This is a genomic window from Streptomyces mobaraensis (genome assembly GCF_020099395.1).
GTDB lineage: Bacteria > Actinomycetota > Actinomycetes > Streptomycetales > Streptomycetaceae > Streptomyces.
Genome location: NZ_CP083590.1, coordinates 908,379 through 966,049, shown reverse-complemented (window position 1 = coordinate 966,049; position 57,671 = coordinate 908,379). Strand labels below are relative to the sequence as shown.

Genomic DNA, 57,671 nt, shown 5'->3' with positions numbered 1-57,671 from the left:
CGTGCGCGAACAGCTGGAGCCGCGCGGGCCCGGTGTAGGCCTCCTTGACCGTCAGGTCGGTGATCCGGGTCCGGACGAGCTCGCAGACGCGCGGGGTCCCGTCGTAGCCCGGGACGACCTTGAGCATGTACGTGGGCACGGCGATCAGCTCGCGGGCGGCCTCCGGGTCGAGCGGGCGGTGCTTGTAGCCCATCGTGGCGGTGGCCACCCGTACGCTGCCGTAGTCCAGCGTGCCGACCAGCGCGGCCTGTTCGGCGTACAGCGCGGGCCTGCCCATCGCCTTGGGATAGGCGCCCACCTCGCGGCCCGCGGCCGTGGCCGCGAAACTGTCCAGGTACATGGCGTGCAGGTACTCGCCGCGCTCGGCCCCGAAACGCACCGCGATCGCCTGCCCCGCCTCGACGTACGGGCCGTAGGACGTGACGTCGCCCATCTTCATCACCTCGAACCGCACCAGCGGTTCGTCGGGGTCGACGCGCAGCGGCTCGGGCACCACCGCCCGCAGCGCGTCCGGGTCGGTGCGGTAGACGACGCTCAGGTACGCGCGGTCGGTGAAGCGGACGGCGGCGGGGGCGTACGCGGGCGCCGTGACGGGCGTGTCGAGGGTGCGCAGGACCTCCTCGCGGTTCACCGTCCGCTCCACTCCGGCGCGCGCTTCTCGGCGAAGGCGCGCACCCCTTCGGCGAAGTCGGCCGAGCGCAGCAGCGCGCCGGTCTCGGCGGCCTGCGCGGCGAACGCCTCCCGCTCCGGGACGCCGTCCGCCCGCCGGACGGTCCGCTTCACCGCGGCCAGGGCCAGCGGCGCGTTGGCGGCGATCTCCTCGGCGAGTTCCAGGGCGGCGGACAGCGCCCGGCCGTCCGGGGTGACGCGGTTGACGACGCCGAGTTCACGGGCGCGGGCGGCGGTCACCGTACGACCGGTCAGGAGGAGCTCCATCGCCAGGTGGTGGGGGACGCGCTTGGGAAGCCGGACGGCCCCGCCGCCCCCGGGGATCAGTCCGCGCCTGACCTCGGGGAGCGCGAAGGAGGCCCCTTCGGCGGCGACCACCAGGTCGCAGGCGAGGGCGAGTTCGAAGCCGCCGCCCAGCGCGTGGCCCTCGACGGCCGCGATCAGCGGCTTGGACGTGGCCGCCTCGACGAGCCCGGCGAAGCCCTTGCCGGGCACGGTCACCTCCTCCCCGCGGGCGGCGGCCTTGAGGTCCATGCCCGCGCAGAAGGTGCCGCCCGCACCGGTGAGGACGCCCGCCCGCAGCCCGGGTTCGGACTCCAGGCGGTCCACGGCGGCGGCGATGCCCCGCGCGACCCCGGCGTCCACGGCGTTGCGGGCCCGCGGCCGGTCGATGGTGACGACGAGGGCGCCGCCGACGGTGCGGGTACGGACGGACTCCGGTGCCCCGGTACGCGTGCTGTCGCTCGTGCTGTCGCTCACCGTCCCGCCTTCCCGTGGGCGAGCTCGTCGAGCACCTCGTCGGTGTGCTGGCCGGGCAGCGGGGCGTGCCGGCGCACCGAGGCCGGGGTGGCCGAGAACACCAGCGGTATGCCGATCACCCGGTAGGCGCCCTCGGTGGGATGCTCGGCGACGTCGAGCAGGTGGCCGTCCCGCACGTACGGGTCGTCGGCGGCCTCGTCGAGGCGCAGCACGGGGCCGAACGGGATGTTGTGCCGGGCGCAGACCTCCGCCCACTGCGCGGTGGTCAGCCGGGGCGTCACCGACTCCAGCAGCTCGGCCAGGTCCTCGCCGTCCCGCGTGGAGTCGATGAACTCCCCGTTGACGCGCGGGTCCTCGGCGAGTTCGGGGAGGCCCGCGGCGACGAACAGGTCACGGAAGTTCTCCGGGCTGTACGGCATGACCATCGCCAGGCCGTCCTTGGTCGGACGCGCCCGGTGCCCCTTGTTCATGGACAGCGGGAATCCGGTCGGGCCCGCCGGCGGCTCGAAGGTCCGGCCCTGCAGGTGCTCGACCAGGTTGAACGCCAGCAGCGCGTCCACCATGGGCACTTCGACGCGCTGCCCGCGGCCGGTCGCGCGCTGGTGCACGAGGGCGGCGAGCGCCGCGTACACGATCGTCAGCGCCGCCACCTTGTCGCCGAAGATGCTCGGCAGCACCACCGGCGCCCCCACATCACCCGCGCGCTGCGCGAGGTCGACGAGCCCGGAGGCGGCCTGCACCGTCTCGTCGTACGCGGCCAGCCCGGCCCGGTCGGAGCCGGAACGGAACCCCTGCGCGTGGACGTGAACGAGGCGGGGGTTGACCGCGGCGAGGCTGTCGTGGTCCATGCCCAGGCGGCGTAGGGCGCGCACCCGCATGTTGGTGATCAGGATGTCGGCGGTGCCGATCAGGTCCAGTGCCCTGGCGCGTTCACCCTCGTCCTTGAGGTCGAGCCGCACGCTGCGCTTGTTGCGGTTCACGTTGAGGTTCAACGGGGTCATGCCGGGCGTGCGGTGCAGGGTGCCGATCCGCACGGTGTCGTGCGGCGACTCGATCTTGACGACATCGGCGCCGAGGTCGCCGAGGATCTGGGCCGCGTAAGGGCCCATGACCACCGTGGACAGGTCGATGACGCGCACCCCGGCGAGCGGGCCGCCCGGTGCGTCGGTTTTTCCAGCGGATTCCATCACCACTCCAGCGCGAAAGACGGGTCAGGGAAAGGGATTCGAGAGCTTCGTGGTTTTCCCCGGTGACAGGAAAAACGCTAGATCCGCAGGGCGGGAGAACCCAAGCGATCAGTGACACCGATGCGCGAAAAACGGCGTGACCGGGATGGTCACGCCGTTTTGGGCGGAGGTGAGGGCGCGGAAGGGGGAGCCAGGCGGGTGCGGCCGGTCAGCGGAGTTCGCGGGGAGGGCGGGGAGACCGGGGAGCGGCGGCCGGAGGGGTGGGAGCGCCGGAAGCGCCCGCGGAGCCCGCGGAGCCGGTGGAGTCGGCGGAATTGGCGGAGTCGGCGGGATCGGCACAGCCGCTTGCGGAAGCGCCCCGGGATACGTCGAAGGGGCCGGCGAACTCCTCACCCGCCGCGCTGATCAGGGTATGCAGGTCACCGTCCGGCCGGGCACGGTCGCGGCGCCAGACCAGACCGGTCGCCAGGGCGGGCGAGAAATCGCGGAACGGCAGGACGACGCTCGTATCCTTTCCCTCCCCGCGGCTGCCCACGCTGAGCAGGGTGATACCGAAGACCGAACCGTTCGCCACGATCTCCCGCACACTCGCGTAATCCCCGATATCGAGATTGATCTCCCGGTGGATTCCCGCGGCTTTCAGCCGCACCTTGATCTGGTCGAAATAGGTCGGGAGAGTGCCGGGCGCGGACGTCACATAGGTGTGATCGGTGAGTTCGCTCAACGACACCGAGCTCCGCCCGCCGAACTCGGCGCCGGGCAGCAGCGCGCCCAACGGCTCGTGCAACAGCTCCAGCACCTCGACGCCCTCGGCGTGCACGGGCAGGTGCACCAGCGCCATGGCCAGGTCGCCACGCTGTACGGCGGCCACGAGGTTCCCGCTGTTGCCGGGCCAGCGCTTGACGTCGTACGCGTCGGCGCAGCGCGCCTCCAGCCGCGCCAGGCGCTCCCGCAGCAGCGGGTGCAGCGCCGGCACCACACCCACGTACGCCGCCCGCCGCTCCGGCCCCAGGGCCTGGCGCAGCCGCCAGGGAAGATCGTCGAACCGGCCCAGGACGTCCTTCGCCGCCGGCAGCAGTGCCGCACCGGCGGGGGTCAGCGCGACGTGATGCGAATCCCGGTCGAAGAGCTGTCGGCCGAGCTCGCGTTCCAAATCCCGTATTCGCTGGCTCAACGGCGAGGTGGCCATGTGCAGTTGCCGCGCGGCGCGGGAGAAGCTGAGGTTCTCGGCGACCGCCACGAAGTAGCGCAGGTGAAAGATCTCCACTGCCGGACCTTATCGAGGGCGGGCTGGGGGCCGCGGTCGGCGGGGGTGTGGGTGCGCGTGGGCAGGCTCGCGGCAGCGCCGTCGGCCCTCGACGGCAGGTGCTTCCGGCGCCGACGGCGGCCACCGGCCCGGCACCGCGCGATCCCGGCTATCACCAGGTGGCCCCTCGGGACGGGCTGCACCGGCTCCCCGGGCGGCCCTCGCCGCCGCCCGTGTCCTCGCCATGACGTCCTCGCCCGCCGCGACGTGCCCGCCCGCCGCGACGTGCCCGCCCACCGTGACGTATCCGCCCACCGTGACGTCCCCGCCCGCCCCCCCGGTCCACGGCAGGATGGCCGGAACCCACCGTCGGGGTGATTGAAAGCCCCCTCCGGCCGCCGGGACCATAGAGGGGGACCGGTGAGGACGGGCGGCGGAGGCTCAGGGTGCCCGGGGAGCCGGGCGGGAGGCAAGGTCTGTGGGACTGCGTATCCATTTCGGCAGCGACGACGTCGCCCGCACGCGGCTGGCGCAGACGCCCGACCCGATGTGGGAGGTGCTGCTGAGCCTGCACATGCTCCAGACCACCGACGGGCCGTTGGTGTTCGACCGGTGGCGCCGTGAGGTCCGGGGCCGGCTCGACCCCGGCGCCCGCCGCCTGTTGGCGCTGGCCCCGCCGCGCGGCTACTCGCCGGACTTCCTCACCCCGGCGGCCGGTGCCGGCGGCCTCGACCTCGGCGTCAACGCCCTGATGTCCACCCCGCGCGGCCGGCTGCGCGACGACCTCACCCAGTTCGCCGTCTCCCAGGGGCACACCGCGCCCTGGATGCGCGGGCTCGCCGACGGCGACCTCGACGCGCTCAAGGGCCTCGGCGAGGCCGTCCGCTCCTACTACCGGGTGGCCCTCGCGCCCCACTGGTCACGGGTGCGCGCGGAGGTCACCGCCGACATCGCCGCCCGCGGCCGGATGACGCGGACCGTCGCCGACCTGCCGTCCGGCGCCTTCGACCACCTGCTGCGCACCCTGCACCCCACCCTGGAGTGGTCCCCGCCGGTACTGATCATGCACGGCCCGCACGTCGAGGGCGACCTGCACCTCGACGGCCGCGGGCTGCTCCTGCTCCCGTCCTTCTTCTGCTGGCGCAAACCGACCATGCTGCGCAGCCGCGACCTGCCGCCCGTCGTCGTCTACCCGATCGAGCACAACCCGTCCCAACTCCTCACCGGGCGCGAGGCGTCCGGGCACGGCCAGGCGCTCGTCGCCCTGCTCGGCCGGACCCGGGCGACGCTGCTGGAGGCCGTCGCCGAGGGCGGCACCACCACCGAACTGGCCCGCACCGCCGACATCGCCGCCGCCACCGCCAGCCACCACGTCTCCGTCCTCCGCGAGGCGGGCCTGCTGATCACCCGCCGGGTGGGCGGCGCCGCCCACCACACCCTGACCCCGCTCGGCGCCCAGCTCCTCAACGGCCGCTGCGTGGCGTGACATTGATGTAGGTGACGTTGGTGTGGCCATGCCGACCGCCTGACCAGGCGCATTAGACCCCCTTCGAATGTGGTGGCCGGTCCGTCCGCCCTGCCGGAGACTGGTCACCAGGGGGATGCGGGGGAGAGACGGGGGGCCCGACGTGACAGGACGTGAGCCGTTCGGCACCGGAGGGGCGTGCGCACGATGAGCGGGACACGCACCACCGGTCCGCGGGTGCCGACGGGGGTGAGCGCGGGAGTCGTCGTATACGACCGCGACTCGGGCACCTGCGCCGAACGGCTCGACCCGGACGCGCGGTTCCGGTCGGCGTCAGTGGTGAAACTGCTGATCGCGCTCGACCACCTGTGGGACCGCGGCCCGGCCTACGCCCTGCCGCCGGACGACCGCTCCCGGCTGGACGCGATGCTCGCGCGCAGCGACGACGACGCGGCCGGCCATTTCTGGGAGCGGAACGGGGGAACCGGCGTGATCACACGCATGGTCTCCCGTCTCGGACTCACGCACACCGCCGGACCACCGGCCGGCTACCCCGGCCACTGGGGATATTCGGCCATCACGGCGGCCGACACCGTCCGCGTCTACCGCTACCTGCTGGACGCGGCGCCGCCGCCCGTCCGCACGGCCGTGCTGGGGCCGTTGCGGCGGGCGACCCGGCTCGGTGCCGACGGATTCGACCAGTCCTTCGGCATCCCGACCGCCTTCCCCCGCCCCTGGGCCGTGAAGCAGGGCTGGTCCGGCTACCCGCCGGCCGATCCCGGACGAGGCGAGGTCGAGGGGGTGGACCTCGGCCGTCCCGCCCTGCACACGACGGGGCTGGTGGGCCCGGACGACCGCTGGATCGTCGCCGTCCTGACCCTGCACCCGGTGGGGACGTCCTACGCGGCGGCGGGGGAGACGGTGACGGGGATCGTACGGACGCTGGGGGTGCGCTGACCGGCCCCCTCCGCCTGACGGCGCCGCGCAAGCCACCCCGGTCGGCCCCCGCGCGACGGCGGCCGTCCGGGGGCCAGTCCCCTCGGTCAGCCCTGACCGTCGCGGTCCTCAAGCGCCTCAGGGTTTACGACGAATCCCCTGACCGGGCGGTCGCCGTCGCGCTCGTGGGCGCGGAGCCGGGCGCTCCTCATCACTTCGACGAGCTCCGCGTACCGGGGACCGGTCCACTCCATGACTCCGTGCTCCTTCCGTTGCGGGACGGGAACGCTACGCCCTTCGGTCGGTCCCTTTTACGGGACTTGACCACAGCCCTGGAGCCACCGGTGGCTCCACCGCCGGGCCGGGCTTGCGGCGGGTCGCCAGAACTCGGCGTTGCCGCGCCCCCAGCGGCTGAGGTGACGGATGGTACGGGCCATGACGGTGGCGGCGGCGCGGTCCGCACGCGTGCCGTCCTCGGGCGAGGGCGCCACGACGGGAGGCAACTCGCGGGGGCGCAGGGCACCGTAATCGGTGAACCGCCGCGTCCCGCACGTGCGGCAGCGCTCCTCGCCGCCCGCCGCCTCCCATCCGCCGAGGTGACGGCAGTGTCCGACGAGTCGCCCGACGGCGTGCCGCACCACGTCCCTGTCCCCCTTCACTGCGCGGCCTGGATCCGCGTAATCCCGTACGCCGGAGGTGTCGACGGGATTCTGCAGTCTGGATTCAAGATCTATTCGTTCGGAGACAAAGACATCCCTGACGTGGCGTTCAGTGATTCCGTTCTCGGCAATACCACCGTCGATGACCCGAGGGATCTTCGCCGGTTGCGCAGGCTCTTCGGAAGCCTGTCCAGCGTAGCCCTGCCTCCCGACGAAACGCGTGACCTGATCGTTCGCAGCAAGGACAAGGAAATCTGATGGAGAAGGCCGACCTTTACGCGACAGACATATCAACGCTCCGCTGGCAGAAGAGCAGCCTCACCATGAACAATAATGACTGCTTCGAGCTGGCCGGGCTGCCCGGTGGCGGCGTGGCCGTCCGCGACTCGAAGAACCCCGATCGCCCACCTCTATTCTTCGATGCCCGAGAGTGGGCAGCTTTCAAAGGCGGCATACTCATAGGTGACTTCGACAACCTTTAGCACTCCAGCCGTAGATCGCTGGTGCGCCGTCCGAACCGACCGTGCCTACGGGTGAGTGTCCGTGATCGCGATCACCTCGTCGAGGCGGTCCAAGGCGGCCTGCAGGTCGTCGACCTTGGCCTGAATGCGGTCGCGCTCGGCGCGCAGCATGGCTCGTTGCTCGGCGTCGGTGTGCCCGGAGTCCCAGCATGGAAGGAGTTCTGTGATCCTTCGGCTGGTCAGGCCGGCGGCGAACATCTGCTGGAAGAAGCGCACCAGGGTGACGGCATCCTGCCGGTAGAGGCGCTGGCCGGATGGGCTGCGCTCCGCGATGAGCAGTCCCTGCTGCTCGTAGTAGCGCACGGCGCGTACCGAGACGCCGGCGCCCCGCGCCACCTCGCCGATGCGGACCAGCCGCTCGGCCGCGGGCTCCGTGACGGTCATGGTGATTCCTCTCACCGCGTTCGTGACGACCAGCACTTGCCCCTGACGTCAACGTCAGGTTTTAGCGTACCGGACATGGATATCGACAACTCAGTTGCCCTTGTCACCGGAGCCAACCGTGGCCTGGGCCGCGCCTTCGCCCAGCGCCTGCTCGAACGGGGCGCCCGCAAGGTCTACGCGACGGCCCGCCGACCGGAGACCGTGGACCTGCCCGGCGTCGAGGTGCTGCCCCTCGACATCGCCGATCCCGCATCCGTGAGGGCCGCCGCCGAGGCCGCCCCGGACGTCTCGCTGCTCGTCAACAACGCGGGGATCCAGACGGGGACCGACCTGGTGAGCGGCTCGCTGGATGCGGTGCGGCACGAGTTGGAGACCAACGTGTTCGGCCACCTGGGAATGATCCGGGAGTTCGCGCCGGCGCTCGCCAGGAACGGCGGGGGCGCGATCGTAAACGTCCTCTCCGCCATGTCGTGGTTCGGGGGCAAGGGCGCCAATGCCTACCACCTGACCAAGGCCGCCGCCTGGGCCATGACCAACGGCGTCCGCCTTGAGCTCGCCGAGCAGGGCACGCTCGTGACAGCGGTGCACCTCGGCCTGGCCGACACCGACATGGCCGCGGGCTGGCCCGCGGACAAGATCGCGCCGTCGGACCTGGCCGACGCGGCGCTCGACGGTGTCGAGGCGGGCTCCGCCGAGGTCCTCGCCGACCAGTGGAGTCGGGACGTCAAGTCCCGACTGGCACTGGCGCCGGAGGAGTTCAACGCCGCGATGGACCGCGCCCTGACGGCGCTGACGGCAGGCTGAGGGGCCCTAGATCAGCCGGGACCGCTCGCCCGGCTTGTGGCAGGCCATCCCCGCCATCGGCTGAGGAGTGCGCGCGCAACTCTCGTCGGGTCGTGTTCGTGTTGACCGCGGTCGGCACTTGCTCCGGTCGTCTCGGGTCGGGGACGGGGCGGTCACTCGTCGTCGAGGCGTTGGAGAACCCGCGTGAACGCACCAGTGTCGAGCAGGCCGGCGAGTACCTGGGTGATGTCGTCGACGCCGGGGTCCCTGACTATCAGCCCGTCGGAGCACCAGAAGTAGCGGCCGCCGAGCGCCTCGCCCGTCCGGGACCACCTCGCCATCAGGCGCTCGACCTCGGCGAGCGTGAACACGGTCGCGCTCCAGCGGGAACCGTCCGATGTCAGCCGCACTTCTACGTCGACGTTGGAGACGGCGTCCAGGTCCTCGTCGGCGTCGGGAAGAAACGACGCCTCGAACCGTTCGGTGCGGACGCGGTACCAGGGTCCGTCCCAACCCTGCTCGATGGGCTCGGCCCCTGTGCTGCTCATCCGGGGAGTATGCCGGTCCCTCTCGGTGTGCTTCAACCGGGAATCCCGGCGGGCTTCGGCCTTGGGACCGTCAGCCATCGGCTCGACGCCGAGGTGCCGGGCGTTGGCGTGGTACCGCGTCCGCTCCGGAGCCGCGCTCGGTGGTGGGCAGGATCCTCCGGCTCCGGATGCCGGGCGCGGCGCCGCTTCCGCCGGGAGAGGCGTGGGGGAGCGTCAGGCGGGCCGGCGCCGTCGGTGGTACGCGTAGGTCAGGGCCAGCACGATCGGACCCCACAGCATGACCGGGGTGATGCACACGTTGGCGAGCAGCTTCCACCAGCCGTTGGTGAAGGCGACGTCGTGAAAGCCGAACAGCCCGAACCAGGCGAGCGGCATCGTGTCCCACAGTGCGACCAGGGCGAGGCCGCCCAGGATCGCCGGAACGATCGCGGCGAGGGGCGGCACCCGGCGGCCGGCGAGGAGCGGGACCCAACGGGGGAAGGTCTCGCCCCAACTGCCGACCAGACCCATGACGGTGAGCAGGGCCAGTGCCCCCGTGAGCACGCTCAGGCCCACCGCGTACCTCGCGCCCCACCAGGGGAACGAGCCCTCCGGCTGGATGGTGCCCATCCGGAAGCCGACGGCGAACGGCAGGGCTGTGGCCAGGCGCGGGGCCCAGCGGGGGCCGGGCGCTCGGTGTCGCCCAGGGGGAGTCTGATCGGCATGACTTCCACCGTCGTCGAACACCGGTGGCCGGGCGTCGCCTTCGTGGGCGGTCACGTTCTCCCGTGAGAGCTACCTTTCATCGTTTCATCGTTCCGATGGTTGATCGTCGACGGGCGGGGGGCGGCCAGTTTGTCGAGCAGGCCGGCGAGGCCCGCGGGCGCCTCCAGGTGGGCCATGTGGCCCTGGCCGGGGAGTATGTGCACCTCGGCGTGGGGGACGCGCTTGCGTACGTCGTCGAAGGAGGTTCCGTAGGGGGCCCTTCCGTGGTTGCGCTCGCCGACGATCAGGTCGATGCGTGCCGTCCCCCGTCCCCATGCGTCCGGCGGTACGACCGCGTTCAGCGCGGCCAGTTCGGCATACGCCGGCACGCTCAGTCGGCACAGGGTCGCCCATGTCTCGTGGTCCGCCCGCAGGGATTCGACGTGCGCCGCGTCGAGGCCGGCGATCCGGCGGTTCACTATGTCGACGGTGGTGTCCCAGTCCTCCGCCTCCGCGGCGGACCTCAGGTCCGGCAGGACATCGCCGCCGAACGGCCGGACCACCGGCTCGTAGGCGATCACCTGCCGCGGCGGGCGTTCCTCGGTGGCCAGCAGGGCGATCAGGCCGCCGTAGCTCCAGCCGAACAGCGCCTGGGCCGGTGGGAGTTCGTCGAGGACCGCTGCGAGGTCGTCGATCTCCGCCCGCAGTGAGTACGCGTCGGTCAGCGGGCCCGAAGGGGCGCGGCCCCGGCGGTTGACGACCGATACCGACGGCCACGCGTCGATCGACCTCGCGACGTCGCGCCACGCGCGCGCGTCGCTCATCGCGCCCGGGACGACGACCAGGCCCGGGGCGTCCGCCCGCCCGTACACATCGATCGTCACCCAACTGTCCCCGCCGCCGACCGGCAACCTCTTCTGGATCGTTTGCTCCATAAATTCATTATGGAGCAAACGATCTACAATGCAAGGGTGACTTCGCCGACCCGTGGACGACCACGCTCCTTCGACCGTGACCGGGCGATCCTCGACGCCGCCCGCCTCTTCTGGCGCTCCGGCTACTCCGGGACGTCGACCCGCGCCCTCACCGCGGCGCTCGGCCTCTCCACCTCCAGCCTCTACGCGGCGTTCGGCAGCAAGGCCGGGCTGTTCGAGGAGGCGGTGCGGACATACGCCGAGCGGTACCGGGAGATCTACCGGCGGGCCGTCGCGGAGCCGGACCTCCGGACCGTCGTCGAACGCGTCCTCGTCGACTCCGTCCACGAGTTCACCCAGCCCGAGGACGTCCACCCGGGCTGTCTGCTCAGCAGCGCCGTGATGACCGACAGCACGAGCACCCTCGACACCAGCGCCCACTACGCCGAACTGCACACCTGGAACGAGCGGGCCCTGCGGGCGCGCGTCGAACAGGCGGTCCGGGACGGGGAGATCACCGCCGCGACCGACGCCGCGGCCCTCGCCGGACTCGTCCAGTCCGTCGTGCACGGCCTGTCGGTGCAGGCGCGCCTCGGCGCGGCCCGCGAGGAACTGCTGGCCACGGCGCGGCTGGCCTGCCGGATGGTCGGCGAGCGGCTCGCGCCCCCCGCGCGTTGACGCGGGTACACCAGGGTCCGTGGCGCCGGCGCCGTACGGGGAGGCGGAGCTCCCGGGCGTCGGGAAGCGGTGACGAGCCGTCGGCTCCTCGGCGCGGCCGCGGGCGCTCGCCGACGCGAACGTCCCGGCCGAGCGGAGGCGGTCCCCGGGCCCGCCGCCCACAGCGCATACCCGCGCGACCCTCGGCCCGGCGGCAGCGGCGCGTCCGGGCCCGCGACGCCGTGCCGGCCGCCGTCACACCAGGCGGTGCCCGCCGTCGACGTGCAGCACCGTCCCGGTGACGAACCCGTTGCGCAGCACCGACAGGAACGCCTGGGCGATGTCCTCCGGCGTACCGATGCGCCGGGCCGGGAGGCGTTTTGCCAGGTCGGCGAAGGCCGCCTCCTTGTCCATGCCGAGCCGGTCCCAGACGGGCGTGTCCACCCAGCCCGGCGACACCACGTTCACCCGCACCGGGGCCAGTTCGACCGCGAGGCCGGACGCGAGCGAGGCGAGCGCGCCGTTGGCCGCGGCCACGATCGTATTGGAGCCGTTCGGCCGGTAGGCGTTGATCCCGGACGTGTAGGTGAGGGAGCCGGTGACCCGCCCGGCCGCGTACTTGCCGACGAGCCAGGCGCCGAGCAGCTTGACGTCCAGGACGTTGCGGGCGGCCGAGGCGGTGATGTCGGCGCTCCGGCCGTACGCCCCCGTCACGTCCGCCGCCGTGACCACCACGTGCTCCACCGGCCCCACGGTGTCGAAGAGTGCGGCCACGTCCTCCTCCCTGCCGATGTCCGCCCGCAGGGTGCGGATCCGCCCGGCGGCGGCCGGTTCCAGTGCGGCGCGGGCCGCCGCGAGCCGTTCGGCGGACCGGCCGGCGATGGTCACGTCCAGCTGTTCGGAGAGCAGGGTGCGGGCGAGGGCCAGGCCCATCCCGGAGCCGCCGCCGATGATCAGTACGTCAGTCATGGCCCCGAGCCTGCGCCGCCGTCCGGGGCGCGGGAAGGCCGGGCGGATCCCGGGTGCCGGGAAGCGGGGGGCTGGGAACCTGGATGCCGGGACCCTGGGTGTGACACAGCCACCCGGAAGGTCACCGTCCGGTGGCAGACTCGGCGGGATGAACGCGATGGGGGAATTCCTGCGGACCCGGCGCGGACGGATCGGCCCGGCCGACGTCGGACTGCCCACCGGCCCGGGCGCCCGGCGCGCCCCCGGGCTGCGCCGGGAGGAGCTGGCCGCGCTGGCCGGGGTGAGCGTCGACTACTACGCCCGCATCGAACAGGGCCGGGAGACGGCGCCCAGCGACGCCGTCCTGGACGCGCTGGCCCGGGTGCTGCGGCTCACCGACGACGAGCACGCCCACCTGTTCGCCCTCGCCGACCGGGCCGCCGGACGGTCGCCGCGCCGCCGGCCCGCCGCCCCGCGTCCGGTCGGCCAGGGGCTGTGGCTCCTGCTCGCATCGCTCCGGCCGGGCCCGGCGTACGTACTCGACGAGACCAACGACGTACTGGCGGCCAACCCGGAGGGGTACGCCCTGATGCCCGGCCTCGACGACTGGCCGCCGGGCCGGCGGAACACCGTCCGGTACACGTTCCTGCACCCGGCCGCGCGCACGCTCTTCGCCGACTGGCGGCGCGTGGCCCGCAACTGCGTCGCCCACCTGCGGACCGTCCAGCCGTCCGCCCCGGAGGCCACCGCCGCGCTCGTCGCCGAACTGGCCGCCGCCGACCGGGAGTTCGCCGCGCTGTGGGACCGGCACGAGGTGCTCGTCAAACGCGGCGGCGCCACGGACTTCGACCATCCGGTCATCGGCCGCGTCACCCTCGCCAACGAGGTCCTCACCACCGCCCACCCGGGCAACCGCCTCCTCCTCTACCAGGCCGCCCCCGGTACGCCCGAGCACGACGCGCTGGTCCTGCTGGCCATGGCGGCGGAGGGGGCGGCCGCGCGGCGGGCGGACGGCCCGTAGGGGGACGATGGACCGGGGGGCGCGCCGGGAACGCCCGGGACGAGACGACAAGGAGTGTGTCCGCATGAGCCACGACAGCGTCAGCGCCACCCTGACCATCGCCGCGCCCGCCGCGACGGTGTTCGCCGTCCTGGCGGACCCGACGGCCCACGCCGCGATCGACGGCACCGGCTGGGTACGGGAAGCCGTCGACCGGGCGCCGCTGACCGAGGCGGGGCAGCTGTTCCGGATGGACATGTACCACCCGGACCACCCGGACGGCGGCTACCGCGTGGTCAACAAGGTCCATGTGTACGACCCGCCGCGCGCCATCGGCTGGCTGACCGGGCAGGACAAGGGCGGCGGGCGGCTGGAGTTCGGCGGCTGGTTCTGGCGGTACGACCTGGAGGCGCTCGGGCCGTCCGCGACCGGGGTCACGCTCACCTACGACTGGTCGGCGGTGCCCGGGTCCGTCCGGGAGTACCTGCGCTTCCCGCCGTTCGGCCCCGAGCACCTGCCCGAGTCGCTGCGGCACTTGGCCGGGATCCTCGGCGACGAACCGCCCGGGTCCGGACCCGTCGGCGCGCCGTAGCGGCGGGGCACCCCCGACGAGCTGCGGCGCCCGTCCGGGCCGAAGGGTGCGCTCACACCCGGCCCGCGCGGCGTTCCGTCACCAGGAGCCAGACCAGGTACACGCCGCCCAGGACGCCCGTCACCGCACCCACCGGCAGACGGTCGGCGCCGAAAAGGTGTTGGGAGGCCCAGTCGGCGCCGATCAGCAGGGCCGCGCCCATGCAGGCGGCCGGGGCGAGTTGGGGGCCGGGGGAGCGGGTGAGGCGGCGGGCGAGTTGGGGGGCCGAGAGGGCGACGAAGCCGATCGGGCCGGCGGCCGCCGTGGCCGCGGCCGTGAGGAGGGTGGCGGCGGCCATCAGGACCAGGCGGGTCCGCTCCACCGGCACCCCGAGCGCGTGCGCCGCGTCGTCGCCGAGTTCCATCGTGGAGAGGCGGCGGCCGTACGCGGCGACCACCGGCAGCAGGACGGCGCAGGCCACCGCGAGCGGCCCCACCTCGTCCCAGCTCCGCCCGTCGAGCGAGCCCGTCAGCCACATGACGGCCCGCTGCGCGTCGCTGAACTCTGCCTCGGTGAGCAGGTATCCGTTGCCGGCGGTGAGCACCGCGGCCGTGCCGATGCCAACGAGCACGAGCCGGTAGCCGTGGACGCCGCGGCGCCAGGCGAGCGCGTACACCAGCACCCCGGTGAGCAGGCCGCCGGCCACCGCGCCGGCCGCGACGGCGGTGCTGTCGCCGTGCAGGACGACGATGACACAGAGCGCCCCGGTGGCCGAGCCCTGGCCGAACCCGACGACGTCCGGGCTGCCCAGCGGGTTGCGGGCGATGCTCTGGAAGACCGCTCCGGCCAGACCCAGGGCCGCGCCGACGAGCAGGGCGGCCAGGCCGCGCGGCAGCCGGAGTTCGTTGACGATCGCCTCGTCGGCCGGGCTGCCGTCGCCCATGAGCGTACGGGCGACGTCCGCGACCGACAGCGGGTAGTCGCCGCTGCCGAGCAGCGCCAGCGCCGCCAGCAGCGCCACGGCCGTCAGCGCCGCGCAGACGAGGAGGGAGCGCGGGTCGAAGCGGACCGAGAGGCGGCCGCCGGGGCGGAGGACCCGGCCGCGGACGGGCACCCGGGCGCCGGGGGTACGGGAGTTCACAGCTGCGCCACCTTTCTGCGCCGGACCAGGTGGAGGAAGACCGCGCCTCCCACCAGCGCCGTCACGATGCCGGCCTGGAGTTCCGCGGGCCGTACGACGACGCGTCCGGCGATGTCCGCGGCGAGCAGCAGCACCGCGGCGAGCACCGCCGACTGGGGGAGGAGGCGGCGCAGGTCGGGGCCGGTGAAGGAGCGGGCGATGTGCGGGACCATCAGGCCGACGAAGGCGATCGGGCCGCAGGCCGCCGTCGCGCCCCCGCACAGCAGGGTGATGGCCAGGAAGGACGCCGCGCGGGTGCGGGTGAGGTTCGTGCCCAGGGCGCGGGCGGCGTCGTCGCCGAGGGCGACGGAGTTCAGCGGGCGGGCGAGGGCCAGCGCGAGGACCATGCCGGCGAGCAGGAAGGGCGCGACCCGCAGCACGATGCCCGCGTGGGCGGAGGCCAGCGAGCCGACGGTCCAGAAGCGGAGCCGGTCCAGCGCGGCGGAGTCCATCAGCTGTACGGAGTTGATGTACCCGTGCAGCGCGGCGGAGACGGCCGTGCCGCCGAGCGCGAGCCGCACCGGGGTGGCCGAGCGGCTGCCGCCGATGAGGTAGACGAGGACCGCGCAGACCCCGGAGCCCAGGAAGGCGAACCACACATAGCCCGTCAGAGAGGTGACGCCGAGGAAGCTGATCGCCGTGACCACCGCCGCGGAGGCGCCGGCGTTGATGCCGAGCAGTCCCGGGTCGGCCAGCGGGTTGCGGGTCAGGCTCTGCATGACCGCTCCGGCGAGGCCCAGCGAGGCGCCGGCCAGCAGCCCCAGCAGGGTGCGGGGGAGGCGGACGCGGCGGACGACGATGTCGTCGGTGGTGCCGGTGAAGTCGAACAGCCCGTGCCACACATGGCCGGGCGGCACCGCCCGGGCGCCGATCACCAGGCTGAGGACGACGAGCAGCAGCAGGACCGCACACGACGTCAGGAGCATTGCCGGATAGGGGACTTGGCGTCGCCGCACCGCCGGGGGAGGAGGTGCCGCCGCGACGGGCGCCGGCCTGTTCAACAGCATTCAGGTAGGTTAGCCTAACCTCACTTGGTCCAGCTATATGCGTAAACCTGCTTTGTCGGATTTCCCAGGGAATTCCCGTCGGCCGCCCGCCGCACCCGGGCGCGCCGGTCCGCGGAACCCGCGATGAGAGCGAGGCGCCTTGACTGCCCCCGACCGCGTACGCAGCGAGTTGACGAGACGTCGGACAGCCGATCGGCGGCCGTCCGGGCCGCTGTCACGCCGCCGACTGCTCACCACCGGAGGCGCGTTGGGCGTCGGCGCACTGCTGACGGCCTGCGGCGGCTCGGACGGCGACTCGGACGCCGACGGCTCCGGCAAGGGCGCGGGCGGCGGCTCCGGGGACGGCTGGAGCTTCCTCGACGACCGCGGCGAGACGGCCAAGGCCGGATCCACCCCCCAGCGCATCGTCGCGTACGTCGCCTCCGCCGCCGCCCTGCACGACTACGGCATCGACTGCGCCGCCGTCTACGGCCCGGCGAAGCTCAAGGACGGCAAACCCGCCCCGCAGGCCGGGACCCTGGACGTGGAGCGGCTCCCGTCGCTGGGCGGCACCGGGCAGTTCTCGATCGAGAGGTACGCGGCGCTGCGCCCCCAACTCCTCGTCGGCAACGTCAACGTGGGACAGCACCTGTGGCTGCTGCCCGAGCAGAGCGAGAAGAAGATCCTCGGCTTCGCGCCGAGCGTCGGCATCCGCACCTCCGACGTCTCCCTCGTCCGGGCCGTCGAGCGGTACGCCGAACTCGCCAAGTCCCTGGGCGCCGACCTGCGGGCAACGGCCGTCGTCGACGCCAAGGCCCGGTTCGAGCGGGCCGCGGAACGGCTGCGCCGCGCGGCGAAGGCCAACGGCGGGCTGAGGGTGCTCGCCGTGGCCGCCCAGCCCGACGCGCTCTCCGCGGCCGTCCCCGACAAGCTGCCCGACCTGCGCTACTACCGTGAGCTGGGCGTCCGGTTGATCGTCCCGGAGCGTCCCGGCCCGCCCGGCTACTGGGAGAAGCACAGCTGGGAGAACGCGGACGCCTACCGCCCCGACATCCTCTTCTACGACCAGCGGTCCAACAACATGCCGCTGGACGAGGTGGCGCGCTCCAAGCCCACCTGGAACGACCTGCCGGCGGTCAAGGCCGGGCAGGTCGTCCCGTGGAACAACGAGGCCCAGTTCACCTACGCGGGCTACGCCCCGCTGATGGAACGGCTCGCGGAGGCGCTGGAGAAGGGGAGGAAGGTCGGCAGACGGCCGGCCGGTGGCCGGCTGAAGGCCGGCTGAAGGCCGTCCGGGTCATCAGGTGTTCAGCACCCCGTCCAGGATGTGCCGGATCCCCTGCTCGTAGTCGTACCGGGCCTCCAACTCCCGTGAGTCCTCGGCATAGGAGGTGACGTGCGGGTACGCGGCCGCCGTCTCCGGGGCGGCGGCGGTCTCGGGGTAGTGCCGGCCCCTCCCGCCGCCCGCTCCGTCGCCCGGTTCGGGCAGCGAGCGCGGCGGCGTCGAGAGGGCATGGCCGGCCGTGTAGTACCAGAGCGTCTGGTGCGCCCAGAACGCCTCCTCGCGGCCGAGCCCGTAGGCGGTGAGGGCGCCGAGGATCTCCTCGGTCATCCACACCGCCGACATGCCGACGAGTTCGCCGCGGGCCACGATGGGCACCACCCACGGGTGGTCGGCGAACGCCTGGTGCATCAGGCCGCAGACGACCACCAGCCGCTCCCTCGGGTCGTCGGGGAGCGGCGGCCGGGGGAGGTTGCGGGCGACGTGCTCCAGGACGAGGGCGAGCAGTTCGTCCTTGTCCCGCACGTGGTAGTAGACGGCCATGGCGGTGCTGTCCAGCGCCGCCGCCAGCCGGCGCATCGTCAGGTGCTCGGCGCCCTCCTTGAGGATGATCTCGTAGGCCGCGGCCACGATGTGCTCGCGGGACAGCCGGGGCGGTCGGCCCCGCTTGGTGCTGCTGCTACTGGAAGTGCTGTTGCCGGCCAGCGTTCTGCCCTTTCTCCGTACCCGCTCGCGCCCGCGGCGGTCCTCGCTCGCGCCCGTGGCGGTTCCCGGTCGCGCCCGCGGTGGTCCTCGGTCGCCGCGAGAGCTTGAGGGTAGCTTTTTTATACATGTAGGATTTCTCTCGCTCGATCGAGCCCGAGGAGCGAGACCCACGGAAATGAGGTGGCCGCCGATGAGGCGAGCCGAGGGAAGTATGCGCAAGCGGCTCCCGCGAGCCCGGATCGAGACCTATCTGGCCCCCTTGCTGCGGGCCACCGCGCTCACCCCCCGCATGCTGCGGCTGCGCGTCGGCGGCGAGACGCTGCGCGGCTTCGCCGCCGGCCGCACCGCCGACGAACGCGTCAAACTCTTCTTCCCCGCGCCGGGCGAACGCGCGCCCGCCCTGCCGGAGATCGGCCCCACCGGCATGCGGTACCCCGAGGGCGCGGCCATCCCGCACGCCCGCTCGTACACGGTGCGCCGCTTCGACCCGGCCACCCTGGAACTGGACATCGACTTCGTCGTGCACGGCGACGGCCGCGCCGTCGACTGGGCCCGCCGGGCCCGCCCCGGCGACCTGCTCGGCATCGCCGGGCCGACGGGAGGCTGGACCCCCGCCCCCGAGGCCGACGTCCACCTCATCGCCGGCGACGAGACCGCCCTGCCCGCCATCGCCACCATGCTGGAACGCATACCGTCCGGTGCCCGGGCCCTGGTGATCGCCGAAGTGGCGGACGAGGACGACGAGCAGTACCTGGAGGCGCCCCCCGGCACCGAGATCCGCTGGGTGCGCCGCGACCGTGCCGGATGGCGCTCTCCTACGCCGATGGAACGCGCGGTCCGCGAACTGGCCTGGCCCGAGGGCGTGGTGCACGCCTGGGTCGCCGGCGAGGCGAGCGCCGTCCGGGCCGTCCGCCGCCATCTGCTCCACGAGCGCGGCCTGGAGCGCAGCGCCCTCGACGCCTCCGGCTACTGGCGGCACGGCATGACGGTCGAGCAGTGGGTGGCCACCGAGGGCGACGACGTGAACCGGGACGACGCGGGCCGGGGTGACGCGGACGGGGTCGCCCACGAGGCCGTCCGGTCGAAGGTCTGAGACAGGACGAGCGGCGGCCCGAACCCGGGTCCGGAAAGGCCCGGAAGAACCGAGACGGTCCCGGAAGAACAGACAGGAGCGCGACGTGCGGGACGAAGTACGGGCTGAAGTGCCGGCCGAGGCCGGGGAAGGCATCCGGTACGGCTGGGTGCTGGCGGTGGTGGTGGCCGTCCAGTTCATGGTGACCCTGGACGCCTCCGTGGTGAACGTGGCCCTGGCGGCCATGCGCGAGGACCTGGGTTTCACCGAGTCCGGGCTGCTGTGGGTGGTGAACGCGTACACCCTGGTCTTCGGCGGCTGCCTGCTGCTCGGCGGCCGGATCGCCGACCTCTACGGGCGGCGGCTGGTGCTCTGGTGGGGACTCGGCCTGTTCGGCCTGGCCAGCCTGGCCGGCGGGATCGCCCAGTCACCGGGCCAACTGGTCGCCGCCCGCGCGGTGCAGGGCCTGGGTGCGGCCGTCCTCGCCCCCGCCGCGCTGACGATCGTCACCACCTGCTTCCCCGAAGGGCCGTCCCGAGGGCGGGCGTTGGGCTGGTGGAGCGCGGCCGGCTCGGCGGGCGGCGCGGCCGGGGTGCTGATCGGCGGGGTGCTCACCGAGTATCTGGACTGGCGCTGGGTGCTGCTGATCAACGTGCCCGTCGTGGTGCTCGCCGCGGTGGCCGGCCGGATGATCCCCGACGGCCGGCCCGGGCACCGCAGCCGGCTCGACGTGGGCGGCGCGCTCCTCGCCACGACCGGACTGGCCGCTCTGGTGTACGGGGTGGGGCGCACCGGCGACCACCCGCTGTCCTCGCCGCTGACGCTGGGCCTGCTGGGTGCGGCGGTGCCGCTGCTCGCGGGCTTCGTGCTGTACGAGGCCCGGGCCGCCCGCAGCCCCCTGGTGCGGCTGGGGCTGTTCGCCCGCCGGACGGTCAGCGGGGCGAACGTGACCATGCTGCTGCTCGCGGCTGGCCAGTTCGCCAGCTTCTACTTCGTCTCGCTCTACCTCCAGCGGGTCCTGGACTACAGCCCGGCCGTCGCCGGCCTGGCGTTCATCCCCTTCTGCCTGGGCTTCGTCACCAGCGCCATGCTCGTCGGGCGGGTGTACGCCCGGACCGGGCCGCGGGTGCCGGCGGCGGCCGGCGCGCTTGTCGGGGCGCTGGGCCTGTTCTGGTTCAGCCGCGTCAGCGCCGACGGCGGCTTCCTCACCGACGTCCTCGGCCCGTCGCTGGTCACCAGCCTGGGCATCGGCGCGTGCGTGGTCCCGCTGGCCCACGCCGCGACCACCGGCGTACCGCCGACCGACGCGGGGATGGCCTCCGGCATCCTCAACAGCGCCCAGCAGGTGGGCGGTTCGCTGGGGCTGGCGGTCACGGTGAGCGTGGCGACGAGCAGGACGACGACGCTCACCGACCGCGGCGGCGCGCCGCTGGTGGCGCTGAACGACGGCTACGGCCTGGCCCTGCTGGCGGGCGCGGGACTGCTGGCGGTGGCGGCGCTACTGACGGCCGTCCTCCCGGGGCGGCCGCGGCGGGACGCGGGGACGGTGGCCGGACCGGACGAGGTGGAGCCGGCGCCGACGTCCGTGTCCTGACGGTATGGGCGGGGAGCGCGATCGGCGCCCCCGCACGCCTGTGCCCCCGCGCCCCCGCACGCGGAACCCGTCCCCTCCGTCTCGGCTCGTCCCCGCCGGCGCGTACGGAGCGTGGCGGGACGGCCGGTCCGGGACGGGCGCGGGCTCCCGTCTCACCAGGGGTGAATGGCCCTTCCCTGGCACGCTCCTGACCTCGCGTTATATGCGTAAAGTAGTGTGACGTGGGACACGGATCCGTCGTGTGGTCAGGTAAGGCAACCCTTGCTAAGTTTGCGGCATTGAGGATGTGGAATACGGGCGCGACGAAAGGATTGGGCGAGTGCTCACGCAGGATTCCGTCCCATTCCGTCGGCGGTGTCCGATCCGAGTCGAACCGGTCCGTTCCGAGCGCTGAACGGCCGCCTCCCCGGCCCGCGCCTTGCCCCTCGTTCTCACTGCCGTGGTTCCCCCCTCCCGGCCGAACCCGCGACCCCGACCGCCGTGCCGCCGGGCGCCGCGTCCGCCCGCCCGGGCGTCGGCCCCGGCGCCCGTCACGGCGCCCCTGCCCGAGGAGATGACGACATTGCCGGACCCCGCGCCGCTGCCGATCGACGAGATCAGGGCGGACGTCGCCGAGATCCTCGACCTCACGGTCGACGAGGTCGGGCTCGACGACAACCTGCTCGCCGAAGGGCTCGACTCCATCCGTCTGATGACCCTCACCACCCGATGGCGGTCCCGGGGAGTCGACGTGCCGTACGTCGAGCTGGCGAAGCGGCCCACCGTCCGGGAGTGGTCGGAACTCTTCGCCGGCGCGGTCGGCTAGGCGGCTCCGCCGCCTTCCGGGCGCGGCCGGTGCCGAGCCGGAGGGGGCCGGAAACCGGCGGCCGAAAAGAAGTGCCCGGATAAACCACCGTCCGAAATCCGGCCGATAGGCCGAAAAGCGTCCGACCGGATTCCGTCACGTGGCGGAAGGGGAGGAAAAGGCCGCCGCCGGCCCGGAATTCCCCCGCTTCGAAGGAAATCCGAAGGAAATTCGAAGGAAAGGGGCGGTAAGGGAGTGCGGGTCGCGGGCCCCTGCCTCGACGCCGCCCACCGCCCCACCGCCCCGCCCGCTGCGCACCCGTCCCCGACTCCACCCGCTTCCCACCCTCGCCGCTCACCCCGCCCGTTCGTCCCGCCCGCTCACCCCGCCCGCTCATCCCGCGCCCCGGACGTCCCGCGGACCGATCCGTACTCGGACGCACGCCAGGCCCCGGCCGGTCCCGTCCCGCTGCCGGTTCCGCCCGGGCGGCGGCTACGGCGGGGCCCGTGCCGCGTGTCCCCGCGGTCCGGCCGGTCGGGGCGGCGCACCGCGCACCGAAGGAAAGGCGACCCCCAGGTGGCCCACGACCTGCCCCGACCCGTCCCCGCCGCACCCACACCCACACCCACACCCACGCCCGGACCGGCATCCGCATCCGCACCCACCCCCGGCCCCGCCGCCCGCCACGCCCCCTTCCCCCTCACCGACACCCAGCAGGCGTATCTCCTGGGCCGCACCGGCGCGTTCGAGCTCGGGAACGTCTCCACCCACGCCTACTACGAGTTCGAGGGCGACCTCGACCTCCCCCGCTTCCGTACCGCCTGGGAGCGCGTCGTCACCCGGCACGACGTCCTGCGGCTGGCCATCGACCCCGAGCGCGGCGAGCAGTGGATCCGCCCCGAGGTGCCGCCCCTGCCCATCGAGACCGTCGATCTGCGCGGCGCCGACGAGGAGACCGTGCGGGCCCGGCTCGCCGCGATCCGGGGCGCGATGTCCCACCGGGTGCTCCCGGCCGACGGCCCGTTCCTGTTCGGCGTCGTGCTCAGCCGGCTCGCCGACGACCGCACCCGCGTCCACGTCGACTTCGACGCCCTGATCCTCGACTTCCTCAGCTGGAAGCTGCTGCTCGCCGACCTCTCCGCGTACTACGCCGACCCGGACGCCCAACTCCCGCCGCTGGAGACGACGTTCCGCGACTACGTCCTCGCCGAGGCCGCCACCCGGGACTCCGACGAGTACCGCGCCTCCCGCGCCTACTGGACGGACCGGCTGCCCGGCCTGCCGCCCTCGCCCCGCCTGCCGCTCGTCCGCGACCCCGCCGAGCTCACCCGGCATACGTTCACCGGCCGCCGCCACCGGATGGCCGCCGCCCGCTGGAAGCGGTTGAAGACCCGCGCCGCCCACGCCGGGCTCACCCCCAGCGGCCTGGCCATCGCCGCCTTCGCCGAGGTGCTGGCGCACTGGGGCGAGAGCGCCCGCTTCACCCTCAACATCCCGCGGATGAACAGGCTGCCGCTGCTGCCGCAAGCCGACCGCGTCCTCGGCGAGTTCGCGTCGTTCTCCCTCCTCGAAGTCGACCACCGCACCCCCGGGACCTTCGCCGAGCGCGCCGCCCGCGTCCAGGAGCAGGGCTGGCGCGACCTCGCCCACCAGCACGTCACCGGCGTGGAACTGCTCCGCGAACTCGTCCGCCACCAGGGCGGGTTCCGGCAGGCGCTGATGCCCGTCGTGCTCACCAGCACCATCGGTCTGCGCGGCGGCGACCGGCCGCTGCTCGGCGGCCTGCTGGAGGAGGTGTACACCATCTCGCAGACGCCGCAGGTCTACCTCGACGTGCAGATCGACGAGCACGACGGTGACCTCTACGTCAACTGGGACGCCGTCGACGAACTGTTCCCCGCCGGCCTCATGGACGCCATGTTCGCGGCGTTCCGGGACCTCCTGGACCGGCTGGAGGCCGACGAGGCCGCCTGGGACGAGCCGCTGCCCCTCCGCCCCGACGGCATACGGAAAGGCGCCGCCGGTCCGGAACGTCCCGTACCGGACCTGCTGGTCCAGGACCTCTTCGCCCGGCACGCGGCCGAGCACCCCGAGCACATCGCCGTCATCGCCCCCGACGCCACCCTCTCCTACGGCGAACTCGCGGACCGCGCCCGGCGGGTGGCGCACTGGCTGCGCCGCGAGGGCGCCGAGCCCGGCCGCCCGGTCGCCGTCGTCATGGACCGCGGCTGGGAGCAGATCGCCGCCGCGTACGGCGCCCTCTTCGCCGGCACCCCGTACGTCCCGCTGGACCCGCGGCAGCCCGCCGCCCGGCTGCACGGCATCCTGCGCCGCACCGGCGCCCGGCACCTGCTGACCCGGTCCGCCGAACCGGCCGCCCACGCCCTCCCCGCCGAACTCGGCATCCGCGTCCTGCCCGTCGACACCGGCCTCGACGGCCTGTCCGCCGGCCCGCTGCCGCCCGCCCAGGGCCCCGACGACCTCGCCTACCTGCTGTTCACCTCCGGCTCCACCGGCGAGCCCAAGGGCGCCATGATCCGCCACCGGGGCATGGTCAACGCCCTGCTGGCCACCCTCGACGCGTTCGGGATCGGCCCGGACGACCGCGCGCTCGCGGTCACCGCGCTCCACCACGACATGTCGACCTTCGACCTCTTCGGCGTCCTCGGCGCGGGCGGCTCCGTCGTCGTCCCCGAGCCCGGCCGCGACCGCGACCCCGCCCACTGGGCCGAACTCGTCGCCGCGCACGGCGTGACGCTGTGGAACTCCGTCCCCGCCGCCATGGAGATGCTCCTGGAGGACGCCCGCACCGCCGCCCGCCCGCCGGCCTCGCTGCGGCTCGTCCTGCTCGGCGGCGACTGGATACCCCCGCACGTGCCGGAACGGCTGCTCCGCTCCCTGCCCGGCGTGCGCGTCGTCGGCGTCGGCGGACCCACCGAGACGACCCTCTGGAACATCTGGCACCCGGTCACCGAGGCCGACACCGCGCTGCCCACCATCCCGTACGGCCGGCCCATCGCCAACACCCGCTACCACCTGCTCAACGACGGGATGCGGGACGTGCCCGACGGGGTGACGGGGGAGATGTACTGCGCCGGGCCCGGCGTCGCGGCGGGCTACTGGGAGGACGCCGAGCGCACCGCCGCCGCGTTCGTCCCCCACCCCGTCACCGGCGAACGCCTCTACCGCACGGGCGACCTGGGCCGCTTCCGGCCCGACGGCACCATCGAGTTCGCCGGCCGCGCCGACTCCCAGGTGAAGATCCGCGGCCGGCGCGTCGAACTCGGTGAGATCGAGGCCGCGTTGCGGGCCCACCCGGACGTCGCCTCGGCCGTGGCCGTCGCCGTGCCCCGGCCGGACGGCCCGGGGTACCGGGGCCTCGCCGCCCACGCCACCGTGCGTACCGGACACCCGACGCCCACCGTCGACGAGGTGCTGGACCTGCTGCGCGAGCGGCTCCCCGAGCACATGGTCCCCGGCAGCCTGCGGTTCACCGACCGCTTCCCGCTGACCGCCAACGGCAAGGTCGACCGGCGCGCCCTGGCCGCCGTCGAGGAAGAGAAGCCGGCCGAGGAGAAGCCGGGCGCCCCCGCCACCGCCCTGGAGCGCGTCCTGGCCGGCATCTGGCAGGAGGTCATCGGCGCCCCCGCCGTCGCACCCGACGACGACTTCTTCGCGCTCGGCGGCGACTCGCTGCTCGCCACCCGGATCGTCGGCCGGATCCGTGAGTCCCTCGACATCCCCGACGTCACCGTCCGCGCGGTCTTCGCCGCCCCCACCGTCGCCGGGCTCGCCGCCGAACTGCGGGCCGCCGAGGACGATCCGGCGCGGCTGGAGGAAGTGGCCGGGGTCTGGCTGGAGATCGAGGGACTCACACCCGACGAGATCGCGTCGCAGCTCTGAACCCCGGCCGGGCGCCCGCGCGGCGCCCGGCCGGTAATCCGCAGGGAACGGAATCAGGGGAACGAGGGGAACGACCCATGACGAAGCGGCCGGGCATCGAGGACGTACTGCCGCTCGCGCCCTTGCAGGAGGGGCTGCTCTTCCAAGCGCTCTTCGACGAGAGCGCCCACGACGTCTACACCATGCAGCTCATCCTGGAACTGCGCGGACCGCTGGACCGCGCCGTGCTGCGCCGCTCCGCCGGGGCGCTGCTGCACCGCCACCCCAACCTGCGCGCCGCCTTCTGGAACGAGGGCGTCCGGCGGCCGGTCCAGGTGATCCCCAAGGCCGTCGAGCCGGTCTGGGAGGAGACCGATCTCGGCCACGTGCCGGCCGGAGAACGGGAGGACGCCCTCGAAGCCGTCCTCCGCGAGGACCGCGCCCGCCGCTTCGACCTCACCGAACCGCCGCTGATGCGCTTCCGGCTGATCCGGCTCGCCGACCGCCTCCACCGGCTCGTCCTGCACAGCCACCACATCCTCCTCGACGGCTGGTCGGTGCCGCTGCTCGTCCGCGAACTCGTCGAGCTCCACGCCCACGGCGGCGACCCCGCGGCCCTGCTCGCCCCCCGCCGCTACCGCGACCACCTCGCCCGGCTCGCCACGCTGGACAAGGCCCCCGCCGAGGCCGCCTGGCGCACCGCCCTCGCCGGCCTCCCCGGCCCCACCCACCTCTACGGCCCCGGCCGCGCCCGGGCGGCCCGCACCCCCGACGTCGTCCCGCTCACCCTGGACGAGGCCACCACCGCCCGCCTCGGCGCCCTGGCCCGGAGCAGAGGGCTCACCCTCAACACCGTGGTGCAGGGCCTCTGGGGCATCCTGCTCGGCAGACTCACGGGCAGCCGCGACGTGGTGTTCGGCGCGTCCGTCTCCGGCCGCCCCGCCGGCCTGCCCGGGGTCGAGACGATGATCGGCCTGTTCATCAACACCGTTCCGGTCCGCGTCACCCTGCGGCCCGACGAGCCGCTCACCGGCCTCCTCGCCCGGCTCCAGGCCGAGCAGGCCGCCCTGCTGCCCCACCACGACCTCGGCCTCGCCGACATCCAGCGCGCCGCCGGCACCGGCGAACTCTTCGACACCCTCGTCGTCTTCGAGAACGCCCCCGACGTCACCGAGAGCCTGGAGAACGCCCGCACCGCCGGCGGCCTCGAAGTCAGCGGCATCGCCAACCGGGACGCCACCCACTACCCGGTGACCCTCGTCCCGCTGCTCCTCCACGGCCGGCTGACCGTCTCCTTCGAGTACCAGCCCGACGTCCTCGACCGCGCCGCCGCCCATACCCTGGCCGGCCGCTTCGAACGGCTCGTCACCGCCTTCCTCGACGCACCCGACCGCCCGGTGGGCCGCCTGGACGTCCTCGCGGACGACGAACGCGCGCGCCTCCTCGCCGACGGGCGCGGGCCCGCCGTGGACGTACCGGACGCCACCCTCCCCGGCCTGTTCGCCGGCCAGGTGGCCGCCCGGCCCGACGCGCCCGCCGTCGTCTTCGCCGGCGAGACGCTGACCTTCGCCGAGCTCGACGCCCGCGCCAACCGCCTCGCCCGCCGGCTCGTCGCCGAGGGCGTCGGCCCCGAGGACCTCGTCGCCCTCGCGATGCCGCGCGGCCTCGACATCGTCACCGCCCTGCTCGCCGTCCAGAAGGCGGGCGCCGCCTACGTGCCCGTCGACCCCGAGTACCCGGCCGCGCGGGTCGCGCACATGCTGACCGACGCCCGGCCGCGGCTGCTGCTCACCGTCGGCGAACCGCCGGCCGGCGTCCCCGGCGGACTGCCCGCCCTGGCCGTCGACGACCCGGCTTTCCGGGAAGCGCTGGCCGACCTCCCCGGCGACCCCGTCACCGACGCCGACCTGCCGCGCCCGCTGCTCCCCGGCCACCCCGCCTACGTCATTTACACCTCCGGTTCCACCGGCGCCCCCAAGGGCGTCGTCACCGTGCACCGCAACGTGGTGAGCCTGCTGGCCAGTCACCGGCGGCAGGTGTACGGGCCCGCCGCCGAGGCGGCCGGGCGGCGGCTGCGCGTCGGGCACGGCTGGTCGTTCTCCTTCGACGCCTCCTGGCAGCCGCTCGTCGCCCTCTTCGACGGGCACACGATCGAGATCCTGGACGAGGACACGCGCCGCGACCCCGCCCTGCACCTGGCCTGGCTGGAGGAGCGAGCGATCGACTTCATCGAGGTGTCGCCCTCGTTCTACGGCCAGTTGGCCGCCGGCGGGCGGGACGGCCGGCCCGCCCGGCTCACCGGGCTCGGCGTGGGCGGCGAGGCCGTGCCCGACGCCATGTGGCAGCGGCTACGCGCGCTGCCCGACACCCGTACGTACAACTTCTACGGGCCCACCGAGTGCACCGTGGACACCGTCGTCGCCGACACCCGCGACAGCGAGCGGCCCGTCATCGGCCGGCCCATCGGCAACACCCGCGCCTACGTCCTCGACACCTACCTCAACCCCGTACCGGCGGGCGTGGACGGCGAGTTGTACCTGGCCGGCAACGGCCTCGCCCGCGGCTACCTGCGGCGGCCCGGCGTGACGGCCGGCCGCTTCGTCGCCGACCCCTTCGGGCCGCCCGGCACCCGGATGTACCGCACCGGCGACGTGGTCCGCTGGACCGCCGACGGGCAGCTCGACTTCACCGGCCGGACGGACGACCAGGTCAAGATCCGCGGCTTCCGGGTGGAGCCCGGCGAGACCGAGAGCGCCCTCGCCGCCCATCCGGACGTCGAACGGGCGGTGGTGGTCGTCCGCGAGGACCGCCCGGGCGTCAAACGGCTGTACGGCTACGCCGTGCCCGCCGCCGGCGCCGAGCCCGCGCCGGGGGAGCTGCGGGACTTCCTCGCCGCCACCCTGCCCGCCCACATGGTCCCGGCCGGCGTCGCCGTCGTCCCCGAACTCCCGCTCACCGCCCACGGGAAGCTCGACCGGGCCGCCCTCCCCGTCCCGGCCGCCGCCGGCTCCGGATCCCGGCCGCCGGGCACCCCGCGCGAGAAGCTGCTCTGCGCGCTGATCGCCGAACTCCTCGGCGTGGACGAGGTGGGTCCCGACGACGACTTCTTCGCCCTCGGCGGCGACAGCATCGTCTCCATCCAGCTCACCGGCCGCGCCCGCGCCGCCGGCCTGGCCATCTCGCCCAAGGACGTCTTCACCGCGCCGAGCGTCGCCGCCCTCGCCGCCGCGACCGCCGCCGAGGACGCCCCGGCCGGCGACGACGACGGCATCGGGGTCCTCCCCCTCACCCCGATCATGCACTGGCTCACCGGCACCGGCGGTCCCATCGGCCGCTACGCGCAGGGAAACCTGCTGCGTCTCCCCGCCGGCCTCGGCCACGACCACCTCCTCACCGCCGTCCAGGCCCTCCTCGACCGGCACGACATGCTCCGCGCCCGCTTCGACGAGGCCACGGGCGTACTGGAGACCCGCCCGCCCGGCTCGGTCCTCGCGGCCGACGCCGTCCGGCGGGTGGACGCGACCGGGCTGTCCGCCGAGGCCGCGCACCGGCTCCTCGCCGCCGCGTACGAAGCCGCCCTGGACCGGCTCGACCCCGCCGCCGGCGTCGTCTTCCTCGCCGTCCGGCTGGACACCGACGACCCGGCCGACGCCCGGCTCCTCGTCCTCGGCCACCACCTCGTCGTCGACGGCGTCTCCTGGCGCGTCCTGCTGCCCGACCTCGCCGCCGCCTGCCGCGCGGCGGCGGCCGGCGAGCCGCCCGCCCTCGAACCCGTCCGCACCTCCTTCCGGCACTGGGCCCGCGCCCTCGCCGAGCAGGCGGCCGCCGGCGGCCGGCGCGCCGAACTCCCGCTCTGGACCGCCATGGCCGCCGGCGCCGAACCCCTGCTGCCCGGCCTCGCCCCCGACCCGCGCCGCGACACCAAGGGCAGCCTGCGCCACGTCGACCGCACCCTGCCGCCGGACCGCGCGGGGCGGCTGCTCACCGACACTCCCGCCGCCCTCGGCGCGTCCGTCAACGACGTCCTCCTCGCCGCTCTGTCGCTGGCCCTCACCGTCTGGCGCGAACGCGCCGGAACCGACCCCGCGCGGCGCGCCGTCCTCGTCGCCCTCGAAGCCCACGGCCGCGAGGACCAGCTCGTCCCGGGTGCCGACCTCTCCCGCACGGTCGGCTGGTTCACCGCCGTCCACCCCGTCCGCCTCGACCCCGGCCCGGCCGACACCGCCGCCGCCCTGGCCGGCGGCCCGCCCCTCGCCGGCCTCGTCCGCTCCGTCCGCGACCGGCTCCGTACCGTCCCCGACCACGGCATCGGCCACGGGCTGCTGCGCCACCTCGACCCGGAGGCGGGCCCGGCGCTGGCCGGACTGCCGCAGCCGCAGATCGAGTTCAACTACCTGGGCCGGTTCGCCACCGGCGAGACGGCCGACGGCGAGTTCACCCTCGCCGAGGAGGCCGCCGACTTCAGCGCCGCCGCCGACCCGGCGATGCCGGCCGGCTACGTCCTGGACGTCAACGCCTACGCGCTCCAACGGGCGGACGGGCCCGAACTGCACGTCCGCTGGTCCTGGCCGGCGGCGCTGCTGCCGGAGGAGTCGGTGGGAGAACTGGCCGACCTGTGGTTCCGGGCCCTGGAGGCGGTGAGCGCGTGCGCGGGGCGGGCCGGGGCCGGTGGGCCGGGCGCCGCCGCGGGAGGGGCCGGTCGCGGGGGGTCCGTGCCTGGGGGGCCGGCTGGCGGAGGGCTTGCGTCCGGGGCGTCCGTGTCCGGGGCGTCTGCGTCCACGGCCTCCACCCTCGGAGCGTCCGCGCCTGGAGGGGATGCCGTCGGAGGGCCTGCCGTCGGAGGGCTTGCGTCCGAAGCATCCGCGCCCGGGGCGTCTGCCCCTGAGGGGCCTGTTCCTGGAGAGGCTGCGCCCGGGACGTCCGGCCCTGGAGTGCCCGTCTCGGGAGGGGCTGCCCCCGGAGCGTCCGCGCTCCGGCCGTCCGCCCCCGGAGGGTCCGGCCCCGGAGCATCCGGCCCCGCAGTGCCGGCCCCCGGCGGGTCCGCCCTCACCCGCCCCACCCCACCCGCCCAGGGCGGCCCCCGCCCCCGCGAGGAAGGTTCCCGCCACCGTGTCTGACCGCCCGGCCACCGACGCCGAACCGCTCGCCGAGCGCAAACGCGCGCTGCTGCGCCGCCGACTGGCCGAGCGTGGGCTCGCCCGGTCCGCGCCGGCCGCCGCGTCCGAGGCGGAGCTCCCCGAGGCGGAGCTCCTCGTGCCGTCCGCCGCGCAGCGCCGCATGTGGGCCCTCCAGAACCTTTCGCCGCACACCGCCGCTTACAACCTCACCCTCGCCTTCGACCTCGCCGGCCCCCTGGGCACCGAGGCCCTGGCCGCCGCCCTCACCGATGTGGCCGACCGCCACCGCGTTCTGCGCACCACGCACCGCGAGGCGCCCGACGGCACGCTCGTCCAGCACGTCGTCACCGGCCGGGACGTCCCCGTGCCCGTCACCGACCTGACCGGCCTCGCGCCCGGTCTCCGCGACGGCGAGGCGGTACGCGGCGCCCGTACGCTCGGGCGGCGACCGTTCGACCTCGCGGCCGAACTCCCGCTGCGCGCCGCCCTGTTCCGTACCGGCGCCGAGACACACCTCTTCGTGCTCGTCGCCCACCACATCGCCGTCGACGAGGGCAGCTGGGAGGTGCTGCTGCGCGACCTCGCCGCCAGCTACCGGCGGCGCACCGGCGGGGGCGGGCCCGGCCCGGCGCCCGTCCCGCAGTACGCCGCGTTCGCCCGCCGTGAGCGCGAGCGGCTGACGCCCGAGCGGACCCGGGCCCGCCTCGACCACTGGCGCCGCCACCTCGACCCCTGGCCGGACCCCGTCGCCCTGCCCACCGACCACCCGCGCACCCCGGTCGCCGACGACGAAGGGGCCACGGCCGTCCGCGCCCTTCCCGACGAACTCGCCGTGCGGCTGCGCGGGTTCGCGCGCGGCAGCGGTGCCACCCCGTTCATGGTGCTGCTCGCCGCCGTCACCGTGCTGCTGCACCGGCACACCGGCGCGCGCGACATCGCCGTCGGCACGCCGGCGATGAACCGCGACCGGGCCGAGTACGCGTCCGTCGTCGGCAACTTCGACAACACCCTGCTGCTCCGCACCCGCCTGGACGGCGACCCCACCTTCGCCGAACTGACCGAGCGGGTACGCTCGCTGTGCACCGCGGCCTACGAGCACCAGGACCTGCCGTTCGAGCACGTCCTCCAGGAGCTGCGCCCCCCGCGGACCGCCGGCCGGATCACTCCGTTCGACGTGATGTTCCTGCTGCGCACCGAGGCGTTCGACACCTTCACGCTGCCCGGCCTCGCCGTCCGCCCGCGCCCGGTGAGCAACGGCACCAGCCAGTTCGAGCTGACCCTCGCCGCCGTGGCCACCGGCGACCGGCTCGCCCTCGAAGCCACCTACCGCACCGGCCTGTTCCGCGCGGAGACCGTCGACGGCCTGCTGCGCCGCTTCGAGACGCTGCTGGACGGGCTGCTCGCCGACCCCGGACTCCCCGTCCGGCGGGCGCCGCTGCTCGACGCGGCGGAGCGCCGGCGGGTGCTGGAGGAGGGGAACGCCACCGCCCACCCCTTCCCGGACGCCGCCCTAGGGGAGCTGTTCGAACGGCAGGCGGCCCGGACGCCCGACGCCACCGCGCTGATCGCCGGCGCCGAGGAGCTCACGTACGCCGCGCTGGACGCCCGCGCCGACCGGCTGGCCCGGCTGCTCACGGCCCGGGGCGCGGGCCCCGAGACGCTCGTCGCGCTCGCGCTGCACCGCACCGCCGACCTGGTCGCCGCCGTCCTCGCCGTCCTGAAGTCCGGCGCCGCCTACCTGCCGCTGGACCCCGACTACCCCGCCGAGCGCATCGCCGCCGTCCGCCGCGACGCCCGCCCGGCGCTGCTGGTCACCACCTCCGACGTGGCCCTGCCCGGCGACGGCCCCGGCACCCCCCTCGTCCTCGACGACCCGGCCGTACGCGCCGAACTCGCCGCCCTGCCCGACCGCGACCCGGCCGGGCCCCGACCCCGCGTCGATCCCCTGGGGGCCGCCTACGTCATCTACACCTCGGGCTCCACCGGCGCGCCCAAGGGCGTCGTCGGCGTCCACCGCGGGCTGGCCAACCGGCTGGCCTGGTTCCACGACCGGCACCCGTGGCGGCCCGGCACCCGCGTCTGCGCCAAGACGTCGCTGAGCTTCGTCGACGGGACCGGCGAGCTCCTCGGGCCGCTGCTGCACGGCGGAACGGTCGTCCTCGCCGACCGGATCGCCGCCCGCAGCCTGCCCGAGCTGGCCGCCCTCGTCCACGAGCACCGGGCCACCCGCCTCACCGTCGTCCCCAGCCTGCTGGCCGCCGTCACCGCCCTGCCGCCCGCCGAACGCGACCTGTTCGCCGGCGTCGACACCTGGGTCAGCAGCGGCGAGGCGCTGCGCCCCGAGACGGCCCGCGCGTTCGCCGCCGCGTTCCCGGACGCCCGGCTGCTCAACCTGTACGGGTCCTCCGAGGTCAGCGCCGACAGCCTGTACGCCGACGTCACGGACGCCGACCCGGTCGTCGGCCGGCCGCTGTGGAACACCGCCGCCTACGTCCTGGACGCGGACCTGCAACCCGTCCCGCCCGGCAGCGCGGGGGAGTTGTACCTCGCGGGCGCCGGACTCGCCCGCGGCTACCTGCGCCGCCCCGGGCCAACGGCCGCCCGCTTCGTCGCCGATCCCTACGGGCCGCCCGGCACCCGGATGTACCGCACCGGCGACCTGGTCAGGGCCCGCGCCGACGGCCGCCTGGAGTACCTGGGCCGGACCGACCACCAGGTGAAGATCCGCGGCTTCCGCGTCGAGCCGGCCGAGATCGAGGCCGCGCTCACCGCCGGCCGTCCGGACGTCGCCGAGGCGGTGGCCACGGTCCACGAACACCCGGTGGCAGGGCGCCAGTTGGTGGCGTACGTGATACCCGCCCCCGGAGCGTCCGCCGACCCCGACGCGCTCCGCGAGCACCTGCGCGGACTGCTCCCCGACCACCTGGTCCCGGCCGCCGTCGTTCCGCTCGACGCGCTGCCCCTGACCCCCAACGGCAAGGTCGACCGCCGCGCCCTGCCGGCCCCCGACTTCGCGGCCCGGACCGGCGGGGACCGGCCCGCGACGCCGGCGGAGGAACGGCTCGCGGGCCTGTTCGCGCAGGTCCTCGGACTGCCCGACGTCGGCGTCAGGGACAGCTTCTTCGCCCTGGGCGGCGACAGCATCGTCGCCGTCCAGCTCGCCGGCCGCGCCACCGCCGCCGGACTGCCGATCTCACCCTGGGACGTCTTCCGCCACCAGACGGTCGAGGCCCTGGCCGCGGCCGCGGCACGCCCCGGGAACGACGACCGGCCCACCATCCCCCTGCCCCCGCTCGCGCACCGCCGGGCCGCCGACGGCACACCCCCGCACACCCTCCTCCTGCGCACCCCCGCCGCCCTGACCGCGGAACGCCTCACCGCCGCCCTGACCGCCGTCGTCGACCGGCACCCCACCCTCCGCTCTACCCTCACGCCCGACGGGCTGCGCCCTGCCGCTCCGGGCACGTCGCACTCCGCCGGCGCGGGCTCCGGTCTGCCGTCCGACGGGCCGGGCCCCGCCGCTCCCGGCCCCGCCGCTCCGGGCACCCCGCACCCCGCCGCCGTGCCGACCCGGATCACCGGCGAGCGGCCTGACCTCACCGCCGAGGCTGCCGCCGCCCAGGACCGGCTCGCGCCGGAGCGCGGCGTCCTCCTCGACGCCCTCTGGTGGGACCGCGGCCCGCGCGACCAGGGCCGGTTGCTGCTCACCGTGCATCCGGCGGCCGCGGACGAGGAGTCCGTCCGCCTCCTCGCCGCCGATCTCGCCACCGCCGCCGGGGGCGGTGAACTCGACCCGGAACCGGCGCCGTTCGCGGCCTGGGCGCTCGCTCAGACGAGCGCCGGGGCCGCGAGCGCCGGAGCCGCGGGCACCGGCACGCCCGCGACCGTCGCCACGACGGCCGAACTGGCCCCGCCCGAGCTCGCCGCGGCCCTCGCCCGCGTCGCGGCCCGCTTCCACGCGAGCCTGGACGACGTGCTCCTCACCGGCCTCGCCCTCGCCTCGCCCGGCCTGGCGGTGGGCGTCGTGCGCGCCGAACGGGGGCCGTTCACCGCCACCGTCGGCCCGTTCGGGCGGGACGTCGCCGTCCGGCTGCCGCCGGGGCCGCACCGGCCGGGCGGTGACGACGTGCTGCTCAAGCGGGTCAAGGAGCTGCTGCGCACCGGGCCGGGCGCGGCGGACGCCCCGGACGCGCACTGGACGTCCGTCCACCGCCCGCCGGCCGGGACGGGCGACTGGGCGCCCGCTCCCGCCGACGAGTGGCCGGCGCCCCCGCCCGTCCCGCCACACGGTCCGCTCCACCTTCACGTGGAAGGGACGGCCCCGGACGGCGGTCTGACGCTGACCGTCCACCGCACCGCCGAAGCCCCGGACGTCCCGGACGTGGCGGCCTGGCGGGAGGCCCTGGAACACCTCGCCGCCCGCCTCGACCGGCCGGACGCGGGCGGGCACACGCCCTCCGACTTCCCGCTGGTCACCCTGGACGAGGCGGCGATCGCGGCCCTGGAGGCGAGGTGGGGGGCCGGCTGAGCGTCAGGTGTCCAACGACCTCGGCGACCCGCCTCCGGGGCGTCGAGATCGTGGAGAAATACCAGGTGCGCTGTGCTGTCGCGATCAGCTCGTCGGTCACACCAGGCCCAACGAGCCCGGCCCGGCCCAGGGCACGTGCGAGGGGCTACTGGTCGTACGCCCACCCGCGGCCGGTCTGCCGGTACTCCTCCACCGGGATCGGCTCGACGCCAGGCCGCATCCGGGCGGTGTAGAGCAGGCCGTCCAGGTGGTCGATCTCGTGAGCGACGAGCCGGGCCAGGCCCCGCTCGTACACCGTGGTGACCTCGGTGCCGTCCATGGCGGTGGTCACCACCGTGATCGTCAGGGGGCGCGGGACCATGCCGCGGACGTCGAAGAACGACAGGCAGCCCTCGTACTGCTCGTCCATCTCCTCCGAGCGGGCAGTGATGCGGGAGTTGAGCAGGACGATCGCCGCGGCGGCGGGGTCGGCGGGCTGGACGACGGCCGCCGCCCGGCCGATGCCGATCTGCGGCGCCGCGATCCCCATGCCCTTGGCGAAGGGATGCACGCGCGCGATCCGCTCCATGGAGGCGAACAGCGACTCGACGATCTGCTCGGCGGCGTCCTTCTCGTCCGGCAGGCCGAAGGGCCGGGCGGCCTCTGCGAGGACGGGGGCGCCGTACTGCACGACGCCGAGGTCACGCATCTGCTCGCTGGGCCGCACCGTCGTCACGTCAGCTCCCTGTCGCTCGTCTTGGGGTTCAGGCCGGGCCGCTCGGAACCGCCATTCGAGACGGTACCGGGCGTGCAGGGGCGGTGTGGAGGTCGTCCAGGAGAACAGCCGCGTCCCGTTCTCGTCCCGCCGCACGGGGGCGGTCCGCAGTGGGGACGCCTCGGCGCTCATGGAGGTCTCAGTGCCCCACACGACCGGGTCGAGGGCGGCGGGGAAGGCGAGCTGGACCTCCAGGTGTTCGGTGGGCAGCCGCACCGCCCGCTGGAACCACCGGCCCTACCCCGAGCACACCTACTTCGAGCGCGAACGCCCCGTCGTCGACGCGGTCCGCCGCCGGCTCGCCGAACACCTTGCGGCCGGGGACGACGTCGTCCTCGACCACGGCCTGTGGCTGCGCGAAGACCGCGACGCCTGGAAGAAGCTGGTGGAGGCCGCGGGCGGCCGGTGCCGGCTGGTCTATCTATCCGTCGAGAAGGATGAGCTGCTGCGACGCCTCGCCGACCGGAACCGCCGCGAGGATGCCAACGCGCTGACCGTCAGCCCCCAGGCGCTGGACGACTTCCTCGTCCGCTTCGAGCCGCCGGCGCCCGACGAGGGCGCCCTCGTCTACGCCGGCGACCTCGACGCCGTGCTCGCTCCTGTCGGCTGACCGGCGCCGCTTTACCAGGCCCTCCCGCTCCACGGGGCCGTTATCCCTGCTCCGGTCCGTGTCCTTGTCATGGCTGCGATCATCGCGCGCGACTGCCGTCGATCAAGGAGCAGGCGCGCGCCCACCAACTTTCTGACCGACGAACAGCGCAGACACTTCGGCCACTTCGCCGAGGAGCCCGACGGCCCCGCCGGCAAACGCCTCTCCGAGCTGGACCGTCTGCGCCGCTCCCCGCGGGACATCTCGGCACGCGGCCCCTCCCCCGGAGGGCTTGGGTTCGGGCGGGGTACACCCGGCGAGTGGCGGTCGGACCGGTTCACGCTTCCTGCCGCCCGGTGGCGGCCGGCCGCCGGGGCCGGCACCCGGCGAGCCGGGCCGCGGGCCCACCGGTTCAGGCGGCGGCCGGCGTCCAGGGCCGTACCCCGAAGCCGCGCCCCACGGCCGTCCGTCCGCCCGTGGCCGCTTCCCGACCCCCGGCGCGCCCGTGCGGCCGTCCGTGGTTGGCAGGTACCCCACGGGTGCGCATACTCGTAGGGCCCTGCCCGACGGCGCGTCCGTGACCCGTGCGGCGGCCCGTCGGCACCTTCGGTGGAGAGGGAGTCGGTCGGCGTGACGGAGGAGACGCTCCTCGTCCTGGGCTGCACCGCCCTGACGCCCTGGGCCCGCGACCAGCTGCGGCGGCTGTGCGAGCAGGCCCGGCGCCGCGGGCTCGCCCTGGTCGGCGCCGACACCCCGGGCAACCTGCGGACGGCGGTGCCGGAGGAGCTGGCCCGCTACGACACGGTGCTGCCGCTGGAGGTCCACGACGCCGACGCCTGCCGGGCCTGGGCCGTCGGCCGGCCCGCCGTGTCGGCGGTGGTCACGATCCGCGAACTGTCCGTCCTGCCCGCCGCGGTGATCGCCCGTGAGCTGGGCGTCGCGGGCAACGACCCCGAGGCCGTGTGCCGGGTCCGCAACAAGGACCTGTGCCGCGAGCGGTTGCGCGCGGCCGGCTTCGCCCAGCCCCGTACCGCGCTCTGCGCGGACCGCGCCGACGCCGAGCGGTTCCTGCGCGCGCACCCTCCCGGCCCGTGGATCGTCAAGCCGCGCGACGGCTTGGCCGGCATCGGCGTGTCCCGGATCGAGCGGATCGCGCAACTGCCGGAGGCGATGCGGAAGTTCGGGTCGCCGCCGGCGGCCATGGGGGCGCTGCCCGCGTCCGCCGGCTTCCTCGTGGAGACCTTCGTCGAGGGCGCCGAGTACTCTGCCGAGGGCGTCCTCGTCGGCGGCGTCCCCCGCGTTCTCGCCCTCACCCGCAAGGGGACCGGCGAGGGATTCGTCGAGACCAGCCAGCGGGTGCCCGCCGGGCTGGACGAGGCGACGGCCGGGGAGGCGGCCGACGCGGTCGCCCGCGCGCTCACGGCCGCCGGCGTCACCCGGGGGATCTTCCACGTCGAGTTCTGGGTGACCCCCGACGGCATCGTCCTCGGCGAACTGCACGACCGCGGCGGCGGCGACTACATCCACGCCCTCGTCGAACACACCCGCCCCGGGCTGGAGTTGTACGGCACCCTCGTCGACGACCTGCTCGGCCGCGCCCCGGCGCCCATACCCGCCGCGTCCGGCGCGGCCCACGCCGAGTTCCCCCTCGCGCCGCCCGGCCGGCTGCGCGCCGTCCACGGCTGGGACGAGGTCCGCCGGCACCCGGCCGTGCTGGCGGCCCACCTCCACGTCGCGCCCGGCGACGTCATCGGGCCCGCCCGGGACTCGTACTCCCGGCCCGCGGTCTTCGTCGCCGCCGCCCCGGACGCGGACGCCCTCGACGCCCTGGTGGCCGGGCTGGTGGCGCGCATCACCTTCGACACCGAACCAGGCGGCACCGCCGTGCGAGAGACACCGCCGTGTGAGAGGCAGTGATGGACCCTCTGCTGAGCAACCTGCTCTACGACCACCCGGAGCTGTACGAGGAGATGTACCCGGGGACGGAGAAGGACATCCCCCGGTTCTGCGAACGGCTGTTCGCCGCGCATGCCCCCGGCGGCATCCGGACGCTGCTCGACGCGGGCTGCGGCACCGGCCGGCACGTCGAGTACTTCACCGGGGCGGGGGTGGACAGCGTCGGCTTCGACTGCCAGGAGGGCATGCTCGCGTTCGCCCGCGAGCGGCGGCCCGGCCCCGACTACCGCGTCGGCGACATGCGGAGCCTGCGCCTGGGCCGTACCTTCGACGCCGTCACCTGCTTCGGCTGGGCGCTGTCCAACCTGCACGCCAACGCGGACGTGTCGCGCGCGGTGCAGACCTTCGCCGCCCACGCGCGGCCCGGCGCCCTGCTGTTCGTCCATGTGCCGAACCCGCTCGCCGACCCCGAGGACGCCGCGTTCCAGCGCCACTTCACCCTCACCGCCCCGTCCTTCACCGCGACCGCCCAGGCCACGTACACCCTCGACCGCCGCCGGCAGCTCCTCACCCGCAGACGGCTGTGGCGCGTCCCCGGGCGGGCACCGCTGACGGACCACGTCCGCTTCCGGCTGCTGTACCCGATGGAGCTGGAGCACCACCTGGCGGAGCACGGGTTCCGGGTGCTGGGCATGTACGACGACACGGACGCCCCGAGCACCCCGGAGGCCGCTGAGGCCTCAGACGTCTCAGAGGGCGATCTGTCCGGGCCCGCCCTGTACGTCCTGGCCCGCTTCACGGGCACGGCCGGGGGGTGAGGGACGGGACGCGGGCGACGCGTCCGCCCGCTCGGCCGGCGGGTCACCGGACCCGGTGCCCGGGCCGGTCCGGGTCGGGACGGCGTCTCCCGCGAAGACGGCGGCGGGGTCGGGCTCCACGGCGTCGAACCGCGCCCTTCTCCAGGCCGTAGGCGACGGCGGGCGTCGAGCCCGGCGGCGCGCCCGCGCGGGGCGGGCCGAGGCCGCCCGGCGGCGCGCCGTGGTTCTCTGGCGGCAGCGGCGGCCCGAGCACCAACGGGAGCGGCGCGGCGGCGGAGGCAGGAGGAACACCGGACCCCGCCACGGGTGTTCGAGCGGCGCCCCGCCGGTCGCCGGGGCGAGCGCGGTACCCGCGGGGGAGCCGGAGCCCCGGGCGCTGACGGTGACCGTACGCCGGGGCGCGTCCCGGAACAGCGCGCTCACCGGGGACACGGCGGACGGCATCGTCGTCGCCCCCACGACGCCCGTCAGGGCGCGTACCGCGATGGGCGTCCCCACGCCGACCGGGAACGCCGCGAGCCCGGACGCCGCACCGAACGCGGTGGCTGCGCGGAGCGTCACCCGGCGCCGCCCGAAGCGGTCGCCGGCCGCTCCCGTCGCGGTCAGGGGTCCGGCTGTCGGGAAACCGAAGGGGTCGGTGGTCCACGGCAGTCGGGGCTCCGGTGGGCTCCGGGGCCGCGCTCGGCCGCGGGACCGGGAGGCCGGACACGGTCATGCCGAGGGCGATCACGACGGTGGGCAGGGCGAGCGCGGCGCGCCCGAGCCGTTCCCGCGCGGAGGACCGGAAGCGGTCATGGGTTTCCTCGTTCGGGGAGTCGTCCGAAAACCGGACCGCATATTCCCGGCCAGGCTTGCCCGAGGGGCAACAGGGGCACACGATGGCGGACCGGATTTCGACCGTGATCAGTGAGTGTTCCTCTTCGTCCGGGGCGGCGCGGCGGCGGGAAAGGCAAGATCGCTCCGCCCGCCCCGGGATCGTGCAACCTCAACCAGGGACGAGGTCAATGCCTGCCGAAAGACCGGGGACGACACCCGCCGCCTTACGCCCCGCGCCCGAAGGACGCGGTCCGGAAGAACGCGTTCCCGAAGGACGCGACCCTTGCAGGCAGGGGGAGATACTGCTCTTTCAAGGGTTCCGGGAGGCGCGTTCGAGTGAACTTGGGGCGTGCGTGACGGAAGTTTTGCGCCCTTGCGCCCCCTGCGGGTCAGTGATCCCCGCCCGTGACCGTGGCACACGCCGGTATGAATTGTTGACGTGCCCCGAGCAAGTCGCACAACGGGGGAAAACGGGAAGGGTGGGACGGAATCCGTGATTCGAGTTCTCCTGGTGCACGACACCTCGCTGTTGCGCACCGCCCTCATGGAACTGATCGGAAGAGAACCGGAGTTCGAGGTGCACGCCGCGCCGTGGCGCCGCGCGGTCCTCACCGCGCGGACGGTACGGCCACGCGTCTGCGTCGTCGACATGGACAGCCCCCACGCGGCCGGACCGGGCCTGCGCGAACTGTCCGGCGGGTGCGCCGAGGGGGACACGCGTCCGGCCCTGCTCGCCCTGGCCACCGCCGAACGGCCGGGGCCCCTGCGCCGGGCGTACGAGGAGGGCGCCTTGGGGTACTTGAGCAAAAACGCTTCACCGGACCGGCTGGTCGAGGGCATCCGGCACGTCGCCAAAGGCGAGCGCTACATCGACGAATCCCTCGGCTTCGGCTTCCTGGAGGCGTCCGAGATCCCGCTCACCCGCCGCGAGCTGACCGTCCTCTCACTCGCCGCCGAGGGCGCCGGCGTCGGGGAGATCGCCCGCAGCCTGCACCTGTCGCATGGCACCGTGCGCAACTACATGTGCGCCATCACCCGGAAGACCGGTGCGCGCAACCGGGTGGACGCCATAAGGGTCGCCCAGGGAGCCGGCTGGGTCTGACGGCCCCCCGGCCGCCGCGTCCGCCATCAGGTCGCGGTACAGCGGGGACGCGCGGAGCAGCTCCGCGTGGTCCCCGCACACCGTGTGCGGCCCGTCCATCACCAGCACCCGGTCCGCGCGGAGCGCCGACGCGGCCCGGTGCGCGACGACGACCAGGGTGCCGCCCGGCCGCCGGGCGAACGCGTCCTCGGCGCGGGCCTCGGCGGCCGGATCGAGGTGGCAGGTCGCCTCGTCCAGCAGCGCCAGGGGCGCCGGCGACAGATACGCCCGCGCCAGCGCGATCCACTGCCGCTCGCCCGCGGAGAGCCCGGCGGGCGCCACGTCCGCCCCCAACCCGCCCAGCCGCTCGGCCAGTCCGGCCATGCCGACGGCTCGTACCGCCGCCCACAGCTCGTCCTCCGGCACCGGATCCGGCCGGAAATAGCCGAGGTTCTCGGCCAACGTCCCCGAGAACACATACGCCTCCTGCGGAATCAGCACCCGCCCCGCCCGCGCCGCCGCGTCCCGCGCGGGCAGCCCGCCGACGGTGACGTCACCGTCGGCGGGCACCAGCAGCCCGGCCGCCAGCCCGGTCAGCGTCGACTTCCCGATCCCGCTCGGGCCCACGACGGCGAGCCGGGTCCCCGGCGGAATGACCAGGTCCAGGGAGTGGACGACGGGGGCGGCGTGCGGGCCGTAGGCGAAGGTGACGCCGCGGAACGCGAGGGCGGGGGTGGGGGTGGACGGCGCCCGGTGCGCGGGTCCGGCGGGGCCGGGGCGGTGCGCGGACGGCGCCTCCGTCGCGGGCCCGGCCGGCGTGGCCGCGGTGGTGTCGCCGGGCTGCGGGGGGGCGCCCCCGGGTGCGTGGGACCGCCTTCGCCCTCGGCGCGTCCGGATCGTATGGCCCGCCTGCCGGCGGCCGGTCACCGCCGTGATCCGGCGCGTTGTCCGCCGCCGGCGCGGGCCGCGCGCCTGCCGCCGTTCCGGCGGCCCCCGGGATGTGCCCCGGGCCTTGCCGGGCCGCCTTCGCCGCAGGCTCGGGGGATGTGGCCGAGGCCGGACCGTCGGGCTGTGAGACGGGGCCCGGGCCTTGCCGTGCCGCGTTCGCGGACGCCTGCGCCGGTCCGCGCCGGATGCCGGCCGGCCGTCGGTTCCCGGTACGGTCCGGCGCACGGCGCGTGGTCGCCGTCGTTCCCTCGGCCCGCACGGCGTGCCCCGGGCCCTGCCGGGCCGCCGTCGCGGTCGGCGCGGGTGTGGTCGCCCGGGGCGCGGGCGCCGGACCGTGGGTGGCGACCGGGGCCGGCGGCTCGTTCGCCGCCGCCGCCGGGCTCGCCCCCGGTGCCGGCTGGAGTCGGGGGAGGGCCTCGCCGGACGGCCCCGCCGTCAATCGCCGTATGACGACGGCGAGTCGTGCCCCGCTCGCGCCCAGGCCGTGCACGAGTTCCTGGACCGCCGGGAGGAGGGACTGGGTCACGTAGGCCAGCGCGCCGACGAAGGCGCCGGGGGTGGTGCCGTGGTCCAGGAGCCAGGGGGCCAGGACCAGAAGCAGGATCACCGGGAGGCGGCCCGCGAGGGTCAGGGCGGCGACGCGGACCAGGGACCAGCGGGCCAGGGCGCGGGCCGCGTCGCGTTCGGCGTCGACGAGGGCGCCGGTCGCGGCGGCGACGCGCCGCTCCGCGCCGCCCGCCGTGATGTCCCGCAGCCCGCGCGCCACGTCGCCGAGGGAGCGCGCGAGCGCCTCGTCCGCCACCAGGACGGCCTCCTGGCGGCGGGCCAGGACCCGTAGCGTCACCAGGAACAGCAGCAGCCCCAGCAGCAGCGGCGGCACCACGGCCAGCAGCAGGGCGGGCGCGAGGGCGCACAGCCCGGCCAGTGCGCCGCCGGCCGTGAAGACGAATGAACGGGAGACCATCACCAGCCCGGCGAACGTGTCGCGGGCGATCTCCACCTGGTGGGTGAGGCGGGAGACCGCCGCGCCGTCGCCGTCCCCGAGGGCCCGGCCGACCACGCGCCGGACGAGGCCGTCGCGCAGCGGCTCCACCAGGTCGGCGGTGGCGCGGTAGGTGCGCCCGGTGCCGTACGCCCCGGCGAGGACGGCGAGCGCCGCCAGGCCGAGCCAGCCGAGGCCGGTGGCCGCCCGGCCGGCGAGGAACCCCCGATCCAGGGCCCGGGCCAGCGCGAAGCCCAGGGCGAAGGTGTGCCCCGCCTCCAGCACCGACCAGCCGGCGAGCCGGGCCAGGGCGGCCCGCCGGGCGGCGAGGAACCGCAGCCCCTGCCGGGCGGTCGACGGCGTACGGCCCGGCCGCGGCTCAGGCACCGAACACCGCCCGGTACTCGGGCAGCCGCCACAGCTCCGCGTGCGGCCCGGCCGCCCGCACCCGGCCGTCGTCGAGCCAGACGACGCGGTCCGCGCGGGCGGCCGTCGACGCGCGGTGGGCGACGATCAGCCGGGTGCGGGCGGCGACGTCGTGCAGCAGCGCGCGGCCGACCTCGCGTTCCGTGGGGGAGTCCAGGCTGGAGGTGGCGTCGTCGAGCACGAGGACGCGTTCCGCGTGCGCGAACGCCCGTGCCAGTCCCAGGCGTTGGGCCTCGCCGCCGGACAGGGGAGCCGCCGCGCACGGCGTCGCGTACCCCTCCGGCAGCCGGCGGACGAAGCCGTCCGCGCAGGCCGCGCGGGCGGCGGCGGTCACCGCCTCGTGCCCCGGGTCGGCCGCGCCGAAGGCGATCGTGCCGCCGATCGTGCCCCCGAGGAGGGCCGGCCGCTCGAAGGCGTAGCCGACGGAGTGCCGCAGCGCGTCGTGGCTCAGTTCCGGCAGCGGGACGCCGTCCAGCGCGACCGTCCCGGCGTCCGGGTCGGCGAGCCGGCCGGCGAGCGCGGCCAGCACCGACTTGCCGGTGCCCGACCGGCCGACGACGGCCACCGACGTGCCGCCCGGGACGGTGAGGTCGACGTCGCACAGGATGATCCGGTCGCCGCGTACGGCGGTCACGCCGCGCAGTTCCAGGGTGCCGTCGCCGGGCGGCGCCGGCCGGGTCCCGTACGCCGGGGCGGGGACGGCCAGCACCTCGGCCAGCCGGCGGGCGGCGGCCCGGGCCCGCACCAGCCCGCCCAACTGCCCGACGAGCATGCCCACTCCGGTGGCCAGCACCGCGTACCGGGAGGCCGCCAGGACGTCGCCCACGCTGATCCGCCCCTGGGACAGCCGCAGTCCGGCGACGGCGAGGACGGCGATCTTGAGCAGCGGTACGAGGGTGACGGCGCGGGCGGCGGCCCGGCCCTGGACCCGCCAGATCCGGTGCCCCTGCCGGGACAGGCCGCTCAACGGGCGCAGGATCCGGGCGCGTTCGCGGTCGGCCGTGCCGGCGGCGGCGATGGTCCTCGCCCCCGTCAGGGCCTCGGCCAGCCGCCCCGCGATGTCGCCCTGGAGCCGCTGGTAGCGGGCGGCGCAGTCGGTGGAGGCGCGGGCGAACGCGCGCAGGAGGAGGACGAGCAGGGGCGCGCCCGCCAGGAACGCGGCGGCGAGCCAGGGGTCGATGAGGGCCAGGGCGACGACGGCGCCCAGCGGTGCGGCCAGCGACGCCACGGCCGCGGCGAGCGCGCCGGGCGCGGCGCCCGCGTCGGCCGTGTTCCCGACGAGGCGGGTCACCAGGTCCCCGGGCGGGGCGTCGGCGGTGGCGCGTGGGCCGGTGGCCAGGATGTGGCGGAGGAGACGGTGGCGCAGCCAGGCGGTGGCGCGGGCGGCGGTGGTGCCGGCCAGGAGGTCGGCGAGGGCGTCGAGGGCGGCGGGGGACGGCGAGCAGGATGGCGCAAAGTGCCACCCAGCGGGTGGCTGCGCCGTCGTGGGCCAGTAGTCGGTCCACGGCGCGGCCGAGGGCCGCCGGGAGGAGGAGGGCCGTGCCGGCCGAGGCGAGGGAGAGCAGCGTGAGGATGGCGGCTCGGCCCGCGCCGTGTCGTGTGGTGGCCAGCAGGAGCCGGTCGCCGGGCGTCATGGGTCACCGTCCTCGTGGTGGGGGTGGGGTTGGGGTGCCCCTGTCCCTCCCCCAGAGGGGGGACCCCCATTTCGCCGTTTCCTGGGGCTGCGCCCCAGACCCCGCTTTTCGCGGCTTCGCCGCTCGTCCTCTATCGCCGGACGGGCTGAATAGGGCACCCACTCCAGCCCGTCCGGCGATAGAGGACGACCGCGCGGAGCGCGGTTTCGGGGGTGCGGGGGCACAGCCCCCGCAAGAAACGGTGAAATGGGGGTCCCCCCTCTGGGGGAGGGACCGGGGCACCCCACCGCTTACGGCCGGACCCCGGCCGGCCCCCGCGGAGGGGGACCGGCCGGGGTCTCAGACCCGTCGCGTCACAGACAGACGAGAACGCTCGCCGCGCTGACGCAGGAGAGCAGGCTCACCGTGCTCTGCCCGCCACCGCCGTGCAGCTCGTCGGACTCCATGTTCTGCAGGTCGAGAAGCGCCATGATCATGTCCTTTCTCGGGGACTGTCGGTGCTGTGCTACGGCCCCGCCGAGCGGCGGTGCCGGGTTCAGGGGCCCGTGACCGGGCGGGCGCCCGGGAGGGGCGGGAGGAACGGCAGGTGGGCCGGGCGGTCGCCGAGGGCGGCGGTCAGGGCCAGGAGGCAGCCGGCCGTTCCGGTGGCGAGGTCCATGGAGAGCCGCATCATCTGGTGGCCGGGGAAGGCGAGTTCGCCCCGGTAGCCCATGGCGTACCAGTCCAGGGCGGCCACCTGCGTGGCCACCGGCCCGGGAGCGGCGCCGGGGGCGGTGGTGCGGGCGAGGTGCAGGATCATGCCGGCACGGCCCTGGAACAGTCCCGGCTGGGCGTAGAAGCGGGCCCGGGCCGCGGCCAGGATGCCGTCTCGGGCGGCGGCCAGGGCCGGATCGGGGTCCCCGCCGGCCGCCGCGAGGTAGTCGTCGAGGACCATCCCGATGCCCGCGCTCCCGTCGCCGACGTACGGCATGGTCCGCCGGCCCTCGTCGACCTCCAGCGTTCCGTTGCCGGTGGTGACGCAGCGGGCGAGGTCCGCGCGGAGCGCCCGGCCGGCCAGGTCCAGCAGGTCGGGCGCGCCCGTCCGGTCGTACAGCCGGAGGAAGAGGAGGGCGGGGCCGGTCGCGCCGCGCAGCAGTCCGGCGCGGCGGCCGCCCGCCGGCCCGTCGGTGTCGCCGTGGTCGGCCGTGAGGCGGTCGGCGAGGATCTGGGCGGCCCGCAGGGCGTGGTCGCGCAGGGCGGTGTTCCCGGTGGTGCCGGCGAGGTGGTCGAGGAGGAGTCCGAGCCCGGACAGGCCGCCGTTGAGGTCGGCGGAGAGCTGGGGCCAGTTCTCGCGCAGGACCGCCTCGGTGAGGTCGAGGGCGCGCCCGGTGTGGCCGAGCCGGTCGAGGACGAGGGCGGTGCCGGCGACGCCGTCGTACAGGCCGAGCGGGGTGCCGGGCGGCAGCGGGTCGGTGTGGTCGAGCAGCCACTGTTCGCCCGCCTCGTAGCGGGGCGCGCCCGCTTCGGCGAGGGCGTACAGCACTCCGGCCGCGCCGTGGGCCAGGCCGAGTCCGCCGCCGTCGCCGAACTGGGCGATGTCGCCCGGGAACAGGCGGTCGTCGCGCTCGGGCGTGGCGGAGGCGAGGAGCGCGCGGATCATGGAGTCGCGGCTCGCGGGCCAGTCGGCCGGGCGGGGCGGCCGGGCCGGGGAGCGGGGCGCCGGCGAGGCCGCCGTGTCCCGGGTGATCTCCGTGACGTCCCGGGTGATCTCCGCGACCGCCTCGTCCAGGAACTCCCGCGGCACGCCCGGGAACTGGGCGGTGATCACCTCGGCGAGGTGTACGGCGTGCTCCCGGTCGATGACGAAGAGGGTGGTGACCGGCAGGAACAGGGCCAGCCGCAGGCACGCCAGCGCGTACCGGTCCACGTCCCGGCCCCGGCGGTCCGGGGGCGCGAAGAAGCCGGGGTGGGCGACGACCTGCCGGCCGTGCTCGCTCACCGGCGCGGCGGCCTCGAAGTCGATGAGGGTGACCGACCGTTCGTCGGGCGCCACCATGATGTTGAACATGTGCAGGTCGTTGAAGACGACCCCGCGGGAATGGAGGGCCTCGACGGCCTCCTCCACCGCCCGGTGGATCCGCAGCGCCCACGCGGTGTACGCGGCGACGGCGGCCGGGTCCGGCTCCGCGGCGAGCAGCGGATGGCGTTCGGCGAAGAAGGAGTTGAGCGGTCTGCCCTCGACGAAGTCCATCACCAGGAAACTGTGCTCGCCGAGCGTGAACCAGTCGCGCAGCCCGGGCGCGGCGTCCAGGCCCGCGAGCCGCTCCAGCGCGTCGCGCTCGCGCTCCAGCCGGGCGACGGCGTCCGCCCCGTCGTTGGCGAGCCCGGCGTACGGCCGGCCCTCCTTGAGGACGACCTTCCGCCCGTCGCGGGTGTCGGTGCCGCGGTAGACGCCGCCGCCGTTGGAGAAGTGCAGCGCCTTCTCGATGCGGTACGGCAGGTCGGCCACCGTGGTGGCGTTGCGGGCCGTGAGGTGGGGTGCGAGGAACGCCGGGAGGGTCACCCAGGACGGCACCCGGAACGCCGGGTCCCGCGAGTCCGGGACGAGCCGGCCCGCGCCGTCCTCGATCGCCGGGACGAGCGTGCCGCGCTCGTCGACGCAGAAGCGGCGGGCGAACGCGCCGTACCGGACGTAGAGCGGGCCCGCGTTCCAGCGGAGGTCGGTGAGGATGTACGGCCCGGGCCGGCCGCCGAGGACCGCGTCCAGCTCCTCCAGCGTCGTGCGCAGCTGCTCCTCGTCCGCCGGGTAGACGGTGACGAACTTGCCGCTGTGGTCGCGGCCCGCGTACTTGGTGTTGCGCAGGTGCAGCAGGTGCGGCCCGGGCACGAACTTGAACGGGATGCCCCGGGGCACGCAGTAGTCCCAGACGTCGGCCGCCGTCTTGTCCGCCGTGCCGGCGGTCGCGGAGACGTGGATCTTCCAGCCCTGGAGCGGCTGCCCGGGGAGCGGCCCGCCGTCCGGGCCCGCCGGGAAGAGGTTCAGCCAGTCGCCGCTGCGGGCGGTGGCCCAGCCGTCCGGCACCGGCCGCCGGGCGGTCTCGAACAGGCCGTCCTCCGTGGCGGTTCCGGCGAGGGCGGGCAGACGGTCCGGGGTCTCGTAGAAGTGCCGGTCGGCCAGGCTGTAGACCTCGTACCGCTTGTCCATGCGATCCCCCTCGGCACCTCGGCTGCGATGCGTCGAGATTTCCACGCCGGGGGGAGCCGGAACAGTCACACGTGTCACCAATGGGCCGTGCGAAACGCATGGTGGAAGAGGTCATTCCAGGGGTTCGTGCCAGGAGGTCACTCCAGGGCCACCGTGACGGTCTTCGGCCGCTGGTACTCGGCCAGCGCCAGCACGCTCAGATCGGTGCCCTGACCGGACTGCCGCCGCCCGCCGTGCGGGAGTTCGGCCGTCTGCTCCAGGTGGCAGTTGACCCACACCTCACCCGCGTCCAGCGCGGCCGCCAGCCGCAGGACCACGGGCACCGACGCGCCCCACACGCTCGCCGCGAGCGCGTGCGGCATCCCGTTGGCCGTCCGCACCAGCGCCTCCTCGTCCGGCACGGCCTGCACGGTGAGCACCGGCCCGAACACCTCCTCGCACACGGCCGGATCGTCGTCCGGCAGGCCGGCGAGGAGCGTGGCCGGCCGCCAGTAGCCGTCCCGCTCGTCCTCGGTGGGCGCGACGGGCCCGACGTGCCGGACGCCGGCCCGGCTCGCCGTCAGCAGCCCGTCGAACCGCTTGAGCTGCTCGGGGTTGTTCAGCGGACCGAAGTCCGGTCCCGCCCGACGAGCGGCCAGCGCGCCGGCCAGCCCGGCCACCGTCCGCTCGTAGGACGATCGCGGGGTGAGCACCCGGGCCGGGGCCGCGCAGGACTGGCCCGCGTTGTACACACAGGCGTCCGCCAGCCGCTCCCAGGTGTACGCGGGGGCGTCCGGCAGCACCAACACCGGGCAGTTGCCGCCCAGTTCGAGGCTGACCCGGCGCACCCCGGCACGGGCCGCCACGTCCAGCCCGCCCGCCCGGCTGCCGGTGAACGCGATGGCGTCCACGCCCTCGTTCCCCACGAGCCGCCGGCCGGTCTCCCGCCCGCCGGGCAGTGCGGTCAGCACGCCCGGCCCCAGCTCCTCATGCGCGTGCCGGGCGGCCAGCAGGGCGCTGTCCGGCGTCGTCTCCGCCGGCTTGACGACGACCGTGTTGCCGGCCGCCAGCGCCGGGGCGAACCGCCAGACCGCCATCAGCAGGGGGTAGTTCCACGGCACCACCGCGGCCACCATGCCCAGCGGCTCCCACCGGACCCAGCTCTCCCGGGCCGGCAGCCGGTGGCCTCCGGCCGGGGCGAGGTCGGTGCGGGCCGCGCCGGCGTAGAAGCGGATGAGGTCGGCGCATTGCGCTATTTCGGCGGCGGCGTCGGCGAATGGCTTGCCGGTGCCCGCCTGTTCGGCTGCCGCGTACTCGCCGGCCGCGTCCTCCATTCGTGTCGCGAACCGGAGGAGTCGGCGGCCGCGTTCCCTGGCCGTCAGCCCGGACCAGCCGGGGAGTGCGTGCCGCGCGGCGGCCACGGCGGTGTCGGCGGACTCCGCCGTGCCCGGGCCGCCGGACGCGGCCGGGTGCGGGCGGGGGCGGCCGGTGCGGGGGTCGGTGAGCACTCGGGTCTCCTCTCTGCGCGGCGCGGGCGGCCCTGCGGTCCGCGGGGGAATCGCCCCTGACCCGCCCTTTCACCGTTTCCTGCGGGGGCTGCGCCCCCGCACCCCCGCAACCGCGCTCCGCGCGGTTGTCCTCAAACGCCGGACGGGCTGGTGGGGGCCAGCGACTCAAGCGCCGGACGAGCTGGGAGGACACCCCGTCACGATCGCGTCGGTGATCGCCGTCCACAAATCGGCCCGTGCGTGCAGCGCCGAGCGGACCGCGTCCGCGCAGCGCTTCCACTTCTCGGTCTCGTCCCCGCACACGTCGACCAGCATGTGCATCGCCATGGGCGTGTGCTCGTCCGCGTCGACCTCGATGTGCCGCTCCAGGTAGTCCCGGAACCGGGCCAGCCGCCCGTCCGCGTCCTCGATGCGCACGACCTGCTCGAACATCTCCGGGATCAGGTCCTCGCGCCCGAACGCGAACACCGCCGCCTGGCAGTGCACAGGTGCCGTCTCCAGCACCGTCCAGGTGCCCTCGACGAACCGGGCCGACGGCTCGGGCACCCGCGCCGTGCGCAGCGCCTCGGACACCGGCGTGCCGGAGCGCAGTTCCCGGACGAACGCGTCGACGGGGCCGGTGTCCGCGCCCACGTCGTCCATCGCGGCCCGGTAGAGCTCGAAGTGGCTGATGAAGCCGTCGCCGTACGCGTCGCTCTCCTCCACGAGCGTGATCTCGTTGATGAGCCGGCGGCTGGCCACCGGGCCGCTCGGCACCCAGGGCACCTCCACACAGGTCAACTGCCGTTGCAGGCTGGTGAGGAGGGACATGAAGTCCCAGACGGCGAACACGTGGTGCTCCATGAAGATCCGCGCCGCCTCCGGGGTGGTGACGCTGTGGTACATCGGGTGGGCGAGGACGCCCTTGCGGGCGGGTTCGATCTCCGCTCTGAGCGCGGTCAGTCCCGGGTGGGTGACCTGGGTGTGGTAACGCGAGGTGGCCATGGACGACTCCTGGGGCCGGGAGAGGTGTCGGGTGGGACCGGTCAGCGCCGGGTCGGGTCCGGGACCGCGCAGTCGTGGCAGGGGCAGTGCGCGCACCCCACGTCGTGCAGGTACGCGGGCAGCTGGGACTTCAGGTCGCAGATGAGGCAGTGCAGGTTGCCGATCTCGCTCAGCACCTCCTCGTAGACCACGACCTCCATCCGCCGCTCGGACTCCACCGGCATGTGCGGGGCGCCGACGGCCAGCAGCACATGGTCCGAGATCGCGCCGACGGCGTGCGACACGGCCCCCTCGACCAGGTAGATCTGGCCCGCCTCGGTGGGGTGGACGCGTCCGTTGTAGGTGATGGTGCCGAGACCGCCCAGGACCACCAGGACGTGGTGGCCGGGGTGGGTGTGCGGCGGGAAGCCGGCCCCGGCCGGCAGCCGGATGACGTCCGCCCCGATCGCGCCGTTGCTCACCAGGCCGCGCCCGGTGGCGTCCGCGCCGTGCATGTGCACCGGCCGCTCGCCGTGCGGGATGTGCAGCGAGGTGGCCAGGTCGCCGATCTGCGCGTTGGCCCACCGGATGATGGACAGGTCGTCGGCATCGGAACGCGCCATCGTCACGCCTCCGCCCGCTCGGTGAAGTAGTCGGCGTTGACGGCCGTGAAGTGCCCCCACTCCTCCGGCAGTTCCTCCTCGCGGAAGATCGCGTCCACCGGGCAGACGGTGGCGCACAGGTCGCAGTCGACGCAGCGGGCGGGATCGATGTAGAACTGGGGCGCCTCCGCCTCGGCGCCCTCGATACAGTCGACGGGACAGACATCCACACAGGCGCCGTCCTTGACGTCGATACACGGCTCGGTGATCACGTACGTCACGTGCTTCCCTCCTCCTCGTTCGCCGTGCCGTCCGCCGGTACGGGCCGGACGGCCAGGTCGGCGCAGTGCGGACCGCGCACCCGGTGGCCGGTGCGCAGGTCGAAGGTGGCCCCGTGCCAGGGGCACTCCAGGAACGTGCCGGTCACCAGCGCGGCCGCGAGCGGCGCGCCGCGGTGCGGGCAGCGCGCCGGGACCCGGACCGTCCGGTCGCCCAGCCGCACCACGCACCCCTTGCCGTCCGGCAGCGCCTCGACCACCGCCTCGGCCGCCGCCGGGGCCGCCGCGTCCCGGTCCGCCGCCGCCTCGCCCCGCACCCGTTCCGCCCTCACAGGTCGAGGTCCTTCACCTTGTCGGTCCACTTGTCGTCGAAGGACAGACCCCTGCGGTACACCGCGTCGGCCAGTCCCTTCGCCCAGTCCGCGTAGCGGTGGCCGAGCACCATGTCCCGCGGCCGGAACCGGTTCTCCCGGCTGTACGCCGACCGGTTCAGCCGGACGTCCGCCAGCCCGTTCCAGTCGCGGTCGCGGTACCGGACGGTGATGGGGAGCCGGCAGGCCAGCCGGATGCCCGCCGCGGCGTGCCCGCCGTGGAACGCGTCCTCGGCGACGGCGATGTCCGGCAGGTTGAACCCCTGCGGCGAGAACCGCATGACCGGCGCGTAGTTCTGCGCCTTCTTCACCGCGTTGTAGCGCATCCGCTGCGCGATGACGTTGTACATCAGCACCCGGCCGTTGGCGATGCCGAAGTCCTCCGGGCGGAAGCCGCTGCGGAACCCCGTGTAGCAGAACAGGTCCGTGAACTCCATCGTCCACGGCTCGTCCAGCTTCCGGCCCACCGGCACCGTGAACACCGCCAGGTCCACCGGCAGGTCCTCGGCGTCCGCCGCCCAGTGCGCCACCGCCTGCAGCGCCCGCGTCGGCGAACTCCCCGCCTCCAGCGCCCGTTCCAGGAAGGCGTCCCACTCCTCGGCCGATCCCGTGCGGCCGGTGAACTCCGCGCCCGTCTCGGCGTACAGCCGCTCCGGCAGCCCGTCGGGGACGCGCGCGCTGCGCCGGTACACCGACAGCGGCAGCAGGAACTCGCGGCGCTCCCAGTTGCTGCCGTCGAAGTGCAGGCACCGCTCGTACCGCTCCTCGACGCGGGTGCGCAGCCCGCCCAGCCGGCGGGCCGCCGCCAGGACGTCGGGGGCCGTCGCGTCCGGCGGCTCGGCCTCGCCCAGCAGCCGGGCGTAGCCGCGGGACTTGCGCAGCAGGAACAGGGAGAGGGAGGCGAACGACAGCAGTGACTGGTTGAGCTCCTGAAGTACGAACCCGGCCTCCTGCCAGCACCGCAGCAGCGTCGCCAGCACCAGCCGCGTACCGCTCCACCCGTCCGGCGGCAGGGCGCGGCAGGCGGCGATCTCGGCGGCGACGGCCCGGTTGTCGAGTTCCGTCTCGCCGGCGTGCAGCCGGACCCGCTCGACGGACGTGATCCGGCGCTCGAAGCCGGCCAGCAGCTCCTCCCGTTCCTCCGCGGACAGGGCCTCCCAGTCCCGGCGGGCCCGGTCCGGCAGGCCGTCCAGGGCGGCTGGCGGGCCGAGCCACAGGGCGGCGCGCCCGCCCGCCGGCCCGGGACCGGCCTCCGGGTCGGCGGTGACCACCCGGCGGCCGAGCGCCCGGCCGGCCGCCACGGCCGCCCGTACGTCGTCCACCACGACCAGCGGCGCGTCCAGCCGGACGGCCGCGGTGAGCGACCGCAGCCCGCCCGTCTCATCCGCCGTGACGACCACCGTGTCCCCGGGGAGACCGGTCGCGACACCGGCCCGCGCGAGGGCGTCGGGCACGGCGCCGTGCAGCGGGGCGAGCCAGCCGGTCATCCGCTCCAGCGCCTCGTCCACGGCGGCACCGCGCCCGAGGGCCAGGCAGAACAGGTGCCACCAGACCAGCGACGCCCGCGCGTACGGCACCTTGAAGTGGTACCAGAGCCGCTGGAAACGCGAGAATTCCCCGGCCGGAATTCCGTGCGCGGCGAGATCGAGCGGCCGCCCGGCCCCGGAGCGGTCGTCGACGATTTTCTCCAGGACGGCGGCGTCCACGACGCGCGCGGCCACCAGGCCGGCCACCACGACGAGATCGCCGTCATCGCCCAGCATGTCCAGGCGTTCGGCCAGATCCATTTCGATTTCCGCCAGCACGGACAGATCCGCGCCGGTGAAATCCGGGTGGGAGAGCAGGGGATCCGGTGCCATACGGGCGCCTCCAGAGCGGGAATCCACGGAGTGGACGGCATGGTGGGAGGACGGTGCGGAGGAGAGGCACGGCAGTCGGCCGTTCCGCCGCGTCCGGAGATTTTCCGGAAAGCGCGGGAACGGCCGGCGCGAAGGCGGCGGCGAGAGGCACGCGCCTTCGGGAAGCATGACGCCCACGACGCTAGGGAGGGCCGTTCCGGCTGTCAATCGGCCGTGTCTGGCCGGAAGGCGTTCCCCGCCATGGGGCAGCTGAGGCGGGCCGTCACCAGCGCCGCGCGGTGGACGGAGAATCCCTTCTCCCGGCTCTTGCGGAATCCTTTCCGGAGTGACTCCGGGAATACGCGCACACGCTCCACGAAGACTGGTTGCATGCTGAATATGCAAACGGCATGGGAGGGCTGCGGTGTTCGGCGGCCAGTCCGCCGGGCGCCTTTTCCCGACGCTGGCCGAAAGGGCGCCGGCCGTTCCCCGGCGGCGGCCCTCGCGTCGTCCGCCGGTACGACACCCGTCCGGCCACCCTCCCCGAACCACGGCGAACCGCTACGCTTCGTCAGGAATCCCTGCAATCCGATCAGTCGACCGATCAGTCGCCAGAGGAAGTGAGCCGGTCGTATGGCAGATGTGACGCTCCTCGTCATGGGAAACACCGGAATGCCGGCCTGGGGCCAGGACCAGATCCGGCGGCTGAGCGAACAGGCCCGGCGGCGCGGCGTCACCCTGGTGGGCGCCGACACCCCCGAGAACCTGCGGTCCGCCACCGCCCGGGACCTCGCCCACGTCGACGAGGTGGTCGCCCTCGACGTCCACCACCCCGAGGCCTGCCGGGCCTGGGCCGCCACCCGCCCGCCCGTCGACGCCGTCCTCACCGTCCGCGAACTGTCGGTGCTGCCGACCGCCGTCATCGCCCAGGAGCTCGGCCTCGCGGGCAACGACCCCGACGCGGTGCGGTGCGTCCGCACCAAGGACCTGTGCCGGCAGCGGCTCCGCGAGGCGGGCTTCCCGCAGCCCCGCACCGCCGTCTGCTCCGGCGTCGCCGAGGCGGAGCGCTTCCTGGCGGAGACCGGCCCCGGCCCCTGGGTCGTCAAACCGCGCGACGGCCTCGCCAGCATCGGCGTCTCGCTCATCGACGGACCTGGGCAACTGCCGGAGGCCGTACGGAAGTTCCGCCTCCCGTCGGAAGCCATGAGCCCGCTGCCGGCCTCCCCCTACTTCCTCGTCGAGACCTTCGTCGCCGGCGACGAGTACTCGGCCGAGGGCATCGTCCTCGGCGGCGAACCACAGGTGCTCGCCCTGACCCGGAAGGCCGTCACCGACGGCTTCATCTCCACCAGCCAGCAGCAGCCCGCCGGCCTCGCCCCGGCGACGGACCGCCTCGCCCGCGACACGGTGGCCCGCGGCCTCAAGGCCGTCGGCATCACCCGCGGCGTCTTCCACATCGAACTCTGGGTGACCGCCACCGGCATCGTCCTCGGCGAGTTCCACTGCCGCGGCGGCGGCGACTTCATCCACGCCCTCGTCGAGCACACCCGCCCCGGCCTGGAGCTCTACGGCACCCTCGTCGACGACCTGCTCGGCCGGACGCCCCCGCCGCTCCCCGCGCCGGGCCGGGCCGCCCGCGTCGACTTCCTCTTCGCCCCGCCCGGCCGGCTCCGCGCCGTACGCGGCTGGGACGAACTCGCCGCGCACCCCGCCGTCCTCGCCGCCGACCTCCGGGTCCGGCCCGGCGACGTCATCCCCCCGGAGAAGGACTCCTTCACCCGCTCCGGCGTCTTCGTCACCGGCGCCGACTCGCCCGCGGAACGGGACGAGATCGCGACGCGGCTGGCCGGGCGGGTCGTCTTCGACACGGAGGCGGACGAGGGGGCGCTGGCGCTGGCGACGGACGGGTGAAAGGCCCCTGACGGCCTGGTCGTTGACACGGCGGCCGGCCCGTCTGTCGCCGCCGTGCGGGTGGTTCCCACCGGGGCGGCGCCGCTGCCGAGGGATGGGTCGGCAACGCCGGGGCGGGCCTCCGGTCCGAGGCAAGTCGCCGCCGGCGGTGGGTTGGTGGCCCTGCCGCGCGGGCCGTCGTTCCCGCCGGGGCGAGCAGCTTTCGGCGTGAGGGCGGTGGCCCCACCATGCGGGTGGTCCTTCCCTGCCGGGGGCGCCGCTGCCGAGGGATGGGTCGGCAACGCCGGGGCGGGCCTTCGTGCCGGGGCTGGTCGCCGCCGGCGGTGGGTTGGTGGCCCTGCCGCGCGGGCGGCCGTTCCCGCCGGGGCGAGCAGCTTTCGGCGTGAGGGCGGTGGCCCCACCATGCGGGCGGCCGTTCCCGCCGGGGCGGCGCCGCTGCCGAGGGTGGGTCGTCAACGCCGGGGCGGGCCTTCGTGCCGGGGCTGGTCGCCGCCGGCGGTGGGTTGGTGGCCCCGCCGCGCGGGCGGTCGTTCCCGCCGGGGCGAGCAGCTTTCGGCGTGAGGGCGGTGGCCCCACCATGCGGGCGGCCGTTCCCGCCGGGGCGGCGCCGCTGCCGAGGGTGGGTCGTCAACGCCGGGGCGGGCCTTCGTGCCGGGGCTGGTCGCCGCCGGCGGTGGGTTGGTGGCCCCGCCACGCGGGCGCTCGTCCCCGCCGGGACGGCCCCCGCGCGCCCGTTCGCCGCCGCCCCACGGGCGGCCGAGGGGTCAGGCCAGGCGGCGGACCGGCTCGCCCGCCAGGAAGGCGGTGATGTCCTCCACGGCCTGGGTGAAGTACGCCGTGTAGTTGCGCTGGGTGACATAGCCCAGGTGCGGGGTGGCCAGCAGCCGGGGGAGAGTGCGGAAGGGGTGGTCGGCGGGGAGCGGCTCCTCGTCGAAGACGTCGACCCCCGCCCCGGCGATCCGGCCGGCGCGCAGGGCGCGGGCCAGCGCGTCCTGGTCCACGATGGCCGCCCGCGAGGTGTTGACGAGGTAGGCCGTCGGCCGCATCAGCCCGAGCTCCGTCTCGCCGACCAGCCCGCGGGTCCGCTCGCCCAGCACCAGGTGGACGGAGACGAAGTCGCTGTCCGAGAAGAGCTCTTCCCTGGTGACCCGGACGGCGTCCGCGGCGGCGGCCCGCTCGTCGGTGAGGTTCGGGCTCCAGGCCGCCACCTCCATCCCGAACGCCCGCCCGATCCGCGCCATCTTGCTGCCGGTCTTGCCCAGCCCCAGCAGCCCCAGCCGCCGGCCGTGCAGGTCCGCGCCGACGGTGCTCTGCCAGGGGCCGCCGTCGCGCAGCGCCGTGTTCTCCCGGACCAGGCCGCGGGCCAGCCCCAGGAGCAGGGCCCAGGTCAGCTCGACGGGCGGCTCGGGGTTGCTGTCCGTCCCGCAGACGGTGACGCCGTGCCGGGCCGCCGCGTCGAGGTCGACGGACGCGTTCCGCATGCCGGAGGTGATCAGCAGCCGCAGCTTCGGCAGCCGGGCGAACAACTCGGCGGGGAACGGGGTGCGTTCCCGCATGATGACGACGACCTCGCTGTCGGCCAGCTCCTCGGCGAGCCGGTCGTGCCCCGCGATGTGCTCGCGCAGGACCCGTACGTCGACGGCGTCGCCGAGGGCCGACCAGTCGGCCGTGGAGAGGGCGACGCCCTGGTAGTCGTCGAGCACGGTGCAGCGGAGCGTCATCATGTGGTCCTTCGGTGCGGTGAATGGCCGAAACGGCTGATGGGACGGTGACACTCTGCCAGGGGCCCGCGCGGCCGAACGCCGGGGCCCCTTCCCCTTCCCATTCCCTGCGGGACGTTTAGGCCGCGGGCAGCAGCGAACGCAGCGGCCGGGTGTCCGGGACCTCGGCGGCCACCGCCTCCACCGCGGCCGGCACCAGCTCCCCGTAGCCCTCGGGCAGGCGCAGCCGGGCCGCGTCCGACCAGGACAGCTCCCAGCCGGCCCAGCCCGCGTCGACGAGCTCCAGCACCACGAGCGCGTGCAGGCCGCGC

Annotated in this window: 48 protein-coding genes and 1 pseudogene (2 of these 49 cut by a window edge); 20 read left to right on the top strand and 29 right to left on the bottom strand. The window is 74.9% G+C overall.

What is annotated here, in order from left to right:
• The 4 genes from K7I03_RS03945 to K7I03_RS03930 all read right to left on the bottom strand — a co-directional run.
• Nucleotides 1–631, bottom strand: partial view of an acetoacetate decarboxylase gene (locus K7I03_RS03945; RefSeq protein ID WP_185942042.1) — the 5' portion only. 125 nt of this gene lie to the left of the window's left edge; the window shows 631 of its 756 coding nt (coding positions 1–631); the start codon lies at nucleotides 629–631; its stop codon lies off the left edge, out of view.
• Nucleotides 628–1,428, bottom strand: coding sequence for a crotonase/enoyl-CoA hydratase family protein (locus tag K7I03_RS03940; protein WP_185942041.1), 801 nt, complete (start codon nucleotides 1,426–1,428; stop codon nucleotides 628–630). Before K7I03_RS03940 ends, K7I03_RS03945 begins: the two co-directional genes overlap by 4 nt.
• On the bottom strand, nucleotides 1,425–2,615 hold the full coding sequence (locus K7I03_RS03935) for a CaiB/BaiF CoA transferase family protein (RefSeq protein ID WP_185942040.1): 1,191 nt from the start codon (nucleotides 2,613–2,615) through the stop codon (nucleotides 1,425–1,427). The genes K7I03_RS03940 and K7I03_RS03935 overlap by 4 nt, the downstream gene beginning before the upstream one ends.
• A gap of 208 nt (nucleotides 2,616–2,823) precedes the next feature.
• Complete coding sequence (locus K7I03_RS03930; RefSeq protein ID WP_224346858.1) at nucleotides 2,824–3,882, bottom strand: LysR family transcriptional regulator; 1,059 nt, start codon at nucleotides 3,880–3,882, stop codon at nucleotides 2,824–2,826.
• A 457-nt stretch (nucleotides 3,883–4,339) separates the two neighbouring features.
• Here K7I03_RS03930 and K7I03_RS03925 point away from each other — a divergent pair, with 457 nt between their 5' ends.
• Both K7I03_RS03925 and K7I03_RS03920 read left to right on the top strand, forming a co-directional pair.
• Nucleotides 4,340–5,347, top strand: coding sequence for an ArsR/SmtB family transcription factor (locus tag K7I03_RS03925; RefSeq protein WP_185942039.1), 1,008 nt, complete (start codon nucleotides 4,340–4,342; stop codon nucleotides 5,345–5,347).
• Between the two features lie 186 nt (nucleotides 5,348–5,533).
• The gene (locus K7I03_RS03920) at nucleotides 5,534–6,283 is read left to right on the top strand and encodes a serine hydrolase (RefSeq protein ID WP_185942038.1); all 750 of its coding nucleotides are present in this window, start codon (nucleotides 5,534–5,536) and stop codon (nucleotides 6,281–6,283) included.
• An 86-nt stretch (nucleotides 6,284–6,369) separates the two neighbouring features.
• Here the strand turns inward: K7I03_RS03920 and K7I03_RS03915 are convergent, their stop codons facing one another.
• A complete protein-coding gene (locus K7I03_RS03915) occupies nucleotides 6,370–6,516 on the bottom strand; it encodes a hypothetical protein (RefSeq protein ID WP_185942037.1) in 147 nt (48 codons plus the stop codon).
• Nucleotides 6,517–6,573: 57 nt separating this feature from the next.
• A complete protein-coding gene (locus tag K7I03_RS34190; RefSeq protein ID WP_224347381.1) occupies nucleotides 6,574–6,900 on the bottom strand; it encodes a DUF6255 family natural product biosynthesis protein in 327 nt (108 codons plus the stop codon).
• Between K7I03_RS34190 and K7I03_RS03905 the strand changes: the two genes are divergently transcribed.
• Nucleotides 6,868–7,179: a Scr1 family TA system antitoxin-like transcriptional regulator gene (locus K7I03_RS03905; RefSeq protein WP_185942036.1), complete on the top strand. Its 312-nt coding sequence runs from the start codon at nucleotides 6,868–6,870 to the stop codon at nucleotides 7,177–7,179. The genes K7I03_RS34190 and K7I03_RS03905 overlap by 33 nt on opposite strands.
• Complete coding sequence (locus K7I03_RS03900; protein ID WP_185942035.1) at nucleotides 7,179–7,403, top strand: DUF397 domain-containing protein; 225 nt, start codon at nucleotides 7,179–7,181, stop codon at nucleotides 7,401–7,403. The genes K7I03_RS03905 and K7I03_RS03900 overlap by 1 nt, the downstream gene beginning before the upstream one ends.
• Nucleotides 7,404–7,448: 45 nt before the next feature.
• Here K7I03_RS03900 and K7I03_RS03895 read toward each other — a convergent pair whose 3' ends face one another.
• Nucleotides 7,449–7,826 (bottom strand): MerR family transcriptional regulator, encoded by a 378-nt coding sequence (locus K7I03_RS03895; protein ID WP_185942034.1) that lies wholly within the window; start codon nucleotides 7,824–7,826, stop codon nucleotides 7,449–7,451.
• 75 nt (nucleotides 7,827–7,901) lie between these two features.
• On the opposite strand from K7I03_RS03895, the gene K7I03_RS03890 reads away from it, so the two are divergent.
• Nucleotides 7,902–8,630, top strand: coding sequence for an SDR family oxidoreductase (locus K7I03_RS03890; RefSeq protein WP_185942033.1), 729 nt, complete (start codon nucleotides 7,902–7,904; stop codon nucleotides 8,628–8,630).
• A gap of 152 nt (nucleotides 8,631–8,782) precedes the next feature.
• On the opposite strand, the gene K7I03_RS03885 is transcribed toward K7I03_RS03890, so the two are convergent.
• From K7I03_RS03885 to K7I03_RS03875, 3 genes are all read right to left on the bottom strand, one after another.
• Entirely contained in the window at nucleotides 8,783–9,157 is a 375-nt protein-coding gene (locus K7I03_RS03885; RefSeq protein ID WP_185942032.1) for a hypothetical protein, read from the bottom strand.
• A gap of 213 nt (nucleotides 9,158–9,370) precedes the next feature.
• On the bottom strand, nucleotides 9,371–9,916 hold the full coding sequence (locus K7I03_RS03880; RefSeq protein ID WP_221902787.1) for a hypothetical protein: 546 nt from the start codon (nucleotides 9,914–9,916) through the stop codon (nucleotides 9,371–9,373).
• Entirely contained in the window at nucleotides 9,913–10,776 is an 864-nt protein-coding gene (locus tag K7I03_RS03875; RefSeq protein ID WP_185942031.1) for an alpha/beta fold hydrolase, read from the bottom strand. The genes K7I03_RS03880 and K7I03_RS03875 overlap by 4 nt, the downstream gene beginning before the upstream one ends.
• A 36-nt stretch (nucleotides 10,777–10,812) precedes the next feature.
• Here K7I03_RS03875 and K7I03_RS03870 point away from each other — a divergent pair, with 36 nt between their 5' ends.
• Nucleotides 10,813–11,433, top strand: coding sequence for a TetR/AcrR family transcriptional regulator (locus K7I03_RS03870; protein WP_185942030.1), 621 nt, complete (start codon nucleotides 10,813–10,815; stop codon nucleotides 11,431–11,433).
• 234 nt (nucleotides 11,434–11,667) lie between these two features.
• Here K7I03_RS03870 and K7I03_RS03865 read toward each other — a convergent pair whose 3' ends face one another.
• The gene (locus K7I03_RS03865; RefSeq protein WP_185942029.1) at nucleotides 11,668–12,381 is read right to left on the bottom strand and encodes an SDR family oxidoreductase; all 714 of its coding nucleotides are present in this window, start codon (nucleotides 12,379–12,381) and stop codon (nucleotides 11,668–11,670) included.
• 157 nt (nucleotides 12,382–12,538) lie between these two features.
• On the opposite strand from K7I03_RS03865, the gene K7I03_RS03860 reads away from it, so the two are divergent.
• Together K7I03_RS03860 and K7I03_RS03855 are read left to right on the top strand one after the other, a co-directional pair.
• A complete protein-coding gene (locus K7I03_RS03860) occupies nucleotides 12,539–13,381 on the top strand; it encodes a helix-turn-helix domain-containing protein (protein WP_185942206.1) in 843 nt (280 codons plus the stop codon).
• A gap of 64 nt (nucleotides 13,382–13,445) precedes the next feature.
• A complete protein-coding gene (locus K7I03_RS03855) occupies nucleotides 13,446–13,952 on the top strand; it encodes an SRPBCC family protein (protein ID WP_185942028.1) in 507 nt (168 codons plus the stop codon).
• Between the two features lie 52 nt (nucleotides 13,953–14,004).
• Here the strand turns inward: K7I03_RS03855 and K7I03_RS03850 are convergent, their stop codons facing one another.
• Together K7I03_RS03850 and K7I03_RS03845 are read right to left on the bottom strand one after the other, a co-directional pair.
• Nucleotides 14,005–15,072 (bottom strand): FecCD family ABC transporter permease, encoded by a 1,068-nt coding sequence (locus K7I03_RS03850; RefSeq protein WP_185942027.1) that lies wholly within the window; start codon nucleotides 15,070–15,072, stop codon nucleotides 14,005–14,007.
• The gene (locus tag K7I03_RS03845; protein ID WP_185942026.1) at nucleotides 15,069–16,118 is read right to left on the bottom strand and encodes a FecCD family ABC transporter permease; all 1,050 of its coding nucleotides are present in this window, start codon (nucleotides 16,116–16,118) and stop codon (nucleotides 15,069–15,071) included. The genes K7I03_RS03850 and K7I03_RS03845 overlap by 4 nt, the downstream gene beginning before the upstream one ends.
• A gap of 247 nt (nucleotides 16,119–16,365) precedes the next feature.
• Here K7I03_RS03845 and K7I03_RS03840 point away from each other — a divergent pair, with 247 nt between their 5' ends.
• Entirely contained in the window at nucleotides 16,366–17,382 is a 1,017-nt protein-coding gene (locus K7I03_RS03840; RefSeq protein ID WP_224346856.1) for an ABC transporter substrate-binding protein, read from the top strand.
• A 15-nt stretch (nucleotides 17,383–17,397) separates the two neighbouring features.
• On the opposite strand, the gene K7I03_RS03835 is transcribed toward K7I03_RS03840, so the two are convergent.
• Nucleotides 17,398–18,009 carry a TetR/AcrR family transcriptional regulator gene (locus tag K7I03_RS03835; RefSeq protein ID WP_185942025.1) on the bottom strand — a complete coding sequence of 204 codons (612 nt, stop codon included), beginning with the start codon at nucleotides 18,007–18,009 and terminating at the stop codon, nucleotides 17,398–17,400.
• A 286-nt stretch (nucleotides 18,010–18,295) separates the two neighbouring features.
• Between K7I03_RS03835 and K7I03_RS03830 the strand changes: the two genes are divergently transcribed.
• From K7I03_RS03830 to K7I03_RS03805, 6 genes are all read left to right on the top strand, one after another.
• Nucleotides 18,296–19,177, top strand: a complete 882-nt coding sequence (locus K7I03_RS03830) for a siderophore-interacting protein (protein ID WP_185942024.1) — start codon at nucleotides 18,296–18,298, stop codon at nucleotides 19,175–19,177.
• Nucleotides 19,178–19,262: 85 nt separating this feature from the next.
• Nucleotides 19,263–20,750, top strand: coding sequence for an MFS transporter (locus K7I03_RS03825; RefSeq protein WP_185942023.1), 1,488 nt, complete (start codon nucleotides 19,263–19,265; stop codon nucleotides 20,748–20,750).
• Nucleotides 20,751–21,303: 553 nt separating this feature from the next.
• Nucleotides 21,304–21,555 (top strand): phosphopantetheine-binding protein, encoded by a 252-nt coding sequence (locus K7I03_RS03820; RefSeq protein WP_185942022.1) that lies wholly within the window; start codon nucleotides 21,304–21,306, stop codon nucleotides 21,553–21,555.
• 555 nt (nucleotides 21,556–22,110) lie between these two features.
• Nucleotides 22,111–25,437, top strand: a complete 3,327-nt coding sequence (locus K7I03_RS03815) for a non-ribosomal peptide synthetase (protein WP_185942021.1) — start codon at nucleotides 22,111–22,113, stop codon at nucleotides 25,435–25,437.
• A gap of 77 nt (nucleotides 25,438–25,514) precedes the next feature.
• Nucleotides 25,515–30,533 carry a non-ribosomal peptide synthetase gene (locus tag K7I03_RS03810; protein WP_185942020.1) on the top strand — a complete coding sequence of 1,673 codons (5,019 nt, stop codon included), beginning with the start codon at nucleotides 25,515–25,517 and terminating at the stop codon, nucleotides 30,531–30,533.
• Nucleotides 30,526–35,061, top strand: a complete 4,536-nt coding sequence (locus tag K7I03_RS03805) for a non-ribosomal peptide synthetase (RefSeq protein ID WP_185942019.1) — start codon at nucleotides 30,526–30,528, stop codon at nucleotides 35,059–35,061. Before K7I03_RS03810 ends, K7I03_RS03805 begins: the two co-directional genes overlap by 8 nt.
• A gap of 145 nt (nucleotides 35,062–35,206) precedes the next feature.
• On the opposite strand, the gene K7I03_RS03800 is transcribed toward K7I03_RS03805, so the two are convergent.
• On the bottom strand, nucleotides 35,207–36,031 hold the full coding sequence (locus K7I03_RS03800) for a peptide deformylase (protein ID WP_185942018.1): 825 nt from the start codon (nucleotides 36,029–36,031) through the stop codon (nucleotides 35,207–35,209).
• On the opposite strand from K7I03_RS03800, the gene K7I03_RS03795 reads away from it, so the two are divergent.
• The 3 genes from K7I03_RS03795 to K7I03_RS03785 all read left to right on the top strand — a co-directional run bounded on the left by K7I03_RS03795 (nucleotide 36,018) and on the right by K7I03_RS03785 (nucleotide 39,118).
• On the top strand, nucleotides 36,018–36,425 hold the full coding sequence (locus K7I03_RS03795; RefSeq protein ID WP_238513456.1) for an AAA family ATPase: 408 nt from the start codon (nucleotides 36,018–36,020) through the stop codon (nucleotides 36,423–36,425). The two genes, K7I03_RS03800 and K7I03_RS03795, sit on opposite strands and share 14 nt — an antisense overlap.
• A 609-nt stretch (nucleotides 36,426–37,034) precedes the next feature.
• A complete protein-coding gene (locus tag K7I03_RS03790; RefSeq protein ID WP_185942016.1) occupies nucleotides 37,035–38,321 on the top strand; it encodes an ATP-grasp domain-containing protein in 1,287 nt (428 codons plus the stop codon).
• A complete protein-coding gene (locus tag K7I03_RS03785) occupies nucleotides 38,321–39,118 on the top strand; it encodes a class I SAM-dependent methyltransferase (protein ID WP_185942015.1) in 798 nt (265 codons plus the stop codon). Before K7I03_RS03790 ends, K7I03_RS03785 begins: the two co-directional genes overlap by 1 nt.
• Here K7I03_RS03785 and K7I03_RS34185 read toward each other — a convergent pair.
• Nucleotides 39,050–39,724 (bottom strand): MFS transporter, encoded by a 675-nt coding sequence (locus tag K7I03_RS34185; protein ID WP_224347380.1) that lies wholly within the window; start codon nucleotides 39,722–39,724, stop codon nucleotides 39,050–39,052. The genes K7I03_RS03785 and K7I03_RS34185 overlap by 69 nt on opposite strands.
• Nucleotides 39,725–40,427: 703 nt before the next feature.
• Here K7I03_RS34185 and K7I03_RS03775 point away from each other — a divergent pair.
• Nucleotides 40,428–41,036, top strand: coding sequence for a response regulator transcription factor (locus K7I03_RS03775; protein WP_317988261.1), 609 nt, complete (start codon nucleotides 40,428–40,430; stop codon nucleotides 41,034–41,036).
• Between the two features lie 282 nt (nucleotides 41,037–41,318).
• Here the strand turns inward: K7I03_RS03775 and K7I03_RS03770 are convergent.
• The 11 genes and pseudogenes from K7I03_RS03770 to K7I03_RS03720 form a co-directional block, all read right to left on the bottom strand.
• Nucleotides 41,319–41,642, bottom strand: a pseudogene (locus tag K7I03_RS03770) (ATP-binding cassette domain-containing protein); the annotation flags it as partial.
• Entirely contained in the window at nucleotides 41,569–43,332 is a 1,764-nt protein-coding gene (locus K7I03_RS03765) for a hypothetical protein (protein WP_224346855.1), read from the bottom strand. The gene K7I03_RS03765 and the pseudogene K7I03_RS03770, both read right to left, overlap by 74 nt.
• Nucleotides 43,325–44,710 carry an ABC transporter ATP-binding protein gene (locus K7I03_RS03760; protein WP_398858466.1) on the bottom strand — a complete coding sequence of 462 codons (1,386 nt, stop codon included), beginning with the start codon at nucleotides 44,708–44,710 and terminating at the stop codon, nucleotides 43,325–43,327. Before K7I03_RS03760 ends, K7I03_RS03765 begins: the two co-directional genes overlap by 8 nt.
• Nucleotides 44,711–45,358: 648 nt before the next feature.
• Nucleotides 45,359–45,475 carry a SapB/AmfS family lanthipeptide gene (locus tag K7I03_RS03755; protein WP_185942012.1) on the bottom strand — a complete coding sequence of 39 codons (117 nt, stop codon included), beginning with the start codon at nucleotides 45,473–45,475 and terminating at the stop codon, nucleotides 45,359–45,361.
• A gap of 65 nt (nucleotides 45,476–45,540) precedes the next feature.
• Nucleotides 45,541–48,189 carry a class III lanthionine synthetase LanKC gene (gene lanKC, locus K7I03_RS03750; RefSeq protein ID WP_185942011.1) on the bottom strand — a complete coding sequence of 883 codons (2,649 nt, stop codon included), beginning with the start codon at nucleotides 48,187–48,189 and terminating at the stop codon, nucleotides 45,541–45,543.
• Nucleotides 48,190–48,326: 137 nt separating this feature from the next.
• Nucleotides 48,327–49,676: an aldehyde dehydrogenase family protein gene (locus tag K7I03_RS03745; RefSeq protein WP_185942010.1), complete on the bottom strand. Its 1,350-nt coding sequence runs from the start codon at nucleotides 49,674–49,676 to the stop codon at nucleotides 48,327–48,329.
• 165 nt (nucleotides 49,677–49,841) lie between these two features.
• Complete coding sequence (locus K7I03_RS03740) at nucleotides 49,842–50,660, bottom strand: DUF3050 domain-containing protein (RefSeq protein ID WP_185942009.1); 819 nt, start codon at nucleotides 50,658–50,660, stop codon at nucleotides 49,842–49,844.
• A gap of 41 nt (nucleotides 50,661–50,701) precedes the next feature.
• On the bottom strand, nucleotides 50,702–51,262 hold the full coding sequence (locus tag K7I03_RS03735; RefSeq protein ID WP_185942008.1) for a cupin domain-containing protein: 561 nt from the start codon (nucleotides 51,260–51,262) through the stop codon (nucleotides 50,702–50,704).
• Between the two features lie 2 nt (nucleotides 51,263–51,264).
• Complete coding sequence (locus tag K7I03_RS03730; protein WP_185942007.1) at nucleotides 51,265–51,522, bottom strand: 4Fe-4S dicluster domain-containing protein; 258 nt, start codon at nucleotides 51,520–51,522, stop codon at nucleotides 51,265–51,267.
• A complete protein-coding gene (locus tag K7I03_RS03725) occupies nucleotides 51,519–51,851 on the bottom strand; it encodes a Rieske (2Fe-2S) protein (protein WP_185942006.1) in 333 nt (110 codons plus the stop codon). Before K7I03_RS03725 ends, K7I03_RS03730 begins: the two co-directional genes overlap by 4 nt.
• The gene (locus K7I03_RS03720; RefSeq protein WP_185942005.1) at nucleotides 51,848–53,749 is read right to left on the bottom strand and encodes a hypothetical protein; all 1,902 of its coding nucleotides are present in this window, start codon (nucleotides 53,747–53,749) and stop codon (nucleotides 51,848–51,850) included. Before K7I03_RS03720 ends, K7I03_RS03725 begins: the two co-directional genes overlap by 4 nt.
• Before the next feature lie 612 nt (nucleotides 53,750–54,361).
• Between K7I03_RS03720 and K7I03_RS03715 the strand changes: the two genes are divergently transcribed.
• Nucleotides 54,362–55,639, top strand: coding sequence for an ATP-grasp domain-containing protein (locus tag K7I03_RS03715; RefSeq protein ID WP_185942004.1), 1,278 nt, complete (start codon nucleotides 54,362–54,364; stop codon nucleotides 55,637–55,639).
• Nucleotides 55,640–56,403: 764 nt separating this feature from the next.
• Here the strand turns inward: K7I03_RS03715 and K7I03_RS03710 are convergent.
• Both K7I03_RS03710 and K7I03_RS03705 read right to left on the bottom strand, forming a co-directional pair.
• Nucleotides 56,404–57,360 carry a D-2-hydroxyacid dehydrogenase family protein gene (locus tag K7I03_RS03710; RefSeq protein ID WP_185942203.1) on the bottom strand — a complete coding sequence of 319 codons (957 nt, stop codon included), beginning with the start codon at nucleotides 57,358–57,360 and terminating at the stop codon, nucleotides 56,404–56,406.
• 118 nt (nucleotides 57,361–57,478) lie between these two features.
• On the bottom strand, nucleotides 57,479–57,671 hold the 3' portion of the coding sequence (locus K7I03_RS03705; protein ID WP_185942003.1) for a M48 family metalloprotease. Its footprint extends 1,385 nt past the window's final position; the window shows 193 of its 1,578 coding nt (coding positions 1,386–1,578); the start codon falls outside the window, past its right edge; its stop codon occupies nucleotides 57,479–57,481.

Coding starts and splice junctions, on each gene's coding strand:
- K7I03_RS03935 (WP_185942040.1), bottom strand. CDS start 2,615: ATGGAATCCGCTGGAAAAACCGACGCACCGGGCGGCCCGCTCGCCGGG.
- K7I03_RS03920 (WP_185942038.1), top strand. CDS start 5,534: ATGAGCGGGACACGCACCACCGGTCCGCGGGTGCCGACGGGGGTGAGC.
- K7I03_RS03915 (WP_185942037.1), bottom strand. CDS start 6,516: ATGGAGTGGACCGGTCCCCGGTACGCGGAGCTCGTCGAAGTGATGAGG.
- K7I03_RS03900 (WP_185942035.1), top strand. CDS start 7,179: ATGGAGAAGGCCGACCTTTACGCGACAGACATATCAACGCTCCGCTGG.
- K7I03_RS03895 (WP_185942034.1), bottom strand. CDS start 7,826: ATGACCGTCACGGAGCCCGCGGCCGAGCGGCTGGTCCGCATCGGCGAG.
- K7I03_RS03890 (WP_185942033.1), top strand. CDS start 7,902: ATGGATATCGACAACTCAGTTGCCCTTGTCACCGGAGCCAACCGTGGC.
- K7I03_RS03885 (WP_185942032.1), bottom strand. CDS start 9,157: ATGAGCAGCACAGGGGCCGAGCCCATCGAGCAGGGTTGGGACGGACCC.
- K7I03_RS03875 (WP_185942031.1), bottom strand. CDS start 10,776: ATGGAGCAAACGATCCAGAAGAGGTTGCCGGTCGGCGGCGGGGACAGT.
- K7I03_RS03865 (WP_185942029.1), bottom strand. CDS start 12,381: ATGACTGACGTACTGATCATCGGCGGCGGCTCCGGGATGGGCCTGGCC.
- K7I03_RS03860 (WP_185942206.1), top strand. CDS start 12,539: ATGGGGGAATTCCTGCGGACCCGGCGCGGACGGATCGGCCCGGCCGAC.
- K7I03_RS03855 (WP_185942028.1), top strand. CDS start 13,446: ATGAGCCACGACAGCGTCAGCGCCACCCTGACCATCGCCGCGCCCGCC.
- K7I03_RS03845 (WP_185942026.1), bottom strand. CDS start 16,118: ATGCTGTTGAACAGGCCGGCGCCCGTCGCGGCGGCACCTCCTCCCCCG.
- K7I03_RS03830 (WP_185942024.1), top strand. CDS start 18,296: ATGCGCAAGCGGCTCCCGCGAGCCCGGATCGAGACCTATCTGGCCCCC.
- K7I03_RS03820 (WP_185942022.1), top strand. CDS start 21,304: ATGACGACATTGCCGGACCCCGCGCCGCTGCCGATCGACGAGATCAGG.
- K7I03_RS03810 (WP_185942020.1), top strand. CDS start 25,515: ATGACGAAGCGGCCGGGCATCGAGGACGTACTGCCGCTCGCGCCCTTG.
- K7I03_RS03785 (WP_185942015.1), top strand. CDS start 38,321: ATGGACCCTCTGCTGAGCAACCTGCTCTACGACCACCCGGAGCTGTAC.
- K7I03_RS03755 (WP_185942012.1), bottom strand. CDS start 45,475: ATGGCGCTTCTCGACCTGCAGAACATGGAGTCCGACGAGCTGCACGGC.
- lanKC (WP_185942011.1), bottom strand. CDS start 48,189: ATGGACAAGCGGTACGAGGTCTACAGCCTGGCCGACCGGCACTTCTAC.
- K7I03_RS03740 (WP_185942009.1), bottom strand. CDS start 50,660: ATGGCCACCTCGCGTTACCACACCCAGGTCACCCACCCGGGACTGACC.
- K7I03_RS03735 (WP_185942008.1), bottom strand. CDS start 51,262: ATGGCGCGTTCCGATGCCGACGACCTGTCCATCATCCGGTGGGCCAAC.
- K7I03_RS03720 (WP_185942005.1), bottom strand. CDS start 53,749: ATGGCACCGGATCCCCTGCTCTCCCACCCGGATTTCACCGGCGCGGAT.
- K7I03_RS03715 (WP_185942004.1), top strand. CDS start 54,362: ATGGCAGATGTGACGCTCCTCGTCATGGGAAACACCGGAATGCCGGCC.
- K7I03_RS03710 (WP_185942203.1), bottom strand. CDS start 57,360: ATGACGCTCCGCTGCACCGTGCTCGACGACTACCAGGGCGTCGCCCTC.